The sequence below is a fragment of the Gramella jeungdoensis genome (assembly GCF_023805255.1).
Taxonomy (GTDB): Bacteria; Bacteroidota; Bacteroidia; order Flavobacteriales; family Flavobacteriaceae; genus Christiangramia; species Christiangramia jeungdoensis.
In genome coordinates this window covers 807,401-865,071 of the sequence record NZ_JAMSCK010000001.1, presented here as the reverse complement: position 1 = coordinate 865,071, position 57,671 = coordinate 807,401, and the positions used below count along the sequence as shown (strand labels likewise).

General features: G+C 42.3%; 34 protein-coding genes (2 of these 34 running past the window's edge). All 34 read right to left on the bottom strand.

The window, feature by feature from the left end:
* Window positions 1–1,425: the 5' portion of a glycoside hydrolase family 95 protein gene (locus NE848_RS03850; protein WP_252110891.1), read on the bottom strand. Its footprint begins 1,032 nt before the window's first position; only the first 1,425 of its 2,457 coding nucleotides appear in the window; it begins with the start codon at window positions 1,423–1,425; its stop codon lies off the left edge, out of view.
* On the bottom strand, window positions 1,418–2,875 hold the full coding sequence (locus NE848_RS03845) for an alpha/beta hydrolase (protein WP_252110890.1): 1,458 nt from the start codon (window positions 2,873–2,875) through the stop codon (window positions 1,418–1,420). Before NE848_RS03845 ends, NE848_RS03850 begins: the two co-directional genes overlap by 8 nt.
* Window positions 2,875–5,664, bottom strand: coding sequence for a glycoside hydrolase family 78 protein (locus NE848_RS03840; RefSeq protein ID WP_252110889.1), 2,790 nt, complete (start codon window positions 5,662–5,664; stop codon window positions 2,875–2,877). Before NE848_RS03840 ends, NE848_RS03845 begins: the two co-directional genes overlap by 1 nt.
* 4 nt (window positions 5,665–5,668) lie before the next feature.
* Entirely contained in the window at window positions 5,669–7,483 is a 1,815-nt protein-coding gene (locus tag NE848_RS03835; RefSeq protein WP_252110888.1) for an exo-alpha-sialidase, read from the bottom strand.
* An 85-nt stretch (window positions 7,484–7,568) separates the two neighbouring features.
* Window positions 7,569–8,561: a glycoside hydrolase family 43 protein gene (locus tag NE848_RS03830; protein ID WP_252110887.1), complete on the bottom strand. Its 993-nt coding sequence runs from the start codon at window positions 8,559–8,561 to the stop codon at window positions 7,569–7,571.
* A gap of 4 nt (window positions 8,562–8,565) precedes the next feature.
* The gene (locus NE848_RS03825; RefSeq protein ID WP_252110886.1) at window positions 8,566–10,131 is read right to left on the bottom strand and encodes a glycoside hydrolase family 28 protein; all 1,566 of its coding nucleotides are present in this window, start codon (window positions 10,129–10,131) and stop codon (window positions 8,566–8,568) included.
* A 25-nt stretch (window positions 10,132–10,156) separates the two neighbouring features.
* Window positions 10,157–11,599, bottom strand: coding sequence for a glycoside hydrolase family 140 protein (locus NE848_RS03820; protein WP_252110885.1), 1,443 nt, complete (start codon window positions 11,597–11,599; stop codon window positions 10,157–10,159).
* Window positions 11,599–14,730, bottom strand: a complete 3,132-nt coding sequence (locus tag NE848_RS03815; protein WP_252110884.1) for a DUF6298 domain-containing protein — start codon at window positions 14,728–14,730, stop codon at window positions 11,599–11,601. The genes NE848_RS03820 and NE848_RS03815 overlap by 1 nt, the downstream gene beginning before the upstream one ends.
* A gap of 137 nt (window positions 14,731–14,867) precedes the next feature.
* The gene (locus NE848_RS03810; RefSeq protein WP_252110883.1) at window positions 14,868–15,566 is read right to left on the bottom strand and encodes a DUF3826 domain-containing protein; all 699 of its coding nucleotides are present in this window, start codon (window positions 15,564–15,566) and stop codon (window positions 14,868–14,870) included.
* An 8-nt stretch (window positions 15,567–15,574) separates the two neighbouring features.
* Window positions 15,575–17,275, bottom strand: coding sequence for a polysaccharide lyase (locus tag NE848_RS03805; protein ID WP_252110882.1), 1,701 nt, complete (start codon window positions 17,273–17,275; stop codon window positions 15,575–15,577).
* Between the two features lie 63 nt (window positions 17,276–17,338).
* Window positions 17,339–19,444, bottom strand: coding sequence for a DUF3826 domain-containing protein (locus NE848_RS03800; RefSeq protein WP_252110881.1), 2,106 nt, complete (start codon window positions 19,442–19,444; stop codon window positions 17,339–17,341).
* An 89-nt stretch (window positions 19,445–19,533) separates the two neighbouring features.
* The gene (locus NE848_RS03795) at window positions 19,534–21,249 is read right to left on the bottom strand and encodes a pectate lyase family protein (protein ID WP_252110880.1); all 1,716 of its coding nucleotides are present in this window, start codon (window positions 21,247–21,249) and stop codon (window positions 19,534–19,536) included.
* Window positions 21,250–21,308: 59 nt separating this feature from the next.
* The gene (locus NE848_RS03790) at window positions 21,309–23,282 is read right to left on the bottom strand and encodes a RagB/SusD family nutrient uptake outer membrane protein (RefSeq protein ID WP_252110879.1); all 1,974 of its coding nucleotides are present in this window, start codon (window positions 23,280–23,282) and stop codon (window positions 21,309–21,311) included.
* Window positions 23,283–23,299: 17 nt separating this feature from the next.
* Window positions 23,300–26,494 carry a SusC/RagA family TonB-linked outer membrane protein gene (locus NE848_RS03785; protein WP_252110878.1) on the bottom strand — a complete coding sequence of 1,065 codons (3,195 nt, stop codon included), beginning with the start codon at window positions 26,492–26,494 and terminating at the stop codon, window positions 23,300–23,302.
* A gap of 220 nt (window positions 26,495–26,714) precedes the next feature.
* On the bottom strand, window positions 26,715–28,736 hold the full coding sequence (locus tag NE848_RS03780) for an aceric acid hydrolase (RefSeq protein WP_252110877.1): 2,022 nt from the start codon (window positions 28,734–28,736) through the stop codon (window positions 26,715–26,717).
* Window positions 28,737–28,743: 7 nt separating this feature from the next.
* Complete coding sequence (locus tag NE848_RS03775; RefSeq protein ID WP_252110876.1) at window positions 28,744–31,203, bottom strand: pectate lyase family protein; 2,460 nt, start codon at window positions 31,201–31,203, stop codon at window positions 28,744–28,746.
* The gene (locus NE848_RS03770) at window positions 31,193–33,544 is read right to left on the bottom strand and encodes a DUF5703 domain-containing protein (protein WP_252110875.1); all 2,352 of its coding nucleotides are present in this window, start codon (window positions 33,542–33,544) and stop codon (window positions 31,193–31,195) included. Before NE848_RS03770 ends, NE848_RS03775 begins: the two co-directional genes overlap by 11 nt.
* Window positions 33,545–33,559: 15 nt before the next feature.
* Window positions 33,560–34,987: a sialate O-acetylesterase gene (locus NE848_RS03765; RefSeq protein WP_252110874.1), complete on the bottom strand. Its 1,428-nt coding sequence runs from the start codon at window positions 34,985–34,987 to the stop codon at window positions 33,560–33,562.
* A 43-nt stretch (window positions 34,988–35,030) separates the two neighbouring features.
* A complete protein-coding gene (locus tag NE848_RS03760) occupies window positions 35,031–36,341 on the bottom strand; it encodes a bile acid:sodium symporter family protein (protein ID WP_252110873.1) in 1,311 nt (436 codons plus the stop codon).
* Between the two features lies 1 nt (window position 36,342).
* Entirely contained in the window at window positions 36,343–37,005 is a 663-nt protein-coding gene (locus tag NE848_RS03755; protein WP_252110872.1) for an aspartate/glutamate racemase family protein, read from the bottom strand.
* Between the two features lie 18 nt (window positions 37,006–37,023).
* The gene (locus NE848_RS03750; protein ID WP_252110871.1) at window positions 37,024–38,415 is read right to left on the bottom strand and encodes a four-carbon acid sugar kinase family protein; all 1,392 of its coding nucleotides are present in this window, start codon (window positions 38,413–38,415) and stop codon (window positions 37,024–37,026) included.
* A complete protein-coding gene (locus NE848_RS03745; RefSeq protein ID WP_252110870.1) occupies window positions 38,415–39,662 on the bottom strand; it encodes a ribulose-bisphosphate carboxylase large subunit family protein in 1,248 nt (415 codons plus the stop codon). Before NE848_RS03745 ends, NE848_RS03750 begins: the two co-directional genes overlap by 1 nt.
* Window positions 39,663–39,748: 86 nt before the next feature.
* Window positions 39,749–43,150, bottom strand: a complete 3,402-nt coding sequence (locus NE848_RS03740) for a glycosyl hydrolase (RefSeq protein ID WP_252110869.1) — start codon at window positions 43,148–43,150, stop codon at window positions 39,749–39,751.
* A complete protein-coding gene (locus tag NE848_RS03735; RefSeq protein WP_252110868.1) occupies window positions 43,150–46,290 on the bottom strand; it encodes a glycoside hydrolase family 2 TIM barrel-domain containing protein in 3,141 nt (1,046 codons plus the stop codon). The genes NE848_RS03740 and NE848_RS03735 overlap by 1 nt, the downstream gene beginning before the upstream one ends.
* A 133-nt stretch (window positions 46,291–46,423) precedes the next feature.
* A complete protein-coding gene (locus NE848_RS03730; protein ID WP_252110867.1) occupies window positions 46,424–47,560 on the bottom strand; it encodes a glycoside hydrolase family 130 protein in 1,137 nt (378 codons plus the stop codon).
* A 97-nt stretch (window positions 47,561–47,657) separates the two neighbouring features.
* Window positions 47,658–48,914, bottom strand: coding sequence for a glucuronyl esterase domain-containing protein (locus tag NE848_RS03725; protein ID WP_252110866.1), 1,257 nt, complete (start codon window positions 48,912–48,914; stop codon window positions 47,658–47,660).
* Window positions 48,915–48,923: 9 nt separating this feature from the next.
* Complete coding sequence (locus tag NE848_RS03720) at window positions 48,924–50,558, bottom strand: glycoside hydrolase family 28 protein (protein ID WP_252110865.1); 1,635 nt, start codon at window positions 50,556–50,558, stop codon at window positions 48,924–48,926.
* A gap of 2 nt (window positions 50,559–50,560) precedes the next feature.
* A complete protein-coding gene (locus tag NE848_RS03715) occupies window positions 50,561–51,598 on the bottom strand; it encodes a Gfo/Idh/MocA family protein (RefSeq protein ID WP_252110864.1) in 1,038 nt (345 codons plus the stop codon).
* A 13-nt stretch (window positions 51,599–51,611) separates the two neighbouring features.
* Window positions 51,612–53,186, bottom strand: a complete 1,575-nt coding sequence (locus NE848_RS03710; RefSeq protein ID WP_252110863.1) for a sodium:solute symporter family protein — start codon at window positions 53,184–53,186, stop codon at window positions 51,612–51,614.
* Between the two features lie 10 nt (window positions 53,187–53,196).
* Entirely contained in the window at window positions 53,197–54,348 is a 1,152-nt protein-coding gene (locus tag NE848_RS03705) for a four-carbon acid sugar kinase family protein (protein WP_252110862.1), read from the bottom strand.
* A gap of 9 nt (window positions 54,349–54,357) precedes the next feature.
* On the bottom strand, window positions 54,358–55,398 hold the full coding sequence (pdxA, locus tag NE848_RS03700) for a 4-hydroxythreonine-4-phosphate dehydrogenase PdxA (protein WP_252110861.1): 1,041 nt from the start codon (window positions 55,396–55,398) through the stop codon (window positions 54,358–54,360).
* Window positions 55,399–55,408: 10 nt separating this feature from the next.
* Complete coding sequence (locus NE848_RS03695) at window positions 55,409–56,320, bottom strand: dihydrodipicolinate synthase family protein (protein WP_252110860.1); 912 nt, start codon at window positions 56,318–56,320, stop codon at window positions 55,409–55,411.
* A gap of 20 nt (window positions 56,321–56,340) precedes the next feature.
* Window positions 56,341–57,483: an iron-containing alcohol dehydrogenase gene (locus NE848_RS03690; RefSeq protein WP_252110859.1), complete on the bottom strand. Its 1,143-nt coding sequence runs from the start codon at window positions 57,481–57,483 to the stop codon at window positions 56,341–56,343.
* Between the two features lie 41 nt (window positions 57,484–57,524).
* Window positions 57,525–57,671: the final stretch of an L-rhamnose/proton symporter RhaT gene (locus NE848_RS03685; protein ID WP_252110858.1), read on the bottom strand. Its footprint extends 888 nt past the window's final position; the window shows 147 of its 1,035 coding nt (coding positions 889–1,035); its start codon lies off the right edge, out of view — the gene reads right to left on this strand; it ends in the stop codon at window positions 57,525–57,527.

Genomic DNA, 57,671 nt, shown 5'->3' with positions numbered 1-57,671 from the left:
TAAATATTCCTTATCGCCCGAATAATTGTAGCGCTCCCACAAATCCTGCATCAACCAGGCTCCACCACTGGGCCACATGCCTGAGTGCGCATTGTCTATGGGACCTGTAATGCGCCAGATATCTGTATTGTGATGAAGCACCCAACCATCGGCATCATACATTATCCTGGCCGCTTCCCTACCGGTTTCACTCACTTCCTTTGCAAGCTGAATAAAGGGTTCATGCATCTCCGGTAAATTGGTAAGCTCTGCCGGCCAGTAATTCATTTCGGCATTAATATTCATGGTATACTTACTCTCCCATGGCGGGAAAAGCATATCGTTCCAGATTCCCTGCAGATTGGCAGGCTGACCGCCAGGCTGCGAACTCGAAATAAGAAGATACCTTCCAAATTGAAAATATAACTCGACTAATTGCGGATCGTCCTGTTCAGAAAAGTTCTTGATTCGCAGGTTTGTAGGCTGATCAATCGCCTCGGTTTTACCCAAATCCATGGAAACCCGATTAAAAAATTTCTGATAATAATCGGAATGATCTTTTTTGATCGTTTCAAAATCTCTTTTTCGAGCAGCGTTTAATAAGCTAATAGTTTTCCTACGAACATCTTCTGAAAGATCTTTATAACTTTTAAAATTCGTAGCAATGGAAATGTAGATCGTTGCAGAATCAGCGTTTTTGATGGAAATGCTTCCGTTTTCAGAAATGGCAGAACCACCGTTGGTTGTAACCGCTACCCGTCCTTCAAAATCGACACCTCCACGTAAACCTTCGTGGTTGCTGGAAGTACCGTCGAGCATAATTACATCCTCTCTGCTAACCGGATCGGTCTTATCATACGGACTATTCATTAAAATGTTGGCGGTGATCATTCCTGGTTTATCTGCGGAAAGTTTAACAGCCACTACATCATCCTTAAAAGCGGAAATAATTTGTCTATGGTATGTCACTCCGTCGACTTTATAGGAAACCGAAGCCACGGCATTCTGAATATCGAGATCGCGGTAATAATCGGTGTAATCCTGGTGCCCTGGAAATGAAATATAAACATTCCCAAAAGTCTGGTATGGCATCCCGTTATTGGTCTGAGATCTGATATCACTGGTCGCCAGGTCCTGTGCTTCTTTGTATTTCCCCTCAAAGATGAGCTCTCTAACCTTTGGAAGGGCCTTAAGTGCTTTTTCATGAGCTATGCTGTTTGGTGAACCGGCCCAGATAGTTTCTTCGTTTAGCTGCAACCTTTCTACAGCAGGATTTCCAAAGACCATAACTCCCAGCCTTCCGTTTCCTAATGGCAATGCTTCATTCCAGTTTTCGGCCGGGGCATCATACCATAATTTCATATAGTTTTCCTGCTGGGCATATCCCGAAAGGACCGTAAAGAGGAACAATGCTAATAAACCTATATTTTTAAAATATTTATTCATCCGAATGTTTTTCATAGCTTTCACCGAACAGTGCATATAATTCTTCAATATCTTTAATTGCATCTTCAGGAAGTTTTTTTCCTTCCTTACCAAAAACCTTCAGCTCATCAAAGGATTCGATCGTTACATCTTCTGAAATTTTCCCTTTAGAGTTGCTTATATTATCAAGATTCAGTTCCAGGTGTTCAGCCATAAAGGAATACATGGCTAAGCGCTTGGATTCCTTATAATCGTGGCCTTCTTCCGGAAGGTGTACATTTTTCACTTCTTCTTTTGCATCATAAAAGGAATACACTCTTTCGATGAACGGAAATTCCAGTTCCGGCACATGTTGTGTCCAGTCCCGACCATCAGAAATGATCATCTGTGGCCTGGGTGCGGCCATAGCAGAAATTTCAGCATTATTGGTTCCGTTTCCACATAAATGCACCGGCTGACCACTTTCACAGGGACAGCCTCCAGAAAAATAAGAGGAAACCATCACCACGGGCACCGAAACCTTTATCTTGTCATCGATTGCAGTGAGAAAAAGGCTGTGAGAGCCACCACCAGAACCACCTGTGATTCCAACCCTGGAAGGATCGGCTAGCGGTAATTTCAAGAGGTAATCCAGTAATCTCTTTCCGTTAAGTACCTGTATGGTTTGTGCAATACTGCTGCGATGATATTCGTAAGGGAACTGTAGGGCAGATTCTCCCCAGCCAAAAAGATCATAGCTCACCACGATCGCTCCCATTTTTGCCAGGTTTGCACATCTTTTCTGTTCACTTTCCCGGTACCGCCCATCCCCAAAATGACCATTCGGAGATAATATTACCGCGCTTTTTCCCTTTTTTTGTTTTATGGGTTTGTAAACTGAACCAGTTGCATACACACCAGGCAAAATCTCTAATGCGATATTTTCAACCCTGTAATCCTTATATTTTCTCTTATTGGTAATAATTACTTCAGGTTGCTCAACTTTAGGAGCCTTATCCAGTTTCAAAGCTTCTATCATACAGGATTTCAGGAGCTCCTTTCTTTGTTCCCATTCTGTTTTACCGGAATAAAGTTGAGTGAGGTGATCTAACCTTTCCCTCCCAATGTCAGGAGTACGACGCGGATAGTCAAATTTTCGGATGCTGTAGACCGAATCTGATTCTTTGCGGTACATCAGATCAAAAGGCGACAGCAGCGCAGTAAGTGAAACCTCAAGATTGCCCTGCCTTATTCGCCAGTCGGCATAATCAAGTTCTTTACCCTCCAGAAGCTTATAGTCATCCTTTATTTCAATATCATAGATCTCCTCTATTCTTTCAATGCTTTTCTTAACCGACTGCCTGTAATTGGTATCTGAATTCTGCGCAAAAGCAATAGACGTCATCTGAAAAAAAAGGCAGAGAAAAAGGAGGATCTCAACATGAAAAACCTTAAAACCAAAACCTTTAATATTTCCTGTTCTCTCTGCCATTATAATTTTACTTTAACCGAATATTTTCCCGATCCAAGTTTAAAACTGGTGTTTTCGGTAGTATTATAATCTGTAAAATCCTCATTGTTTATTCTTATTTCAGAAAAATCACTTACTGGTAATTTAACTGTAGCGCTGGTGTTCGCCGGGATTTCGAAGTAAAAACTGAGTTCTTCCTCATTCCTTTGCCATTCGGAAACAATCTTACCGTATAAGGATTCATAAGAAGCTTTTACAAAATCCATATCTCCCACCATTTCGGGTTGAAGGAAAAAATGTTTGAAGCCTGGATCAGCTTCATCGGTAACGATACCACCCAGACTCTTATAGAACCATTCTTCAATCTGTCCCATCATAAAATGATTCAGGGAATTTCCATTTCGAGGGTCCCACTGCTCGGTAAGCGTAGTTAGCCCGAATTTTATCTGGAATCCGTAACCGGGTGTGTCGTAATGATTCTGCATCTTAAACATTACCTCGTTCTGGTCATTTTGTGCCAGAGTCTGATACAGGTATCTGTTCCCCACATCACCGGTGGTAAGCCTGAAGCCATTCTTTTTGATAGTATCCAGCAGACTTTTCATCACAATTTCCTTCTCTTCAGGCCTCACAATTCCCATGAAGATCGGCACGGCATTACTAAACTGGCTTCCAGTGCCGTACTGGCCTTTCTCAGGATGATAAAATTTCGTGTTAAATGCGTCTCTTATATTTTCAGTCAGACGCTCATATTTTTGAACATCTCCAGTTTTGTTTAACATCCTTGCAGCTTTAGCAAGCAGCTTTGATCCATAAAAATAATGGCTCGTGGCCGAGAGTGCTATGGGGCTGTTCTTGGAATAACCCGCTGCATGTTCACCGTAATCGTACCAGTCGCCAAGCCCGTGAGATACGATATGATCATCAGCCGTTGACGAAAGATAGTCCACATACCGATTCATTACCGGGTAATACTTCTCTATCAGCGAAGCGTCCCCGTAGTACTCATAATACATCCAGGGCAGAACGACTCCGGCGAGGCCCCACTCGGGAGAATCGGTAAAATCACCGCCAAAGACGATATATTCGGGAGCGATATTGGGTATCATCCCATTCTCTCGCTGGGCATCGGCAATATCCTGCATTACCTTCGGAATAAAGCCTTCCAGATGATAGTTATATAAAAGGCCTGGACCATTCAAATGTGTTTCTTCCAGCCAGCCTAGTTTCTCTCGGTGAGGACAATCTGTGAAAACGCCGTGAAAATTGCTTTTTATTGCAGAATTTATCAATTGGTGTGCCTGGTTGAAGATCTCGTTTGAACTTTCAAAAGTTCCTGCTTCCCCGGCTGAATTATGAATGAATAAGGATTTCAGATCAAGGATCACGGGCCTAGTCTCAGATCCTTCTTCTTTATAACCGGCACCTTCTATCTGCACATACTGGAAACCATAATAACTGAAATATGGCCGCCACTCCTCTATTCCATCGCCTTTAAAAGTATATTCATAATAGTAGGGTTTTCCCGAACCTCCCTGGGCGATAGTACCATCTTCCTGGAGTTTTTCCCCAACCCAGATCCTTATCTTATCTCCTCTTTGACCTCTTGCCTTGATCTTCGGAAAACCGGAAAGATTCTGACCCATATTGAACACATAGGTAGTATCATCTATCTTATTCACTTCCTGAACCTCGTAGTTCCTGGAAACTTTAATATCTGGTGCCGTTTGTGGTCTTAGCTGACCTTTTGGAGGATCCTGAATCACCACCTCTTTCCAGGAAGATTCATTGAAACCTGGCTTATCCCATCCCGGCTGTTCCATCCGCGCATCATAATCCTCCCCACCAAACAAGGTATTGAAGGTTATGGGGCTTTTAGAATATTTCCAGCTTTCATCTGAGGTGATCGTTTCATTTGAACCATCCTCGTAGGTAAGTCTTAACTGAAGGAAAAGCGTGGGGGGACCAAAGCTTACAAAGAACTTCGAATACCTGCCCCCGATGACATTATACATTCCATTCCCCAAAATCACCCCGATGGCATTTTCGCCATTCTGTAATTCTGAAGTTACATCATAAATATTATAGTAAAGCGTTTTATCATAATCTGTCCACAGCGGAGCGAATTCACTGTTACCGATATTTTCCCCATTAATACTAAGCTTATAATGACCCAATCCGGAGACATATACTTTGGCAGACTTTATCTGCTTTTCGGTTTCAAACTCATTGCGTAACATGATACTACGGTACGCCAGCGTATCCACGGCCGCGACAATAGAGTCTCTTTTGGCCTTTTTAAAGGTTGGGGTGTGCATCTTTCGGCCTTCAGGTAAATTACTTTCTTCCCTGCTTATCGCACCTATCCATTTAGCTTCCAGGTCTCCAACTTCGGGAGCCGTAAAAAAATGAGCTGTTTTACTTTGGGAAGAAGCACCTGAAGAATTCCATACCTCTACCTTCCAGTAATAATCTTTTCCGTGAGCCAGCCCCGGCCCTTCATATTCAAGGTGCTGACTTTTATCTGTCTGAACCTTTCCGCTGTCCCAGATAAGATCCTGATTAAAATTATCGTTTTCTGAAACAAGAATCCTGTAAGCCTTTTGTTTCACATTGAAACCTGAAGACTGTAATTGCCAGCCAAAACGGATATCTTCCGGATCAATTCCCAAGGGATCTGCCATCATATTAACCTCTGGGTTTTCGAGGCTGAAATCGGTTTCTACCGGAGCATTCTTTTCTTCTTCCACATAAGGTTTACATGAAAAAAAGCAAAGAAAAACGAGTATACAGGCAATTCTTGTTTGCATTTATTTAAAAGGTATTCGTTTTTAATCCCTTAATATAAAAAGCAGCTTCAGGGATCTGTTTTCCAGGATCTTCCAGATCCTCGTGATTTGCAGCAGGGCTTTCAGGCGTAGGAAAATACCGCTGCTCACCTGTTCTGAACATAATCCTTTCAAATTCGTGTACAGGTGCATAGAAAATCAGGCGGCTTTCTTTGTCATCATTGATATTAACTATATAGGATCTCTCATCTGGTATTAAGCGCACATTTATCTTATATTCCTTACCTGCTTCGTAATCCGCCAGTTTCCTATATCTATACCCGGCTTTAGCTTTTAATTCACCATTCTCATCAAATATTAACCTTACCGCAGGTGAACCTTTTGCATTCTGAAATTCTACCTGAAGCATACCGTGCTCATTTTGCCCCGGCTTGACAGTAAAGGTCGTCTCCAGATTTTTGGTTGCAGGAATAATTCTTTCAACCCTGGCATAATCATAAGGATCCTCATCCTTTAAAGCCAGCCATTTGTCTCCCTCTAAATTCTCGATTTGTACAGGTGCCTGTACAAGATCATAAATATTCCAATTCTTCAATTCTTCACCGTCAGGCAAATCATCAAATTTTTCATCTGCATGAGAATCTGCCGTTGGAGTAATAGGCACAGGAATTGAAGCCACCCAAATATCTTCTTTATTTACGCTGTAGGTAACCCACATTTTACCATCGGGCGGAGTTCCATTTTCGTCAAGGATACCACGAACATATTGCGGTCCATAGGATTTGTAGTTCCCCCCGTAACGCATCGTAGATATCTCCCCATGGATTAGCAAAAGGTCATCATATACAAGCCCGTCATCACTGGTGGACACGGCCAGGGGCCATCTGAATTCCGACGGATTATAGGCAGTAGCATATCGCCCGTCAGAGGTTCTTTGTCCCCAGATTTTCGCATTTTTGTTCACAAAGCCCGGAGCCCGAAGGGGATGATACTCCCAGGTTTTTCCTCCATCCAGACTCATTGAGGTTAAGGCGTGTTTCCACCATCCCACCACTCTATCGTCAGGCAGATGATAATAACTAAAAGCCTTGAACTGTTCCTGCAAGGGGATAAGTGGGTCGTCTCGGTCCTGTTCTTCAACCCATTGCTGCATCATCAAAGGTTTGGATAATAGCTCCTTACAAGCCTGTACAAATTCTTCGTCCTCACTTTCTTTGTAAAAAGGATATTCAGATAAGGATTGATCCCAGCTCTTATTATAGCGAATAAAAAAGATGGGGCCGAAACTTCCGTTAGGATAAATTTCCCTTACCACACGTCCTATTCCTTTACCGTCATTAGGAGAATCATGTTCGTCCATGGCAATACCGTAATATCCCAGAACCAGAAGTTTATCTCCTGAAGACACATAGAAGCCCATACGCTGATGCATTACCGAACTTAGGTCCTCGGCAATTTTCTCCTGTCCGTTCTTTTTGTAGCCATCGGGAATTGGATATACAGGAAAGATCACTCTTGGTTCTCCCCACTCTTTTCCATCTTCTGAAGTTATGAGATATGACTGTCCCGGTGGAATGTGTTCCCCCACAGGATTGCTTAAATACTGTACAAAAAACTCGTCGTTCCAATAAACCATATTAGGAGCGTGGTTGTAAGTCCAACCATAATAATCGGCTGTTTGAGGATGTTCCCTACTCGCCCTCATAATTTGTCTTGCATGTACACCAACTGCGGGTCTTAACTGCCCGTGGTGATAATCAATATTAGACAAAGTAGTACCCTCATAACGGGCAGTATCAACTTCCTGCGCTCTTGCAGAAAGAGTTATCAAGCAGATCAAAAGTATAAATATTAAACCATGACCTGATCTGTTTAAATTCTGAGAATTTATTTGCATTACAACTAATTAGTAAGAATTAATAAACTTAATGTTTAAGATCTTCACTTTTAGCTAATAGGCCGTCAAGAATTTGCTTAGGGATTTTAGTAATAGTACCATGTTTATGGCCTTCCGGAAGTTCTATCTTCTCATCTATATTCTTAAAATCTACAAAATCATCTGTTTCTACGGCGCTAAAAGTTTTCTTACCATAATTATCGTAATAAATGATATACTTTCCATCCTGTTGTATCACGGTAGGCCCTTCGGTAAGGAAACCGGTGAATGGTTGAGAGAAGTCATAATACGGCCCCAAAGGATCTGCTGCAAAGCCCACAAGAAGATTCCTGTTTGGCCGGGTATTGTCTTTCATAACCAGCACATAATCATCTTTTCCCCTGCGTACGATCACACAATCTATCATACTGAAACCTGAGTTCATCAGAAGTTTGGTTGGTGTAAATTCCTGAAAATCCTTCGTAGTCGTAAAATACATGCGATGATTATTCTTTTCCTCTTCCTGCCCTTTTTCATAGCGGTAAGGTATGGTGGAGGCCCATAATATGATAAACCGGTCACGGTCTTTATCGTAAAACAATTCGGGAGCCCAGACATTCACCACATCAGGTTCGTGAGCCATCGCAGGAATAAATCTCTGTTCGCTCCAGTTGATAAAATCCTTTGTACTGGCATATCCAAAGCCATTACCACCGCGCCAGTCCGTAGTCCACACCATATGGTAAGTACCATCAGGACCTTCTTCTACTGAAGGGTCCCTCATGATCCCACTCTCTCCAACTCCAGGTGCAAGATAAGGACCACCTAGGTTTTCCCAGTGATAGCCATCTCTACTATAGGCAAGGTAAAGTCCTTCATCAGCAGGTTCTCTAAAACTGGTAAAAAGGTAGACTGAATCCTTCTCCTTTTTATTTTGCTCTATTTCCTGTTCTTTATTTTCATCCGAATTCACCTGCTCCTTCTTTTCATTTTTACATGCAAAGAGACTTATTAGGCTTAAAAGGAGTATCGCTCTTTTCATGGGTTTAATTTTCAATGATTGCTTCTTCCGGCACATTATTCTCTGTAGTCATTAGACTCTTAACCTCTGGGAGGATATTATTCTGAAGAAATATATTCTCTGTTTTCTCTCCCGAAACCGAGAAATACTGGTCAAAAGGCTGAAAAATTGCGGCATTACTCAATACCAGGTTCCTGGCGTTTTCGATCTTTACAACAGGAGTGCTGTCAATAGGTTCTTCAGATTCCACGTTATCCAGTATAATATCTTCAGAATTGATGATCTCGAATGAAGGTCCCATTTCTGTGGTTACCGATACATCATGAAATTCCACATTTTTAGCTACAGAAATATAGAAACCTTCCTTAGCTTTAAAGTTGATATCGGAAAATGAGATGTTCTCCACGGGCATTTCTTCTATTCCCATAACCTTTCCCGCCACATTGATATCCTGCCCGGTGATCCCTGAAAAGTGAATATTTCTGAAGACTGGTGTCCTTTCCGAAACAGGTTCCACCTCTTTATTCTTGTCATAGAACATATTCATCATGATCGCCTCTTTCTGGATATTGTTCATCACTATATTGGAAACGCGAATATCCTCAACAATTCCGCCACGTCCACGGGCAGTTTTTAATCTTATCCCTCTATCGGTCCCGTCAAAGACGCAATTGGAAATTGTAACTTTCTTTATCCCACCAGACATCTCACTGCCAATTACAACTCCCCCATGGCCACTTAGCATGGTGCAATTGGTTATAGTCACATTTTCGGTTGGGGTAGCCCATTTCCTTCCATCGGCATCCCGACCGGACTTAATAGTGATACAGTCATCACCTACACTGATGTGACAGTCGGAGATATGCACATTCATACAGGATGTTGGGTTAATACCATCTGTATTTGGTGATTCCGGATTTGTTATAGTAACTCCGGTAATTCTAATATTATTACAGAAGGCAGGATTTACTGTCCAAAATGGGCTATTCTGAATGGTCACGCCTTCGATAAGAATATTCTCAGATTTGTAGGCCTGGAATAAAGGCGGACGGAAGAATTCCCAGCTCATGGTTCTCTGGTAATATTCAGAGGTTTCCAGCCCATTGTTCTGTTCTACCCACATTTTTTGAAACTTAGTCCTGGGCGGTTTTTCTTCCGCAGTTTCAATGCGATATAATTCCAACCACCACTTTCTACCCTGACCATCGATAGTTCCTCGACCGGTTATGGCAATATTCTCAACTTCATAAGCATAAATAAGCGGAGAAAAATTCTGCATTACCGTACCTTCCCAGCGCATTTCAACGAAGGGCAGGTAATGATTGAAATCATCAGAAAACCGCAAAACCGCCCCCGCGTCAAGATGCAGGGTAATATTGCTTTTCAGACGGATTGCACCGGTAAGATAATCCCCAGCTGGGAAATAGACTGTCCCCCCTCCTTTTTCAGAGGCCTCGTTTATGGCCGACTGAATGGTCTTGGTCAATAATTCTCCTTTTCCTTTGCTTCTTTCAGCAATATTTATCCAGTCAGTCTGTGCCAGAATTGATAAAGGGAATAATAAAATTATCGCTGCTATATATTTTCTCAAAGTACTACTTTGTAAATTCATAAAACTATTCTTTTTCTTCCAGGATAAGCACCCAGTCATTTCCATCTTCTTTTTCACCAGCCGGATCAAAAGTGTAAATATCCCCAGCTTTTTCAGGTTTGGCCTCCACGGGCTCTTTTTCTCCGGTTCGCGGATCATACCAACTGGCCTCGAAATCCTTAAATTTCAAATTCCGAGCGTTGATCTCAATATTTCTTCCGTTGTAAGTATAGACCATAGAGTACCCTTCGCCACTTGTAGACGGCATATAATCATATCTTTCTCCCTGGTTCGACACCAAAGCGCTATCCGGCTTTCTGCTGAAAAAAGGATACTCAAGCATCAGCTGCTTAATATATTGCATTTGTTTTGCCCCTGGATCATCAAGAGCGACGTCCCAGGCTTTTTTGTTACCATAGGCCCCCGTTTCTCCGCCTGCCGGATGCATTTGCATCACAGCGCTATGACCATAGGTAAATCCCGCAGCTCCTTCAAAAACCGACCAGTATGCATAACGCCTTATCTCAGGTGCTTTCCAGAACGGCTGAAGTGTATCGTGAAGCCCGTATGGGATCCCTTCATACGAAGGCTCTCCATCTAATGTTGGCTTTACAGGTTTCAGATTATAGTCGGTTCTCACGTAGCGCCAGTTGTCTTCCCCGTAATTTCTTTCAGTATCATCCTGGGCATATGTTCGGTGTCCGGACTGGAACATATTGAAATCTAACCAACTGGCATCATGGAACCAGTCTGATGAGTCATGTCTGCCTCGCGGATGAAAAGTGATCAATTTATCAGGATTATACTGATCCAGTGATTCCCCCAGGGCGTTCCATACATCGGTATACTCGTTCCCGAAGGTATCACCTCCATTCAGCCAGATAATATTGTGAGTATCCTTGTATCTTTCAGCAAGAAACTTCCCATATGCCTGAGCCTGCTCCTTTGTTACCCCACCATCCTTAACATTATTTCCCCATACAGGGACAAGAGCCATATAGATTCCGTGTTCTTCAGCAGTTTCTATTGCATAATCGATATGATCCCAGAAGTCATAAGCCAGTGAATCACTGAATTTAGAACCTTCAGTAACAATAGGCTCACTCACATTTTTATCTACAAGTGCGGTATCCTGATATACGTTCACGGCGTCCAGTGAATGCAACACCATGGCCTGGATCACATTATAGTCTTTAGCCTTCCTGTCTTCAATGTATTTTTTGATCTCTTCCCTGTCCAGGCGATTGAACATCAGCCAACCAGTATCTCCCAGCCAGAAAAAAGGCTTCCCATCTTCCTTCGCGAAGAAGCGTTGATTATCTGAAATTTTTAAAGGAGTAAGAGTCGTATCTTCTACTGCTTCAGCAGTTTCCTTCTCATCAGTATTTTTCTTAGCTTCCTGGCAGCCAATAACTCCAAGAATTGAAATAAGAAAACAAAGACTTTGTAATTTAAATTTTCGGTTCATCATTTATATTTTTCAATAAAAAAGATCTTTTCTGAATTATCCGGTTCAATATTTATAATAGTTCCCGCCTTTAAAACTTCCTCCTTTGTTGCAGTTCCATTTTCTGGATGAATTGTGTACAACTGATATTTCCCTTTATAATCTGAAAGGTCTACACTAAAGGTTTTTATCTGGTTGAGATAGAATAAATAGGATTTTCCCTCATTCTGAAGTGTCCATTTATCACTTTTATAATCTTCATTTTCCACGAAGCTCATTTCCGGAATTTCAGAATAGAAGGATTCCAGGGTAACTTTCGGGATAACAGGCAGCGAAGCAGTTGCCATCAACTGCGCCCAGCCAAAACGTGGGGCTCCGTTAGTGTTATAGAAAACAGCCTTTTCGGGAAATCGTTCACGATATTCCCTGATAGCCCGGTAAACAGAACGGCTGGATTCCTTGCCGGTCTCCATTTTTCTAGCATGCTGGCGAGGTGCCAGGTTCTTTCCGCCTTCTGGTGCATAGGTTTCACCGTTCTCGCGGTAATACCAGTATTTTATATCGATAACATCAATAACATCTGCACGGTCTTTATCTGCCAGGATGGCATCCTGGACATCTTTGGTAGCACTCAGACCAATTAATGCTTCGTTAGAGTGTTCAGCTTGCCAGGCCTTAATTTCATCTACCCAGAACTGCATAAAATGTAATGGTCCGGTATATTCCTCACTGGTGAACTGAACTACATTGCTCTGATCTTTAAAGTTCTCTAAAGATTTTCTGATATAAGCTTGATGTAGCTTACGCCGTTTTTCATTCGTTACATCATAGAACTGCCTGGCCATAAAAATGCGTTTGTCACCAGCATAAGGAGGAGGCTCTGGAAACCCCGTCTCGTTAATGTTATTGGCAGACCTCCAGGGAGAACTCGACCAGTGCGCACCCGCCTCCAGGATATTATGCTGAAAATACTGTTGATGAAACAAAATTTTTCCCTCCTGTTCTGCCAGTTCTGCAAATATTTGCAAACGCGACCAGTACCATGTATTATATTTCGTAAGATCATATTTACTCAAATGATCCCAGGCAGTCCCCTGACCGCTACGAGCAAAGGGCTGTTCATAAAAGGGTGGCCACGTATCAGTATCATACCTTCTAACCCGCTGATGATCGTCCATTCTACGGTCGTACCACAGTCCATAATTATGATTAAGGGCTACAATGTCATTTTCAACCATGTATGAGACCGTCTCATCCAGGTTATCGGTTAATCCTCTTCCTCTCTTTCCGGGTGCAAAACGGGTGATGTGCGGACTGGATTTTTGAACGTCCTCATCTCTGAGGCTTCCGCGCCACCACATCACATTTCTATGGTTTCCCGCAAGTAGGTCATTCTTGAAACTCAGAATCCCATTTTTGAAAGAAACGACTGAATTTTTCTTTTTTTCAGAAGTTTCTTCCGGCTGCTGTTTAAGCTTCTCATAGCTCAGTGCTTTTTCTGAATCGAATTCCAACGGTCTTCGTTCATCTACCTTACTTATCCATTCCTTTAAACTAGTGAGTTCAGTTTCCGCCTCCTGGGTGAGTTCTTCAGCTGCTTCTAAAGTAGGACTGGAAGAAGGTTCTGACCCAATCTCTAGAATATCAGGATCTAGCGGAAGCTTTTCAAAGCGTTTATCCAGCTGGGCATAAAATAGACTTCTGGGATTAATATGGCTGTTCACTTCTTTCCAGTGACCATTCCCGGAATACTGGCCCCATACCCCAAAAGCCCAGTTCTGAGCCGTAGGGGGACTCGGCACTTCCATTTTTGAGGCCGAACTTTCCCAAACTACCGAATTGGCAGCCGTCCAGCCAGAACCTCTTAATAACTGTCCCTGGTTGCTTAAACTAAGTGCTTCGCCATCTATATTCACCACATCAAAAAGGATTCCTGTGGCCCAGCTTCCAATTGCCCCGCTAAAACTATATGGCATATAAGCTTCACATTGCACAAAGGTGTTGGGTCCCGCAGTTCCGTAACCGCCAACGGCAAAATCGTGATAGCCATATTCTGAATAGCATCGCTGAAAAAGAGTTTGCTGACCTTCGGTATAAAAAGTATGTCTCCTGTAAGCAGCTATTTCAGATACAGGATGTTCTGAAATACAATCCTCCACTGTAACCTGGCTCCCCGTTTTGATAATATGTACGGCCCCACCGGCCATATTTTCAAAATTCACACGCCGTACCCAAATGTTTCTGGCATTTTCTACCGAAACACCAAGCCATCGATGTTGTTCATCCTTAGGATTATCTTTATTGTATTCTGATTTTATTTTAAGATTCTCTACTCCTGAGTTTTCTATTCTTCCCGGCCATTCATATTTTAAAACATACAGGCTGTCTTCTTTGGGGTTCAGGCTCATACTAAGCGGTGCACTAAGTTCTGTTATCCCTGACTCTGTTTTAATTATTTCCCGGTCCCAGCTTATATCCCAGTCTTCTGGCTTCCAGCCAATCCAGCCGGTCTCTCCTCCAAAATTATTCATCTGAAGAGTGTCCAGCCAGTGCTGTTCAAGTTTTTTTTGTATAAAAATCTTGTCGCAAGACTGCAGTTTTTCCGAAGAGATGTTAATTGATCTGGCTCCCAGCGGTATGAAGTCATTAGCCAGTTTAAGAGTATCAGTGATACGGATGTCCTTTTTTCCGAGAATCCTTATCATGGCTTCCCTTTTAACTCCGGTACCTAAAAGTACAGTTCCATCTGCATCAGTTGTATTTCCCGAACCACGCAGTACCACTCCCGATTTATTCAAATAGATAGTACCTTCAATATTAAAAGTTCCGGGTTCCAGAACAACCGCGCCCCGAAAGCCATTATTATTCGGTTTCAAACCAGAAACATAATCTACCGCTTGCTGAATTCTTTTAGTAGCGTCACCATCCACCGGAGAAACGGTTATTTTGGTGAGTACAGCTGGGATGCTTTCTGAAGACAATTTATAACCGCTATAAGAAAAATCAGGGATTTTATTGCCTAGTTTATCGGTAATGTAGGTAATATGCCCGTTTTCATCTCTTCCAATATCAGGATAATTCTGCTGTGCCTGCAGATTTAAACCGGCAATAAAAAAGATAAAAAGAATAACGATGCTGCTTTGAAATTTCATTCAGTATACTATTGTGTTTCTGCTATCTAGATAGATTTTAGATATATTTCAGATCACAAAATACATCAATGATTGCATTCATCCATCCTGTACATACTGCTCCCATGGGAATTAGAAATATATCGATGCCTATTTGATCAGTGTACCCATTCCTTTTCCGGGTTTGCTTTATCCCAGGCTTTGCTAAGTTTTCCAAAATCGTGGCCCTGAGAAGCAATATAATTGTTAATTATTCCACGATATTTATCCCACCATTGGTTTTGTCCTTCCTTATCGATTGCCAGCATGGCATTTTCCCTGCCTTCAACCAGTAAGGCAAGGATATGGGATTTTTCAGCTGGTTTTAATGCGGAAACAATTTCCAGATACATTGCATGAAAATTGGGCAAGGCATCATGGGTTAAACCGTCTTTGACCCGCTCAACCTGATACGGCGTTAGATCTTCTTCAAGCTGATCAACATATTTTCTTTTTAAAGGAAGGTATCTATCTCTTGCAATCTCATAGGCTTTAACGATCAAAGAATCCCGGGTTTTTGATCCGTCGTTATAACTATTTTCAATAGCATTCAATGACAGCCTTCTCTGTTCCAGAATCACTTCCAGTTCGTCAAGATAGAGCACTGTAGCTTTTATAAGTCTGGTTGTCTTATCGCTCTCACTAAACCTCATTCTGTTTAATATGCTGGAGGCAAACTCCTGATGACCGGCATTATTCTCCTGGGCAATCGCACCTTTAAAAGATACCGTTCCCAGAAAGATAACTAATAGGAAGAGCAGATTTTCAGGTTTCAAATCACCTAAAGATCTGCTCTTTAAATTAATGCAATTATTCATTTTATGGCTTACTTCTTAAATGGTTCCAATCCATTTTTTAGTTTGGCCAAAGTATCAACATTGTTCTCAAGATTGGTCCAGTCTACCTCTTTGGTAGGATCTATTCCATTGATATATTTTTCAATATTGGTATATCCGCTAGCATTCATATCCTTTGCAGCATCTGAGGGATCATTAGGGTCTAACCCGTATTTCTTTTCCCAGGCATCAGGCATTCCATCCTTATCAGAGTCCTTATAGGGCTTTCCATTATATTCGGGATAACCACCTACCTGTTCAGGTCTTGTAATGATTCCCTTTTTATAGGAATCTGCCGGTAGTCTGCGATTAATGAATTCAGTACCGATCTCTGTTTCGAGTCCGTCAGGCGCATTTATCTTCCCGGTTCTTACGTTTTCAATAACACGCTTATCTACCGCATCCCTCTTTGGAAGTGTAGCTCCGGCATTATCAAGGACAAAATCGTAAGCTTTTTGGGCCGACATGATATACACATTTTGAATTGGGAACATTTTTTCCTGTCTGATATATTCAAAACGTTGCTTTTCCTCTTCTGTCGGCGTATCTTCAAGTTGTACTCCGCCATTCCAGTTATCCTGGGTAACCTTTGGATTTCCTTCTAGGTAGTTTCCCGCTACATAGGCTCTACCGTAGGTTTTGGGGTCTAGATAACCAGACTCAGGCTTTAGAATACGATAACTGATTGGTTCATCCTTAGGAGTAATCGGTCCGGGCTTAAAGTAATTGTTTATGATGTTGAACATGGAGCGATAATCGCCGCCATCTATAGAGCGGTTCCACCAGTTAAACAACACATTATTTACAAAATTAAAGCTACCATACATTCCAACTGATGGATTTCTTGAAATATTATTTGCCCACAGGTTACGAACAAAGGTGCTGTTCAAACCTCCAATGGTACTGCCAAAAGCATGGTTATAAGTGTCGAGTCCTTCAGAAGAAATACTGTTCTGAATGGTAAGGTTTGAAGTTGGGAGTTTTTCACGATCTGAATTCTTGTTCGCTTTGAACATGTTCCTGTAAAGGGACATATTTTCATCGAGTCCCCAGCTGGCCGAAACATGATCTATGATTACATTTCCCATGGGAGAACCTCCAAGGGCGTCATCCCGCCTTGTAACATCGGTAGCACCTCTACGGAAACGCATATGGCGTACAATCACATCATGAGTGTCAATTTTAAAAGTTTCACCAGCTACACAAACCCCGTCACCCGGAGCTGTTTGTCCGGCAATAGTAACATAAGGCGCCCTGATACTTATAGGCTTTTCCAGTTGAATGATCCCTGCAACGTTAAAAACGATAGTTCGGGCTCCGCCAGCTTCACAGGCTTCCCTTAGGGTTCCAGGACCACTATCGGCCAGGCTGGACACTACATAAACTTTCCCACCTCTTCCTCCCGGAGTAAAGGAACCACCTCCTTCTGCGCCAGGGAAAGCCGGAATATCAGCCTTTATAAAGTCACCGGGATAAGAGGCCCATGGTAGATAAGGACGTCCTTCTTTAGCTTCTTCCCTAACAATAGGATAAACTTGAGTCTTCCATAATTCCTGTAATCTTTCTTCCTCCTCTGCCATTCGGGCATCAGTCTCGGCCTGCAGCTCTTCGGGGATTTCGGGATATTGTGCCACTCCTTCAAAAGCAAGCAAAGAAAAAAGTGCAAAGCTAAAATATTTCAGAGTTTTCATTTTTCTGTATTTTAAATTGAAATCAACAAAAAGAAGATTTTACCCATCAGGAAAATCATAAATTTAACTGATGGTATCGATGTTGTTACCAAGGTTACGGTAATTGATTTTTTCTTGTGGATCAGTTCCATTCAGAAATTCTTCAATATTTGTATAACCATCGCCATCAGTATCTTTGGATCCATCATTTGAATCCTTAGGATTAAGACTATGCTTCTTTTCCCATTCATCAGGCATTCCGTCACCATCAGTATCAACTGGTACTTCTTCAGGATTGAATGTCAAAGTTGGATAACCACCAACCTCGTCAACATCTTTAATTATTCCGGTTTCAGTCATCGGTTTCCCGCTACGTACCATTTCGGTAACACGAGCGTCAACAGCATCACGTTTAGGTAAAGTGGCCCCGGCCTTTTCCAATACCGATTCATAAGCAGCTTCGGCTGTTTGGTGTGGCGCTACCGGCCATCCTACAAATGGGGTATTCACTCGCGCAAGTTCTTTAAGTTTGTCCACATTAGGTGAATTCTCGTCAAGGCCGCGCACACCTTCCCAGTTGTTATTGGTCACCATTTCGTTGTCATGCATGACGTTACCCGCAATGTACCATTTTCCGGGACGGTCTGGAGCTTCTTCATACCAGTTGCCTTCGGCCCAGGCACTACCGGGGGAATACATATGTCTTTTATCTATACGGGCTAATATGGAGCGCATATTGTCATTAGTAGCAGGACCTGGTTTATAATAGTTGTTAATAAGATTGACCATAGAAGTTTCATCTCCACCATCAGTGGTACGATGCTGCCAGTTAAAAACAACATTATAACGGAAATCAAAAGCCCCAGACATACCTATTGACGGATTTCGGGCTGTGTTACTTGCGAAAAGATTGTGATGGAAGGTTGAGGGGTTTCCTCCCCAGGTACCGCCAAAAGCATGTCCTTTGGCATCGAGGGCTTCACTCGAAATAGTCCATTGAATGGTAATATACTCTGAAGGATCTTTGATGCGGGTGGTACCATCTGCAGATGCCCTCATATGCCGGTAAAGCGATATATTTTCGTCCATGCCCCAACTGGTAGAACAATGGTCTATGATAATGTGATGATCTGGATTACCGCCAATATTGTCATCTCCCTGTCCACCGGAAGCAACGCCACGGCGTACCCGAAGGTGGCGGATAATAACATTATGTGTATTGATATTAAGTGTACCGGCAACGCAAATTCCGTCACCAGGAGCAGATTGGCCTGCAATGGTGATATCTGGATCATCGATATTTAGGTCGCCATCAATTTTGATCGTACCCGCCACACGGAAAACAACTATACGAGGACCCTTTGCTTCTAAGGCAGCACGAAGACTACCAGGGCCACTATCATTAAGATTTGTAACAGCCAGTACTTTGCCGCCACGGCCTCCACTTGTAAACATTCCGCCCCCCCAGGCTCCAGGAAAGGCAGGAATCACCTCTTCAGGCAAACGTGGAGGATGGGGAGGTTGCTTTCCAGCTTCTTGAGCGTCCCGCTCCTTTATTCTCTTTTGCCATTCCTCTCCTGCCTTTGCTAAATCATAACCACGTTCTGAAAGGTAATTATTTATTCTTCCTTTGTACTTTCCAAACCACCAGTGCTTTTTATGAGAAGAACCTGCATCCATTGCATGTTCCCGGGCTTCAACCAAATTGTTATAAATAAATTCCTTTTCCTCTTCTGTTAACTGAGGTAACATATCCAGAAATGCAGCATAGGTTTTGGGAACAACAGAGTAGGTCATCCCATCCTTAACCTGTGCGACCTGTTCTTGGGTAAGCTCTTTGTTCAGGTCTTTAACATAGGATTTATGGAGGCTGGCTATTTCTTCCTCCGCCTCTTCTTTTAATTCGGCTATTTTCTCTTCCTTTTCTGCTTCAGCCAGCTCACTATTTTTTATTTTTTCAATTTGCGCGTCTCTTCCATCCTGGATCCAGCTAAGATTTCTATACTGTCCAGCTATAAGATCTCTCACCTCTCGTTCCTTTTCAGCAGACTCCAGATCCATTTCATCTACTATTTTCTGAGCACGATCATTGGTCACTTTTACATACTCAGGATCAAAATCTTTTTGGGCTCCGCAAGCGGTCACAACCAATGCGAAAAACGCACCTATAAATACTCTAAACAATTTCATAACTCTTTTTTAAAACTCTCCATAAAAATTCAAATCCCTGCCCTACTTAATTAAAGGCAGGACAAGAAATTTGAACCCTCCAACAAAAACTAATCTTTATACTTGTTTATACCATCTGGCAACTCAGACAGTGTATCTTCATTATTTTCAAGGTCTTTCCAGTCTGTATTATTTCCAGGATCAATTCCGTTGATATACATTTCTATATTAGTATACCCATCATTGTCCATATCTTCTTTGGCATCGGAATAATCCTTTGGATCCAGCCCTACAGATTTTTCATAAGTATCCGGCATTCCGTCTTTATCCGTGTCGGTATATGGATTTCCTTTATATTCTGGATAACCTCCTACCTGTTTGATATCGGTAATAATTCCTCTTTTATAGGAATCGGGTTCTAGACGTCTGTGTTCGAACTGATAGAAAGATTCAGGATCCAGGCCTTTTTCATATATAGCCTCCCCGGTTCTAACTGTTTTAATAACCCTCACATCCACAGGATCCCTTTTAGGCAAGGTAGCTCCTGCATTATTCAGGACATAAGAATAAGCATCTTTGGTGGGCATAATCTCAAACCATGGACGTGGAAGCGGTTCTTCCGCTTTCATAAAAGGAAAATACTCCTTTGCTTCTTCGTAGGTCATTAGATCACCGTCCTTACCTTCCATTTGTACTCCTCCCTTCCAGTTATTTTCACTAACCTCGGGAAAACCCTCCACTATATTACCATGAACATAAGCCAGACCGAATTTAAGGGTGTCCAGATCGCTTAAGCCTGCTTCTGGCTTCAGAATACGGTATGCTATTGGTTCATCTTTAGGAGTAATAGGACCCGGTTTATAATAATTATTGATAATATTGAATTTGGCCTTGTAGTCACCTCCATCTGTAGTACGGTGACTCCAGTTATACACTACATTATTGGCAAAGTTGAATATACCATTCCATCCAATTGAAGGATTTCTTCCGGCATTACTAGCCCAGAGATTTCTCATAAAAGAGCAATTCTCTCCCCCGAGTGTACTTCCAAGTGAGTGATTGTATGTATCCAGATCTTCTGAAAAAATACTGTTCTGGATAGTTACATTAACTGTTGCAAGTTTCTCTTCCGGATAATCGGCTCCGGGACTGTACATGTGCCTGTAAATAGACATATTCTCATCTAAGCCCCAGCTGGCAGAAACATGATCTATCATGATATTTCCAACGGGATTTCCCCCTATAGCATCATCACGTCTTCCCACGAAGGTTTCTCCGCGCCGAAAACGCATATGCCTTATTACGACGTCATGAGTGTCTACCCATACGGTCTCTCCGGCAACAACAACCCCGTCACCCGGAGCGGTTTGCCCAGCTATTGTTATATAAGGTGCCCTTATGATGAGCGGCGTTTTTAACTTTATGATTCCAGCAACATTAAATACCACTGTACGTGCACCTCCTTTTTCGCAGGCCCATCTTAGACTTCCGGGGCCACTATCGGCAAGATTGGTAACCGTATAAACTTCACCACCTCTTCCTCCAAAACTATACATACCTCCACCCTGAGCGCCAGGAAATGCAGGTATTTTGGCCTGTGGAAGATCTATGGGCCTGAAGGCCCAGGGCACATAAGGCTTCCCTTCTTTAGCTTCCTTTCTTACTACTTTCACTGCTTCCTTCCACACACTATCTGAATGCCTGTAAGCTTCTTCTTTTATAGCTTTTTCTCTCGCCCTATCCTCTTCTGTTAGATCGGGATACTGGGCATACATATTCATGGTACAGATAGTTAAGCTTAAAAGGAAAATTGTTCTTCTTATCATAACTTTTTTTAATGCTAAAATTTAAAAGCTGCCACCGGTTCACGGTGGCAGCTTTCTGGCTAATTGCTGTAATCTAGTTCTCCGGCGAGGGGATCAAAACTTCCTCCCCAGCCTTCGGTTTGTTCCAGGTATGGAGCACTATCCATTACATCCTGAGGGAAACCGTAGAAATAATATTCATTATACCAGGTAAATTCAAAATCTGTAGGATCCATATCATCCTTGATTCTTACTTCGAAGTAATTTTCATATAAATAATCCAAATATTCTTCATGAGAAGTAATACCTTCAGGATAGGTCTCAGGCTCACGTGGTACCACCGGTGCATCACTGCCTAAGAACGGATCTTCATCCCCTACGTAAGGCTCACCGCTTTCATCCAGAGCAACATACACCAATCCCTGTCTTCTGGTTCCATTAATTGGCTCCAAACCTAAACGGCTTACAGTACCATAATCGTCATTGAATAATAACCATCTTCTTAGGTCATCATGTCTCTTACCTTCATAGGCAAACTCTATCGCTCTTTCTTTAAGAATAGCTCCAAAAAGCTCATCCCTACCATTAACATCAGCCAAACCATACTGACCATCTAAGTTTTCTACTCCGGCTCTTTCACGTATTTGCATCAGGATCTGTTTTGCCTCATCCAGTCTGCCAATACCTACGGCAGATTCAGCGACATTCATAAGTACCTGGGTGAATCTTAACTCCATCCAGTCTGTACCACTCCTTCTAAAATTATTATCACTAGATGCATTAGGATCGGTCCATTTCTTAATATATATCCCGGCAGGTTTAAAACCGTCACCTGTTACTTCTCCAGGAATGTTCGCGCTAGTGTCTTCATCTTCATACCATCTGTATTCCCAAGAGATAAAATCTTCATCTTCGGCATAAGGCCATCTTGATCCATTATAAGCAAAAGTTGCATAGAATCTTGGATCACGATTCTTGTAAAATTTCTGAAGATCATAATCATAATTTGGTGATTCTCCTATTGGCTTACCATCGGCCATTGGGAAGAAATCCATTGTATTCTTAGTTGGAACCAAGAATGGGAATCCGCCGGCGTCCCGGGATCTCGAAGTCCACTCCTGACCATTCCAGAAATCAAGATCTTCTGTAGTTACGTTATTATAACCATATATGATGACAGCTTCCGGGTTTCCTACTTCAGTTAACCACATTTCGTCCCATTCACCCTGCCACATTCCAAAACCATTTGACTCAAGAATATTTTTTGCCTCAACGTTAGCATCATAGGCTAACTGCCATCTTTGGGTATCATCACTTCGGTTAAACTGAGGGCTAGCCCATAATGTAAGTGCCTGACCCTTAACTGCAGCGGCAGCTCCGCTGGTAATACGACCCCATTGATCATCTGGCCAGCGACCCGGTAGTAACTCTATTGCCGTATCAAGATCTGAAAGCGCCTGTTCCAGGGTCTCTGCCGAGGTACTTCTAGGGATTTGATTGTTTCCACCTTCTACAATTGGGTTCAAAGGTTCAAGAGCCAGTGGCACGCCTCCATAAAATCTTAATAGATCAAAATACTGCCATCCTCTCCAGAAATACATTTGTCCTTTAAGGTGGTTTTTATCTTCCTCTGATATACCATTCTGTCCATCAATGCCTTCAAGAAATAAATTTATCGACTTTATTCTCGTATAAGTGTAATTTCTTAAACTTGTACTTATACGCTCTCCTATATACTCCATAGCATGGTTGTTGACAGGAGATATTTGCGCCCACACCTGGTTCCATCTGGTTCGTCCAGGAGATTCATCACTTGTCCTTACCAGATCATCAGCCCTGGCGATATCCCACCAGGCTGGTGCCTGTCCACCTCCAGGGAAGAACTGTCGGTAGGTATAATCTACATAAGCCGAGGCGGTCTCGTAATTTTCAAAAACGTCCTCATTCATTCCTGAAAAGTCTTTCTTTTCCTCAAGAAAATCATCACTACAACTCATTACCGCGAGACCGATCATCGCACAGGCAATAAGTTTTGTTCTGTTAATTATATTCATTTTCATATTTTTTTTTTTTAAAAAGTAACGTTTAAACCTAAAGAAAAGGTTCTCAATACCGGATAATTTTGCCAGTTTCCGAAATTATTGAAGTGATCATTAGGATTATAAAGATTCAAAGGATTAAGAGCCGTAAAGTTAAGGTTCGCATTTTCAATATTTAGCGACTCACTTACTGTACGCGGCAGCCTATATCCTAACGTGACATTTCTAACCGCCATACTAAAGGCGCTTTGTTCCCAGAACTGAGATCTCCTGAAATTAATATTAGTAAAGGCTGGATTAGGCATTGTTCCATCGGGATTTAACTGTGGATCATAAATATCATTCCAGTCTTTTGGAAGATTACTAAAGTTCCTTGCAATATTACTATTAAGGGCATCCTTAGCTGCATATTCACTCCAACCGCCAAAAGACCCTGCGACAACTGCGTTGAAGCTTAAATCTTTCCATCGGAATTTCAGAGTTGTTCCAAAACCATAATGGTTCTGCTCTTTATCTGCAAGTTTGATCTGGTCATTCTCATCGATAATTCCATCTGGCTCTGCAAATTCCCCGTCCCCAAGGTATTCACCTCTAACGTCTCTATAATACAAAGTTCCGGGTTCAAGATCATCTACAGAAGTACCAAATACTTCCTGAATGTTATATTCCTCTACATAAGCATCAATCTCATCCTGATCTTCGAACATCCCAAGATAATCATATCCATAAACTCCAAAATCTGTAGATTCATTAGGCTTGGCGAACCATGGTTTCAATATGTCCTCATCATTGAAGTTCCCTACTTTCATCTTATTATCGTTCCATGAGAACCTGGCGTCAATTCCATATGAAAAATCATCTCCAATTCTGTCATTCCAACCAACACCAATCTCATATCCGTAGAAATTCACTTCAGCAAAATTCTCTGCAGCCAAAGTACCTCCTACTGTGAAAGGCACATTACCAATTCTTTCGAGCAGGATATTAGTTCCTTCATTATAGAATAATTCAATGGTAGAAGTTAAACGGTTATCAAGGAATCTAGCATCGAATCCAAGGTTATTTTTAAAGTCATCACTCCAGGTAGCCGCCCTGTTTGGTGATGCTTCAGCCTTAACACCAACAGTTACAGGACCACCTCCGCCTAATACGATACCATTTCCGTACTGGTAAGTATAACGCTGTCTCCATAACCATGGCTTTGTATCATCTTTACCAAGTAAACCAACTGAGTATCTAATTTTGAAGAAATCAACCCAGTCTGCAGTGAAAAAATCTTCACGAGAAAGGATCCATCCAGCAGATAATGAATAGAAATCACCCCAATAATTCTCTGGTGCAAATTTAGTGGATGCGTCAGTCCTATATAAGAATTCAAATAGATAACGATCATCATACTGATAATTTAAACGACCAATATATGATAATGAACCTGCTTCATTTGTAAAATCTCTAACGTTTGGCGCACCAAAGGCTGTTCTAAAAGTTCCGTTTGAATCCTGAAGTGGATCATCAATAGCTGCATCTTCCTGAAAAGCTTCAGATTCTGAGCGTTCCATAGAAAACAATCCACTTACGCTATGTTTTCCGAAGTCATTCGCATACGATATGGTACCATTGAATTGTTCCAACAGTGAAGTAATATTAGACTTTCGTATTTCGTTACCGTTTTCAAACCTGCGAGGATCTCCAACTGTACCCTGCTCATATATATGATGATTATCGCCTCCTCTATCAACAATTTCGTACAGATTATAGAAAGTTCCCAGACGGTTGTTTCTCGAATGTCCCATGCTACGTCCATACCTGGCGCTAAGTTTTAATCCCTCAACAAAAGGAACTGCATATTCAGCATCCAGGTTTATACGCATATCATTTGAGCGGTCGTGGGTGGTATTACCGAGTCTCTGTATCTCATAATAATGATAAGCCTCTCTACTACCTGCACTAGGAAGCCTTACCGGGAATCCGTTAACATAAGGCGGTAAGTATGGAGGAGCAAGAAGCAGATTACGATAATCGTTCTCCGGGTTCTCACCTCCAATTTTACTAAACACTCTGTCTTCATTTGTAAAATTACCCGACAATTGCAGCCCAACATTTAAACCATTAGCAACATTAACATCGGTTCCCGCTCTAAAGGTGAATCTATCATAATCAATAGGCCCAAGATTACCGTCCTGTGTATAATAAGAAACACCTCCAAAATAAGTGGCAAGATCACTACCTCCACTTACGTTAAGGGTATGTCTCTGAGTTGTTGAAGAAGACCAGGCATCCTCAAGCCAGTCGTAACTGTTATTTCTAAAATATTCCAATTCATCCTGAGAAAAGAAACTGTTTTCCTCGCTTGGATCTCTATCTCTTCCATTAGGACCATTTAAAATATTATAATACTGAGCATACTCATAAGCATTCAATACTTCAGTACGCTGCTGTTCATCACTTATACCATAAGAACCTGAGTATGAAAATCTTGGCGCTCCTTCTTTACCTCTTTTAGTTGTAACCACAACAACTCCATTAGAGGCTCTGGATCCATATACTGCCGCTGCAGCATCCTTTAATATAGAGATACTTTCTACTTCTGAAGCATCCAGACTATTAAAATAAGAATTATCATTTCTACCCTGAGCATCCAACTGTAGCACCCCATCGATAACATATAACGGTTGAAGATCACCACCATCCTTAGATAAGGTAATTGGATTTCTAATTGTTAATTGTGCCGCTGTTCCTGGCCTGGTAGATCCACCTGAGACTCCTACCCCCAGAATTCTTCCAGATAATGCTGTTCCCAGATCACCAACTGGTAATTGATTAATCTCCTCTATATCAACCGTTTCCACAGCTCCGGTAAGGTGCTCTCGTTTTTGTTCACCATACCCCACAACTACCACGTCATCTAGTTGCTCACTGTCCTCTACCATAGTAACATCAATATTAGACTCAGTCCCCACCTGTCTTTCAACTGTTTTCATTCCTATAAATGAAAAAGTAAGAACATCTGTTCCGAATGCCCTGATTGAATAATGACCTTCTTCATCGGTCACCACACCATTATTAGTTCCTTTTACTATTACGTTTACTCCCTGAATTGCTTCCCCGGCATTGTCAACAACATTCCCTGTAATCGTGCGTTGATCACTTAGATCCTGGGAATGAGCAGTAATTCCTGCAAATGCAAAAATCAGCAGTACGTATAGTCTTGTAATTCCTTGTTTCATACGTAATTCTCTTTTGTTAATAGTTAATTTTAGTTAATTAGCTTGCTTTTTTAAAAATTAATTTTTCAATCGATTGCGTTAATTCTATGTGTCTTTTAAATTCATGTTTAAATATACCTAGTATATGTTGTGGGGGTATCCTGCACTATACTGCTTTGCAAAAATATTGAGACAAATTTTTACAAATTATTAAACTTTGAGTGCAGTATTTATGATTTTCTTAATAAGGTAGCCAAACTGTCATTTCGTTGTATCCTCGGTTACCCCAGGCATAATAAGGAACCAGTTTTACACTAAAATCTTTTTCCCTGGAATCAGAATCCATGCGTTTGTATAGGACATTATCCCAATTCTCATTTCTACAGAAAGCTTTAGCTTTTAAGGCTAAAATGTTACGATTGTCTATACTTTCTTTTTCGGATGTAAAATCTGAATCTATATCCAGAAGTATATTATTGATGCTATAACAGGAGTTTTCCTCTTCAGTTTCCAGACAGTAGACCAGGGGTCCTCTTTTTATAGCTACCTGATTTTTGGCTTCTTCCACTAAGGGGTTTGCCTGCATACGTTCTACAGGCATTGGTAATTTCAACTGAATCTTATCTCCTTTTTTCCAGTTTTCATTTAGTTGAAGATAACTTCCAGGCTTGGCGGTTGCTTTATATTCCTTACCATTTACATGTATCTCTGCATTACGGCTCCAACCCGGGATCCGGAGGAAGATTCCAAAATCACCATCAGGGACTTCTTGAATATCCAGGGTAATATCACCATCCCAGGGATAATTGGACTTTTGACTGATCTTTACAGATCCTCCATCTTTTGTATTTGTTTTCAGGCTATTGCTTCCGTAAAGATTAATGTACAGGCCTTCTTCCGAAAGACTGTAGGCATAATTATTCACCTCGGCAAGGGTTCGTGTCACGTTAGGAGCACAACAGTTGGAAAGTGCTATATAACCCTGTCTTTCATTCCCCCATCTTTGCTCGAAGGGCAAATTCTCTGAAACATTCAGCGGATTATTATAACAGAATTCCTCTCCTTTCAGGCTTATTCCCGAAAGCACGCTGTTATACAAAGCCAGCTCAACAACATCGGCATATTTCGCTTCGCCAGTGATCTGAAGCATTCGCCAGTTCCATAGAACATTCCCGATATTCGCACAGGTCTCGGTGTGTGCGGTTGCATTGGGCAACTGATACGGTCTGCCGTAGGCCTGGTGTACTTTCTGAACCACGGCCGGATTATAGGAGGTTCCGTCTGGTGAAACCCCATCATACAAAGCTCCACAGGCTCCTGTGATATACATTTTCCGATATACAACATCATTCCAGATAGAGCTTAGGTTTTCCAGCAGCTTCTCTTCCCCGGTTTCGGCATAAAGATCGGCTACTCCGGCATACAGGTAATTTGCTCTTACGGCATGCCCCATAGCCTCCGTTTGCTCCCTGAAAGGAATTCGGTCCTGATTATCATCGGTACCATCTTCCGTGGTTCCTCTTATATTGATAAGGTTTTGGGCGAGTTCCAGGTATCTTGGATCTTTCGTAGTACGATACATTTCTACCACGCCCATATAGTGGGAAGGACAGATCGCATTACGAGCCAGCTCCGGCGAAGCTTTCTTGTAAAAATCATACAGATAATCAGTAACATCTTTAGCTACCTCCAGGAAATTAGTTTTACCGGTCGCACGGTAATGTACACAGGCCGCCGTCATTAAATGACCCATATTGTATTTTTCGAAGCCCAGTTGCTGTTTTAAATATTCTTCCCCGAGCGTACCCCATTTTTCTTCAATAATAACTGGCGTATGTATGTAACCATCCTCACGCTGAGCCTTATCGATAAGAGCGATGGCTTCATCCATCTGTTTGTCCAGCTCCTCGTCTTTCGTAGTGGCATATACGGCCGCCATACCTTCAAAAACCTTGTAAAAGTCACCATCATGGAAAGAAGGACCATCATGCTTCCCTTTCATTAGTCCGGCTGCGATCTCGAAATTCCGATAGGCATGCGTAACCTCTTCGTTATGATAAAGTTTCCACATATATGGAAGTGTATTATTGACCTCCACATCAAACTGTTCCTTCCAGAAGCCATCCTGCCATGACACATCTGCCAGTCCCACACTACGTAATTTAGCGTATGGGCTTTCGCCGTTCCCTACCAGACCCTGTCCCTGCCCGAAACAGGTTACTGTGGCGATAAAAATCAATAATGAAATATATCCTTTTCTCATGGTATTCTTATTTTATAAAAATGTTTATTGTACGGCTCATTTTATCCCCTGCCTTATCGGTCACTTCTGCTTCTATAGTTGTCAATCCTTCTTCTTCGGAAGAAAAAACAATCTCTCCGTTTTCAATCGAAGCATTTTTACTGGAAACGGAATATTTTGGATCTTTGGTGAAGCCTTTAAAAAGATCTTCGGCCTTTAATCTCAGTTCTTCTCCTTTATTTAAAATATAATGTGGATGGGCCATCCAGCCCAGGTATACTTCAAGTTCTGTGAAGCCGTCCCTGTCTTCATCCAGGTTAGAATCAGAAAAATCGCCTTTTGCCGAATTTATATTCAAACCTTTGGCTTTTTCCCACCAGTCGGGAAGCCCGTCATGATCGGAATCCCAGTCTTGTGGGCGTGTTTCTTCCGGATAGTCCTCCCATCCTCCTACATCCTGTTCAGTATCTATCATTCCGCCCAGCTTGCTAATACGCCCTTTGTAGGTAAAGGTGCTATCAAGTGTTTCACGAATAATCCTTTTATCGTGTTCATCAAGTGGTAAATTGGAACCGACATCAGACAGCACACTTTTATAAGCTACTCTTGCTGGTTGGGTATCTACATAGGACGGGAAGAAAGGTTCATCTACAAAAGTTTCATAATCTACTTTTTCATTATTAGTGATAACAGATCTTCTTCCTTCCTCCTGATTTGAAAGATCAAAAGTTCCCGGCATTATATTACCGGAAAAATAGGCCCTTTGTGAACCTAAACCAACGCCTTCATGTTGCATTGTAAGGGCAAAGAATAAAGAGGTTGCCGGTCCCGGTTTGTAATAATTATTCACAAAATTCACTTCATGGGCACCACCATCGGTTGTTCTGTGACCCCAGTTGTAAACAACGTTATTTCTAATATCCAAGCGGCCGGTATAATAACCGTTCCCGTCAAGACCACCTCCCATACTCCAGTTTCGGCCGTAATTATGAGCTAAAAGGTTATGATGAAAACTGCCAATATCACCTCCAATGGTGGCGGCATATCCATGCATTTTTCCTTCTTCATATTTACTGTGACCCGCGACATTCAAAGCCTCGGAAATCAGTGTTCGCTGAAGTGTGATATTATGGGCACCACGCGAACTGAAAGATTCGTCTATGGTCCAGCTAATGGAACAATGGTCAATAATACTATGATTTGCTCCGGTGAGACCCATCCCGTCATAAGTTCTTCCGGCACCTATCCTTACCCGTAAAAAGCGAATGATCCCGTCATCCCCCGTAAGTCCTACAGGAGCTCTCGAAATAGTTATTCCTTTGCCGGGAGCGGTCTGGCCTGCGATAGTAACATAGGGATCTCCAACTACTAGTCTCGATTTCAGTTCAATATTTCCTGAAACCCTGAAAACGATAGTTCTTGGTCCTTTCACTTCTTCCACAGCGTAACGTAAACTTCCAGGGCCGCTATCATCAAGATTTGTTACTTCCACTACTTTTCCTCCACGGCCACCAATGGCAAATCTTCCGTATCCCTGAGCCCCTGGAAAGGCAAGCTGGGCCGGTTTGAATGACCATACATCACCTTTGGTTATCTCCCCGTCTTCATCTATCTCATCTACACGCCAGTAATAGGTGTCCATAGAATAGAGATCTTTCACTTCAAACTGATTCTCACTGATCTCTCCCTTGAAAAGATCGGAATCTTCGTTGGCACTTTCTACCTCATCCCTGTTCTTTCCAAAATAAAGTTTGTGTGTTTTTATTCCTTCCGGAGAATCCCACTTAAGACTAATGCCTTCTTCCATCATCACATGTTCATCACCATTTTCAGGCTGTGGACTACGTGCCTGGTTCATCATATTAGGCCCGTCCAGTTCAAACCCGTTCAATACAACTATTTCATTTTCTACTCCGGCATCTGGATCGGCTTCGAAACGGATAGTAACCGGTTTCCCCTTCTTAACATCAAATTTTATAAAGGACATTGCAGAATTAATGGTGGCATCGGTTCTATTAGAAGGCTCCACAGTATTTACAAGTTCTCCGTTCACGTAAATATTTACCGGGGCAAAGCTTCTCGCTTCAGGACTATCGAATGTATTATGAAAACTAAGAAGCGTGTGCTGACCTTCGGGAAGTCCTGAAATTTTCATTTCCAAAGCACCTTCGGCTACCAGCCCGTCATTCACCAGTTGTGCATAATAAGGGGCCTGTATCCCAGCTTTATACCAGCTGGAAGTAATATTACCGTTAAAAACTATATTCGTACTATCAAATGCTTTCTGAGCTTCCTCACCTTCTTCGATCACCCATGATTCATATAAGGGATCATTCACTTCATCCAGCCTACGCCCGGCGAAATCCAGATCTACCTTAAGGGTTTTAAACTCAGGTTGCTCTTTTTGAGATTCACACTGAATTCCCAGTCCTAACATGAATATCCCAAGTAATATTAATGTGGGTCTGCTAATATGTTTATAATTCATTCGTCATTATTTTTAAATTCAATTTCTCAGCTTCTGAAGCATTAAAAAGATTGATTATATCCTTTTTCCTATCAGCCGGTGTCACTTCAATTATTTTAGCCTGGCCATCTTCCAACTTAACTTCTACTACGGTATTTCCGGGGGCATGGAGCTTGAAATGCACATTCCAGTCCTTTGGCCATGCCGGGAAAATGAGAATCTTATCCCCTGCAGTTTGAAGCAGCATTTCCTGAAGGCCGATCATTCCTGAGCCGCCCCAGTTATGATCTGGCACCCAATCAAAACCGGGACCCCAGAAAGCCGGAAACCTCCGGCCTGAATTTGCCAGTTTAAGCTTGGTATATTTTGCAGCCTCGCTGGTAAGCCCCAGTCTTGCTGCAAAAATATTATCCTGTTTCCATCCCACATGACTCCTGAACCTTATGGCATCAGGATCAAGTTTCCAGGTATTCCGGGCAGTTTCCAGACCAGGTCTGCCGATTCCATAGATTCCCCATGGATACACCGGATATAATTGTGGCACTTCTGTATTGTTGATTCGTTCCCAGCTTTTTGCCGGTGCAAGAACCTTTTTACCTTCCAGTTCTCTATAATTCAATGGTGGAATTCTTTCCTGCAGTTCTTTTAAATATTCTCTCTGTTCACCTGAAAGAAGATCTTCCGGCAAATCGAGCATTTTTTCACAAACTACCTTAAGCGCAGAAATGGTAGAATTGGCGTTATAAGCCATTTTATAAGTTTCGGCCGCCGAACCAGGATATAGCACCAAATCCCCATTTGAATCAAATGTTCTGGCTCCCCTTTTATCGGCCAGGTATTGATAGTGCTCGTCAAAAAATTTAAGACTGCTCATTATAAATGGCAGGTATTCTTTAACTTCCTTCCCGGCATAATAATACTGGTCCAGCATCATTGCACAGAATTCAAGCACCGTATCCCACTGATGTTCCAGCCAGGCATTATACTGCATACCGGCATCATAATCTTCCGGCCGGTCCCAGCTATATTCCGAAGGATTGGGCAGGCCATAATTTTCGATCTGTTCGGTAAAGGAGGCTCCCTCGTGGCCCCAGTAAACTTCAGATCTTAACTCTGCATTCCTCAGCATTCTCTGGTAGAACCCGAATTGAGCCGGCATCATATCAAAATCACCGCTCTTCAGCATTGGCCAGTAGACCAGTCGCTGATTCTGAGCCGTCATGGTACCCCCTCCCCAGTTTCGAAAATCGGGAGTGAATGTATGCGTGGAATCTACAAAAACGGGATCGTAAGTAAAGAGGCCGCCATTAAATTTCGTGGGATATGTACCATAGGCATTGCTACCCAGCATATACCTGAAAAGCTGATAGTTCTGGCCTATCTGAAATACCGAATCTTTCTGGGTAGAATCGTTCTGTTGAGTATAGATGAAACTGCGATCCCAGAAATCATTCCACCAAGCTACCGACTTCTTCCTGGCCGTCTTCTCTTTCTCAGCATAACCGGAAACCGCTTTTGTAATACTGTCTTTCCATTCCCTGATTTTATCAGGCTGACTGGTGTGTAACTGAATTTTTATATGATGCTTTGAGACGGCTTTATCACTCTTCAGCATATAAGCTTTAAAATCGGTATCCTGATAAGTTCCCTTATAGGTTCCGTCAGGACTGAAATTCTTTCCGTAGATAAACCCTCCAAATGTGAGATCTTCGAGCGGATCCATCATCTGGTCTTTTACACTTTGCATTTTCTGTTGCTTCACTGCAACATCAAAAACGGTAGTATCACGGTTTCGGTGAAAAAAAAGAATAGCATTGCGGTCAAAATTAATGGAATCGGCATAGGTGATTATTTTTCCCTGCGGTGCCCATTTATAAGAATTGGCATTATTGGCGCGACCTTTTACCTCCCGGTTCTTATATCTCCAGTTTTCATAAGAAAGCCTGGCTTCAAGCTTTTTCTTGCTTTCAACCTCGAGATGAATCACCGGATCGAAAACGTCTACCCAGAATTTCACTTTTGTTCCGTTTTGTTCAATAACTATATAGCCATCTTCAAGAACAAGTTCCTGCCGGAAACCTTTATTATCTTTAAACGGGTTGGGCTCAAGTTCCAGTTTAAGCCTACCCAGTTTTAAAAAAGTATTATGTTCATCAAAGGTGCCGCTTCGGGAAAAATAAGCATAGACCTCTCCATTTTCCACCCACACATTCATCCCAATATCACCACCCCCAACCGGCATAGACTCCGAACTATTTTCGCTTTGTGTGGTCCAGACGGGATTATAGTCGGCAAGTTCAGGGATCTGAGCCGGCAGACTTAGAACCGTTAAAAATAATATGCCTGTAAAAATATGTTTCAAACTTGAATTTTTATTTTACCAGTCATCAGTTCTGAAAGATGATACCGGTAAACCGCCATTACTAAAGAGTTCAGCCTCAGCATAATCTTTGAATAAATATCTTATCGCTACAGGTTTTTCTACATGAGGAGAAGACAGCATTACAGACTTACGCCTAAGCACTGTTTTAGCAGGATAAAAAACCTTGTTCTCTCCTGCGATCTGAAACCCGGTCACCTCTTTACCGTAAGAAGTTAAACCGTTGGGAACATTATCAAAGGAAACAATTACCGTACTCCCTTTGATCTCCATAGCATTGAACTCCGGGCTTTGAAACTCAAAACCCTTTAGTCCATAAGTTTTTGCCAGAGCCAGATAGGCCAGACGATGACCTCCTTTTTTCTTCTGTGCAGGATGAATATTATCTTTTTCACCCACATCCATCAAAACCGCCAACCCCGAATTGTCAATTTCATGGGAAGCTTTTAACTGGGATTCTCTGAGGTATGCAGAATTATATTTTTCTACGATGGTATCGGGAGTGAAAACGCTGTAATCAAAAGGTGCGATCTGGGCAAAATAGAACGGGAATTCTCCCTGATCCCAAATTTCCCGCCAGCTGCTCACCATTTTTTTAAAAAGCTGCTTATACTGAAATGGCCGGTCATAATTAGATTCCCCCTGATACCAGATGGCTCCCTTAATACCATAACTTATCACTGGAGACAGCATTCCGTTATATAAGGCGGTTGCCGTTCTGTTAGGTTCGTCAATATCTTCCGGGGTTTCGGGAACATTTATGCTTTCGAAATCCTTCAGCATTTCAGCATTCATCCAGGCCTCGACATTGGAACCGCCATAAGAAACATGTATCAGGCCAACGGGAACATCCAGAACGTCATTCAACAATGATCCAAAATACCAGGCGGTTGCACTAAAATCGGATGTATATTCAGGGCTGGCAACATGCCATGCTCCCTCAAAGTCATTTTTAGGTTGAACTTTTGAATCTCTTGGAACCGTAATCAGCCTTATATCATCATTGGAAGATTTCACTATAGTCTCATTTCCTCCTGAAACGGGCTGACCAGGAAATCCTTTTAGCGGCATTTCCATATTGGACTGACCCGAGCATAACCATACCTCTCCGATCATGACGTTGTTAATGGTTTTACTCTGATCATTATTTTTGACGGTTATCGAAAATGGCCCGCCAGCTTTAGGAGTACTTACTTTTACCTGCCATTTTCCGGAATTATTAGTTTTTACCGAATATGATTCCTGAATCCAGGAAGTCTGCACTTCATATTCTGCATTCTTATCACCCCAGCCCCAGACCGGAACTTCGGTTTGCTGCTGAAGTATCATATTGTCAGAAAAAAGCGCAGGAAACTTTATCTGCGAAAAACCTGTTATTGAGCATAACAGGAACGTGAAAATCAATACTATTCTATATAATTTCATTTTACTGAAGGATAATTCGTCTTAAAATTATGAAATATCGAAGCTAAACCATCCTGCACCGTCTTGTCACCTTACTGCTTTTAGCTTTTTCAGGTCTTCTTTTCCGCCAGTAATTTGCAAGGAGTGATCCTGATATATTCATCCACGGACTGAATACTGCGGCTGCCAGTCCCAGGGTCGCCAGTTTCCCCATTACTCCTGCGAGTCCGGAAGCCATTCCACCATTTTGCATCCCGACTTCGAGGGCAACGGTCCTGGAAGAATTCTCATCCATTCCGAATAATTTGCTCAGCCAGTAACCCAGGGTATAACCCAAAGAATTATGAAGTATGGAAGCCAGCAATAAGAAAAGACCAATGGCAAGAAGGTTTTCCCGACTGGCTGCTGTGGTAACAGTCGTAAAATAAATGATCCCAAACATCGAAACCAACGGCATAAAATCCTGTATCTTCGGTAGTATAGTATAAATTCGATAATACAGATTTCCAAAGAGAATAGCTCCCAGTAAAAAGTTTATCAAGCTCACTATTTCAAGAGGCACTCCGCTAATTTGAGATTCCCAGAAATTCCAGAAACCGAATATCATTGCAAGTAACCAGGCCGCGGATATTAATGTGAGCATATTTACGGTCTTTCTGAAACCTGCCGAGCCTTTTCTCATCCCGTCAAAAAGCAAAGCCGCACCTATTGGAACGATCACTATTTTGATGATCTGGAAACACATATCCAGGAAGTTAATTTCCACATAAGTTCCCGCCAGAAGTTTCATAAGAAATGGAGTCATCACCGGAGCTATAAGGGTAGCCATTGCTGTTAACGTAATAGACAGTGTAAGATTGGCGTTGGCCAGATAAACCATGACGTTGGAAGCCAGTCCACTGGAACAGGAACCTATGAGTATGATCCCAGCGGCTATTTCAGGCTTAAAATCGAAACCAAGGGTCAGCAGAAACCCTATTACAGGCATAATGGAAAACTGACATACCAGCCCGATTAGGACCGCTTTTCCCATAGTTCTGAGCCCTGAAAAATCTTTCAGGCTCATTTGTGTTCCCATTCCGAACATCACCAGCTGGACCACGATGAGGATCACCCATTTATTCCTGAGGTCAAAATCACCCCAGTGCAGAAAGGCATCAGGATACAGCATTCCACAGATTATCGCCACAATGATCCATGCAGTGTACTGATAAGTTTTAAGGATGTGAACAGAACCTAATCCAAGCGCCAGGCTAACAGCTGTAAATACTGTTAGGGGAGGAATGAGGCCTGTATAACCCAAAATCCAAACCAGAAGAGTAATGACGAGAGCAACAAAGCCCGTCCATAAAGCGTAGCTGTATATTTTAGTCATTCTAGAGATTATCGGCCAGGTATTTCATAGCAACCGGCGGACTCGCCAGGATAGGCACCTTCTTATCTGCTTCATCAAGCTGATCTACTACGCGGGCCATGGATGCCTGCGCAAGAAGGATCACATCTACTTTTTCAGAAAGTTCCTTTAAAGCTTCGGCCACTTTGCGGTCGTGTTCTTCAGGTTTTCCCCCCATCAGGGCTTCAAAAGCGCCTTCACAAAGTTTCGAGGTAAGTTCTATCTCTTTACCTGCAGCCTGTGCTCTTCTTCTAACCAGATCACTTGTAGGTTCAAGTGTTGTGGATAAAGTGGCCACCACACCGATTTTTTTTCCTTCAGCCACGGCTTTATCGGCCATTGGGCGATCTACCCTAAGTACGGGAATGGAAGTAAGCAATTCTGAAGCTTCTACTGCCGGACCAATGGAAGAACAGGTTACCATGATGTAATCGGCCCCGGCTTCTTCAGCAGAGCCCACATAATCTACCACTCTCCTGGCCGTATCTGGTGTAAGTTTATTTCGCTGAATAGTATTTTTGATAAGACTGTCGTCTACGATATTAAATACTTTGATGTCTTTATCGGCAAGATATTTCTTTACCAAATCATCGAAGATCGGCACCAAGGTGGCCGATGTATGTATCAATCCTAACGTTTTACTCATAACTGATCTTTTAAATTTTTAATTATCATTCAACCTGCCATTTTGCAGTTCCACAAAATAAGATGGCGCTCCAACCTGCCCTCCTTTTAAATTGATCTCCATGCCGTCAACCGGCGAATTCTCTGCATAAGCCCTGCAGAGCGGAGCTCCCTTCACCAGGGGAGCTATCATTTCCACGGCATTGATACCCAGTTCACGGGCTGCGTAGCTCGAAGTGTCTCCACCTGCAATTACAAGCCTTTGCAATGATTTTCCCGTTAGAACCTGCCGGATGATTTTTCCCAGGAAACCTCCAAAATATCGGGGAAGCTCCATTCGTGATCTCTGAGAATCCCAGCCAAGCTCTTCGGTAATAGCCCTGGTTTTTTTTAGTCTTGGGTCTTCAGGACCCTTCGAGGTATGTAAGATCACACTGTTGCCTTCATTCAATAATCCTAAAATCTTATCGGAATAAACTGAAACGTCAGGTTCCTGCTCATACAGGAATTCAGGAGCTATCTCCACTTCCCGAAACCCATGCTCTAAGGCAAATTCGATCTGTGAAGCCGTAACAGGACTTACGCTTCCAGAAAGCACAAGCAGGGGTTTTACTTCTTCAAGTTCTTTCCATTCCAAAGTCTCTGTCAGAATCTTTTCTTCCTGCCAGTGATCTCCCAAAGCTTTTCCTATTCCAGATGAACCTACCGAAAACAGGGGTTTATCCTGATCTGCCGATTCATCCAGAATCCTTCCTATGATTTTCATCTGCTCTTCATAGACCCCGTCAAAAAATATAACCTGATGATCATCGATAAGTTTCCGGAGTTTTTCCTGAATTTCTTCGAATGGCAACTTTAGATCCAGCAGATCTACCAATCCGGATTTCAGCGGGGATTGCAAAGCCAGGTGGTCACGCAGATCTCCCTCCTTGGAAGGTGTCACTGGATGTTGAGCCATAGAAGGATGTTTATCAAGCCGGAAAATTTCTCCTTTACTGCCAATTCCCATCTGAGCGAAGAGATTTCCAAAGGCCATGTATCGTCCCAAATTAGGAGCGGCAACCAGCACCGGGATAAAATCGTTCTTAAAATGCTTTAAGCCACACTCCATTGCCACCCCAATATTTCCTATTTCGGGAGAGCTGTCAAAGGTGGAACAAACCTTATAATGAACATACCTGGGGTTGAGCTCTGAAATTTTCTGAAAAGCCTCCTCCAGGGTTTCTTTCATTTTAGCTGGTTCCATAGACCGGGTAAGTCCGGCAATTCCCAGGGCGTCAAGCTTCCCGAACTTTTCAAGGTCTTCGGCTGAAGGCGGCTTCAGAAACAATACAGTTCTGGCTCCTGCCCTGGTCATAAATTCCAGAGCATCAGTAGAACCGGTAAAGTCATCACCGTAAAAAGCCAGTAATAGTTTATCAGTTTCAGCCATTAGTTCTTATTTCCAAATTTTTGAACCGACTCGGCAAACTCTTTATACTTTTTTGCGGTTTCTTCAAGGGTTTTCCCCGAGACTGCTCCCTCCCAGGCCTGTTTTAATGCCCTTACTCCGGCACCGGGACCTGAAGGATGAGCCATGATCCCGCCTCCGGCCATATAAAGAAGATCGGTAGTGCCCGTAAATTTATAGGTATCAAAAGCCTGACCTCCCCACTGACCCGAGGAAACCACTGGCAAAAGATCTTTATAATCTAAAAACTCCGCGCTACAGGATTTTATAGACCTGATCACCGACTCATCAGACTCCCAGAACTTATTTCGGATACCGTTCACGTGTAACTGATCTACTCCCGCGAGTCGCCATAGTTTGGCATAAGCAGGAAAATTGATTCCAAGGAGCGGATGCCGGTTCAGCATCCCCCAGCCATTGCGATGTGCATGAATCGATAATTCACCTAAATCTGCAATTGCCTTTACGCCGGCCCAGCCCACACTATTAATGCTTATCATCGCGCAGCTGCCATCGTGTTTCAAAATGCTTTCATAGTTAGACCTCAGGGTATCCAGATCACCTGAAATATTAAAGGCATACATCGCTTTCTTTCCGGTTCGATCCTGATATTTATTGATCTCCTTCATTATCAGGCTAACTCTCTTTTCAAAAGGCGAATTGGCGGTTGAAGCCATAAGTTCATCATCCTTGATAAAATCGATACCAGCCTTAAGAAGTTCCTTTACTATTTCGGCAGTATTTTCAGGAGTCATTCCCACACTGGGTTTAATAATGGTTCCTATCATGGGACGGCCTTCTTCCACCCCTGCAAGACCTTTAGTCCCTTTGCCGCCAAAAACAGGTCCACGAAATTTTTCAGAATAAGATAAAGGCAAATCAAAATCATCAAGTTTTAATCCTGTAAACTGCCTTAATTCATAGAGATTACCCTGTAATGTAGATATCAAAGCAGGGATATTATACTGGAAATTTTCAATAGACCAGGATACACTTACCCTGGCTCTTTTATAAGAAGAACTATTTGAATCCCCGGGAATACTGGGATTTGAAACCGTCTCAAGTTCCTCTATATTTTCAACCTTTGCAGCAAAGCGTGCTTTCAGCTCCTCGGTTTCTCCGGGAACTGAAACAAAGGTCCCGCTAGACTGTTCCCCGGCAAGCACTGCCGCGGCATCTTCAAGCTTATAGGGAGTCTCTATTAAATAATGTGCTGTAATTCTTTCCATCTGGATAACGAGATTAATTCTCGCTATCCAATTTCTCTAAACTTACAGGAATAAGCATCCTGTTCTTTCATGGAAAACTATTGGTGCTATTCAGAGGTTTCGATCATTACCGGCCCCAGTAAACCGGCCTCTAATAATTCTTCTCCATCCAGGCGGTAAGGAGCGGTTGTCCAGGTTAACCTCTCCTCCTCTGGTAACTGCTGATCACCGATCAACCGGTTTCTCCAGGTATTGGTAACTTTTATTACCAGGTGATTCTTTCCTCTTTTTAAGGCTTTAGAAATATTGATTCGATGAGGAGATGTCCAGATCACTCCTATCTCCTTTCCGTTAAGAATAACCTCTGCCATATCTCCAATTTCTCCCAGGTTAAGCCAGACATCATTTGTTTTTCCTCTATAACGGAAGGTCTTAGAGTAAACTGCTGTTCCCGAATAATATTTAATATTATCATTATCTGATTCACTCCAGTCGAACAACTTATCTACGGATATCTCTGAAGCAGGGCCATAAAATTGGGGATCGAACTGGATTTTCCAATTCTCATCCAAAACCTTTTCAGTGCTGAATGATCTCCAGTTCTTTCCATTTTCCAAAGACTCTTCACCATCTTCTTTCTTTAAAAGAATAAAAAGGGATTCATTTTTACTGAATTTTAAAGAGAACACGGTTCGTCCCTCTTCTTTCTCCCAGGTATTGAGTTTTAATGTTTCATCGGTAACAGGATCATATAAAAAGGGAATTTTTCCGCCGGCTCTTATCGATATTTTCACCTCTCGTTCTTCAGCCTCCTGATTGGAGAAAAAATAGATCTCCTCCTCTTTGGAATTCCTGTGATTCCAGGCTATGCTCTCTGCTTCCTCTTTGTCAAGCCCGGGAAAAAGAACATCGGGGTCTATACCAATCTCTTTAAAATCACTTCCCAAATAGGGAAGCTCTATTACCTTTCCTTTTCCTATACTCCAGGCATTATAAGATTCTTCGGAAGCAGAATTTTCATATCCACTCCATAACTCATCAATGATATCCTGCCAAAGCTTTTTGTCAGGATCTTCTGAAAAACCGGATATCCTCTGAGGTTTTTCCGCCACAAAAACCGTGGCTCCATTTTGTACCAACTCCAGGATCTTTTCAGCTACTTCAAGAGACATCATTAGGTTGGGCGACATTTTCCGACTTCCGGGAAAAAGTAACGCGCCATATTCTATATTCCCCTGAAATTTCACTTTCCCGTTCACTACCCTTGCATCGTTAATCAAAACATCAGGATTGAAGGAGTCATATTTGTAACCGTTCAATGGATTTATCCAGTCTGAAAGATCGGTCAGATTCTTTGAGTAAGTGACCTCCTTTGGTTCCTTTGCAGTGGGCTGACCTTTATTTTTCAATCGTAATCTCTCAGATTCAAGCCTTTTCTCTCCAAAGACATTTGGAATAAAAGGTACAAGTCTGTCCGGAAGAACTGCACGTGAAGGCAATTCTTCCCCGGTAAAAACCGCGAGGTCCACAACCGGTGTTCCTTTTTGCAACTGATATTGTACTCGGCGGCAATATTCCACCCAGGCTTTCCCTGGTTTCCACCAGGTCTGGTCTCTTTGAAAATAAGATCCAACCCCATCCAGGGTCATGCCCGGCTTGCGATCTATCCAGGGGTTATGAACAAAAACATGGTAGAAATAGCGGTTGGCGCCAAGCGCATAATTTCGGTCGGCCATGGGTTTAAGATTACCCGGATATTCATCCCAGTCCATGCGCAATTCGGTAAAGGCTTCGGCCTGAATTATATTCTTTCCGTAAATATGTCCACCAGAAATGGCATCAAGCATATCATTCGGTTTATCATGGGTGGGACTTCTTAACCAGAATTCACCCCCCGGATAATCCACATTTTTAAAATGCATAAGAGCATCGCTTACCATCGTGGGAGCCACATTTTCTGAGCTGAACTTAATCCCAAGTTTCCCGGCTTCTTCGGCCATGGTTCCAAAGAAATTATCTACTATCAGTTCTGAAATTGTCTTTCTTACATCATACAGGATCTGCTCTGAAGTCTGAGCATTTTCAAGAGGAATTCCAGCCATTACAGGTAAATATTCCACCAGGTCATATCCGCGGCGCCTATTAAACTCCTCTCTGAAAACGGGTGACCAGTTCTGGCTTCCGCTTTCCCAGCTATCTATATGTAAAATGCTAAGTACCTCTGGAACAAGTTCAGGGCCAGCGACCTCAACGGCCTTCCCGAACCATTTCTCAAACTGGAATTTAATGGCTTCAGGATTGAATTTATCTACTTCAAGACCTTTTCCCGCGCCTCCAGTTTCATTTTCCTGGCCGGTGGAAGTATGACCAAACCTCATTATTTTCCAGTTACCGCCAGGTGCGTTCCAGGTAAGCTTTCCATTCTCATCAAGATGATCAGAAATATTGATCATCTCCTCCCTTTCGATAAAATCCTGTTCCTGGATCTGTTCTGTCGCCGGACTTATTCTCCAAACAAGACCAGATTTTCCCTGGTAATTATCAATTTTCGGCTCATTGGAGAGCACGATCCTGCTTACTTTTAAGGACTGTTTCCATTTTGCCGCATCAAGATCTTCGGCACCCGGTTCGGTTCCTTCAGGATCATACTCAAACCTGAAATATTTAGCCTTTACCGGTTCCACCGCATGAGTATATGGAATTCCATAATCCTGCCAGCCGTGACGCGGCGGAGTAAGTCTGCCCAAATCCTTAAAATTCTCTCCATCTTCACTTACCAGAAGCCTTAAACGATGAGCCTGATAGTTCACCCCTTTACTTTCGATGGTTAGGGATTTGCATAGAAATGGCTCATCAAATTCATACTGCACCCAACCTTTTTCATATAATTTGAATTCATTTTCCTTACCTGGATCAGTAAGAAAAGAAGCGTCAAAATTCTCTAAAGTAGAAGTCACTTCAGGTTGAAGCTGCTCAGAATTTATCTCCATTTGTTTCTGCGGAATGGCAAAAGTGGTAATTTCTTCATAGTAACCTTCATGGGTTTCAGGTTGCTTCAACTGAAGTTCAATTTTATTTCCCCCTTCAACTATAGTGTCGGTCCAAACCACTTTCTGCATGGACTGTTTGGGCTCGATCCATGGTCCACCGGCAACCGCAAAACCATCTGATGCATGCATGGCGATCTGAAGGTCAAGCCTGTTAGCCTCTTCAATGGCAAATTCCACCAACTCCCACCATTCCTTACTCAACTGCAGGATGGGCGGATCTATCAGAGGAGGATCGGTGGGACCTTTTATAGACATAAGATAGGCACCTTCGATTCCCGCTTCCTTCATCGCTTCTAGATCGGCCGTGATACCTTCTTTAGAATATGCACTTTGCATCCAGTACCAGTAAACCCAGGGTTTAGAATTCTGGTAAGCTCTATCGCCTTCCTGAGAGAACAATGGTTGTATGGTAAAAATTCCAAACAGTAAAACTATAAAGAGGATGTCCTTTTTCTTCATTAATAACCGAAGTTTTCTAGTGCAGTGTCTAAATCTCCATTTTGACCGAAAGGAATAAGATAGAAACTGTAATTATAATTTCCTGAAGGAATCTGGTATTTTTCCATAGGCTGCCCTACGTGAGACCAGCTGTCATTTCCACCTATGCCCATTTGTAGAAGATCAATATTCAAAGTATTGAAGCCCGAGTCCTTTAGATCGGTAGTATGCTCTGCCTCTTCCAGATTCTCCTGAGTATAGGGCCATGCGCTCATATTTAAGGGTTTATTCCGGGAAACCACCAGCAGGCCTTTATCCTTTTCCCGATTGGTTAAAGCCATCCAGCGAACCTGGGTTCGGTTGCCATTCTCCTGCGGCTTTACATAAGGCTCAATAAAATCATCCAGTTTTAAAGTATAATTACCAATTAAGAAACCGTGGTTACGATCGATGTAATTTTCCAAAGGCCCTTTCCCATACCAGGAAACCATATCATATTCTTCCTGTACTCCAATTTGCATTCCAATTTTAGGAATATTAGGCAGAGCTTCTGAAGCCTTGAGATGATAATCCACCTTAATGATCCCCGAAGCCTGAATAATATATTTGATACTCACCCTGGAACTATCTTTTACAACATTATATTCACTGGTAACCTCTATCTCTCCATTCTTCTTTTGAATACGGAAATCTTTTAATTCAGGGGATGCCTCATACCAGGGTTTCAGGATTTCATGAGGCTTCCAGCCTTTGCGATCGTTATCGGTCAACGGGCGAGTGAAATTTGGGAGAAGCGGAGCGAATATCTGCTCCTTCCCTTTATACTGATATGAATTCAGCGCTCCATTCGTCTTATCGAATGCAATTTGAAAATCTTCTGATATGATCTCAACTTTTTCCGGGTTTTCAGAAATTTCCAAAGTTCCTTTATAGTTGAGATCAGGTGTGATCTCAGGTTTTTCCTGCAGTATAAACTGATCTGTAGCTACGGGATATCCTTTTTTTGCCCAGGGCTTATCCTCCTTTAGCCGGAATTCGATATTCAGCAAATATTCCGCATCCCTTTTCAATTTTGGTAAAAAAGATCCGATGTTAATAATCGTATCCTTTCCTGCGGCTACATCCAGAGGATCCATTGTTCTTTCCTTTTCAACCATGCCATCTTTCAGCAAGGTTAAAACGGCATCGTAAACCGATAAGTTCTGAACCGAATTCCGGTTCTTAATATTTATTCTGGTCTGGTCTATAAGTTCAGATGCTGCAGGCTGATATACCCACTTATTCTCATACATCGCGGCTTTAGGCCTGCCATCTGAAGCAACAATTCCATTGATATTGAAATTACCGTCATGCAGCTTTTCGCCAAAATCACCACCATAGGCATAAAATTCTTCCCCGGTTTCAGGATCGGTCTTCAGTAGCCCCTGATCTTTATAATCCCAGATGCATCCACCGATGATGCGTGGAAGCGAACGAAATTCATCCCAAAGCTCCTTGAGGTTGCCGGTTGAATTACCCATGGAATGTGAATATTCCACAAAAATCACGGGTCGGTCATCCGTGCCCTCTTCCACTATTAATTGCGGTGTAAAAACTCCGGGATAAAACCGGCTAACCATATCTACGTAGGGCTCATCACGCGGAATCTCAACCCTGTAGGCATGTTCCTTAGGATAATCGGGATCCCGGGGATCAATATATCCGTCCTGCCGGGGATCTCCCTGTGCAGGCTCATAATGAAGCGGCCTGGTGATATCAAAATCCTGGACCCAGCCTGCCATAGAAGCATGATTAGGACCTTCGCCGGCCTCATTCCCAAGACTCCAGAATACGATACTGGGATGGTTCTTATCTCTTTCTACCATCCTGGTCATGCGTTCCATATAAGCATAGTTCCATTCGGGATCGTTACTTAACTTACCACCAATACCGTGAGTTTCAAGATTGGCTTCATCCATCACCATCAAACCGTATTTATCACATAGCTCATAGAAATACGGGTCGTTAGGATAATGGCTTGTTCGTATAAGATTAAAATTAAAACGTTTGATCGTCCTGACATCTTCTTCAATATCTTCCCTGGTGAGAGCTTTACCACGAACGGGATGATGATCATGACGGTTCACCCCATACACATAAGTTTCCTTCCCATTGATAAGAAGTTTACTGTCTTTCTCTGAAAATTCTATGGAACGAAATCCTACTTTAGAGGACTTCACTTCGGTTATGTTGCCTTCACCATCCTTCAGTATAAGAAGCATAGTGTAGAGATTAGGTTCTTCCGGGCTCCACTTTTTAGGGTTGGAGATCTTTTTTTCGAAAAACCCAAACCTTACATTATCCAGTCTCGGATAGGATTCATTGATAATTGCCGAGACCACCGTATCCAGAGCTTTTTCAAACACAGGTTTATTTTCAGCATCATATAACTGAACCTCCAGGCTATGGTCCCTGATGGTATCACCGGTAAGGTTTTCCATTTCAGGCCTAAGCTGAAAGAGCGCATCTTTATAATCTTTATCAAGTTTGGCCTGGTAGAAAAAATCGTCGATATGTAATTCCGGTTCGGCCATAATAAAGACCTCACGCTGGATACCGCTTAACCTCCAGTGATCCTGGTCTTCCAGATAGGAAGCATCGCTCCACCGCATGACCTGGACAGAAAGTAAATTTTCACCTTCCCTGAGATAAGGAGTGATATTAAATTCGGAAGGAAGAAAGCTGTCCTCACCATATCCAAGGAATTCACCGTTCAGCCAGACCTTGAAGGCCGAGCTCACAGCGCCAAAATGAAGAGTGATATTCTGGCCATTCCATTCTTCAGGCACTACGAACTTTCGCTGGTATGAACCCACTCCGTTGGTATCTGCGGGAACATGAGGCGGATTAATAGGCCTGAAAGGATAAACGGCACTTTTATAGATAGGAATATCATAACCTTTAAGCTCCCAGTTTGAAGGAACCTCTATCTTATCCCAGCCCTGAACTTCCTTTTTGTAAAAATCTTTTGGAGCCTCCTCTAGGTTAACGGAATATCGAAAATCCCATTTACCGTTGAGCATCTTCAAACGGCTTTTTTCCCTGTTTCCCCCCAGGGCATCTTCAATATTTTTATAGGAGTAGGCGGTTGCCCTTGCAGGCTCCCGGTTTATACTTGTCACCAAGGGATTTTCCCAGGGGGTTGGTTGGTATATTGTTGGTTTTTCCGGTATTCCGGCAGGATCACCTGTCACTGTTTGCCCTAAAGCGGGCAAACAAAAACAGGTACAACAAACTAAAACAAATAGGAAACATTTATTCTTTATCTTCATCTTTTTCTGGCTCTACAAAATGTAAATCACTTTCTCCAAGATCTTTTGAAGTGGCTACGGCAATACCCCTTTGAAAATGTTCATTTACCGCGCAATAAAAGTGATATACCACTCCATCTTCCTTCACTACGAAAGATTTGTGAGCAAAGGCGTTATCATAAGGTTCTGAGGGAGCAATAAGATCCTCTCCTTCCCAGTCTTTCCAGTTAATAAGGTCGTTGGACACGGCGAAACGGTTGAAGGCTCCATCCTTCCAGAAAGCGCCAAAATAGAACATTACCCAGGTATCATTTATGCGTTGTATAAATGGATCTCCGGTAATACCGGTATGATGATTAATAAGTGGTTCATCCCCGTAACGCTCCCAGTTTCTCATATCGTCTGAAACCGCCATGGCTATCCTCTCGGCTCCACGCCCAGGATTAATGCTATCACCTCTAGCATTGTAGTACATTATGAATTTGTGGCCGGTCTCTCCCTGGAAATCCCTGATCACCGTTTCTTTATACATCGTACTGTTATCATACCATTTAGCATCTTCGTCATTCGGAGTAAGAATAGGTTCCGGTAACCTTTTAAATTCCACAGGCTCATCCGGAAGTTCTTCAGTATAAGCCATTCCAAGGGAAAGCGTACCCGCTTCATAGCCCTCACTGTCTCCGCCAAAGTAGCTCATCCAGTATTTATCATCATAAGTTGTCCACTCGTAGCTTCCACCCCAGGTTGGGTCCTGTAAAGCTATATAACCTGCTTTCTGATTCCTGTCCCATTTTGTGGTATCATCAGAGAAGGACATCACTTTTCCCAAATGTTCCCAGTCAAGCAAATTCTGACTTTTAGCCATCCAGGTTTCATACCCTCTGCCATCATAGATAAGATAGGTCATATACCAGGTACTGTCTATCTTATAGACGCTTGGACAGTCCATTTTATAGGAATTATCCTCCGGTACCATAACAAGGCCGTACTTGTAAGGTGTCTTGATCTCATTGTATATCTCCTCCATTACCGCATCGGTAATTTCTCTTTTCTTATATTCCTTTTTTTCGGGTTGAGAAGAACATGAAATAATTAATGCCAGTAAGACAATATTCAGGAAAAAGGTATATGCTTTTTTCATTGTTGATCTAAAATTGAACTAATTCTTTAGCAGAAGGAACCTATATTTCCTTCAGTATTGCAATATAAAAGAATGTTATTTTTTCGGTATCCTGTACTTACTTGATATACCGGTCGGCAAATTTCAAATATTGCTCCCAGTCATATTCAGTTATATCGTGTTTACCAGACCGGATATGATATCCCATTCCATTTTTCATCACAGGATGATCGATTTTTGGAAAAGAAACCTTTTTGAAAGTTTCCTTTCCGAAAAGATTATAAACTGGCGAAGCATATTTAGCAGATAAGAACTCTCCTTCAGGATCGGAACCCGGATCACCTTCTGCACTTGCAATATAAACGGGTCTCGGGGCGATCAAGGAAATCACCATATGCTGATCAAAAGGCATGACCGCTTCGTTATTATTGAACTGGCGGAAATTCTTACTGAACCAGTGAGGGTTCCCGTTGTTAAGTCTGGCTATATCCTCGCCTACTTTTCTTTTAGACAGGGCCGCTCCGCCCCCACCCGATTCATTGCTGATCACCATTGCAAAACGTTCATCTTTGGCTCCGGCCCAGATCGCCGCTTTGCCCATTCGTGAGAAACCGAAAACCGCTACTTTATCTTTACTGATCTCCGGATCGGTTTCGAAATAATCCATGCAGCGGCTCAGGCCCCAGGCCCATGCTCCAATGGTACTGAAGTTATCGCCACGCTTCTGTAGATCCGGATAAAGGGAATGAATCCCATTTTGAAAATCATCGAAATAATCGGGATCCAGGTCACCAGCGTAAACTGTTGCCACTCCATAGCCTTTGTCGAGAATCATCTCTATAGGCCAGCGGCTGGAAACAGCTCCTCTCGATCTTTCCGTGGGATGATTATCTACTGATCCTCCCGCACCTATCCAGACCCATTTATCAGATAACCTGATAGCCGGATCGGGGTTTATCGCATGATTGCCTTGGAAATTCAAACCAAGAAATACCGGCACGGGCTCATCTTGCCCTTTTGGCAAATATATGAGCATGTCCAGCAGATGATAATCTGTTTTTCCTTCCAGATAAATGGCTACCTGTTTTCTCCTGGCTATTCCCCCAAGCGCGTTCTCAGAATCATCAAAGACGATAAATTTCAAATCTTCAGGAGCTTCGGGAGCCTGGCCATACATTAATTCTTTGAGCATTTCCAGAATTTCAGGCCGGCGTTTCCTTTTCCATTCTTCCGCACTAGTAATCTTAGTTCCGTCTTCCGCAGTGAGAAGATCGGGCAATTCACAGGTCGCCGGGCCCATCATTTCGTCTTGCTGAACAAACATAATGCTGGGAAGAGACAACATAAGAATCAGCAAAAATGATAGTCTATTCATTGCAATCAACTAGTTCTTCTTATACATTTTTGAATCCCAGTTTATCGGATGTTCAGGCCTGGTATTCTTAAAAAGGATGTTCTTAACCGAATCTCCCTTAACTTCAGCATAAATATCATTTCCTCTAACATTGAACTCGGCATTCTCAAAACTAAGGTTCTGAATATTCTGTAAGCTCATAAGGGAATCATCACTTTTCACTTTCAGATTCCTGAAACTTATATTCCTCGCATCTGAAGCCCTGAAGAAATCCCTGGTATTATTCACCTGAATATTTTCCAGAGTGACATCTTTCAGAGGAGATTCCGGAATTCCATATATCTTCACGAAGGTTTCTGCATTTTCAACCAGAATATCCCTAATCTTTACATTTGAAAACCGGGGAGTAAGCTCGTTAATTTCTCGAAGCGGTAACCTGCTGGCCAGTTCACCAACATACATTTCCTGCCCGAGCATATCCCATTTAAATGCCGTTCCTCGAAGGTTCATCCTTATTCGTTCATAAATGAAATTTTCACCCCCGCCGCCACGAGGACGTCTTGATTTAAACCTTATCCCGACCATGGTATTATCAAAAACGCAGTCGTGCATATAAATATTCCTGACCATTCCCGCGGTTTCACTTCCAATCGTGATCCCGCCATGCCCTTCTTTTGCCAGACAATAGCGAATGACCACATTTTCGGTAGGTTCATCTACCCGGATACCGTCTTCACCTCTTCCTGCTTTCATGGTGAAACAATCATCTCCATTGTTCAGGGTAGAATACTCAATAAGTACATTTCTGGAAGAAACGATATCTATCCCATCTCCTTTTGGAATACCTACAGAATTTACCGTTACCCCTCTGATAATAACATTATCACAGTAGACCGGGACAATGTTCCAGAAAGCGGTTCGCTCCAGGGTGACACCTTCTATATAAACATTTTTGCATTTTGTGGGTGAAATAAATGAAGGCAGCAGGACAGACTCTCCGTTATAACCTTCGTACACTCTTTCTTCTACCGGTTTCTCCAGAGGAACGAATTTCTCGATCACATTTTCGGTCATTTCCTGGTTTCGGATAGAGCCTTCTCCCGGGCCGTATAAAGTTCCGCTTCCTGTAATAGCGATATTCTCTTCTTCATAGGCATAGATGCAGGCACCTAACGACATTACTTCCACCCCGCCATGACGCGTAAAAACAGCCGGCCTGAAATCCTCAATTTCACCACTGAAATAAAGTTCGGCTCCAGTTTCAAAATGAAGGTTCACATTGCTTTTAAGGATAAGCCTTCCTGTTCTCCATTTTCCCTCAGGAACGATGACCTTTCCTCCTCCTTTCTTACTTACCTCATCTATAGCCTGTTGGATATAACCGGTATTCATTTGATCTTCTGAAGCGCCGTATTCAGAAATACTCACAGAAAAATCGCGGAATTCCGGCTTTTTAAATTCAGGCATTGGGAACGGGGCCGAAACAGCAGCTATACTATCTGGCATTACCTCAGCTCCAACCTGCTCTTTTGTAAGCAGCTTATCAAGCGGAAAGAGGTTTTCACTGCTTTCTTCCTTTTTGTCTTCAGCACATGAGAAAAGCAATAGCGAAACCACTAAAAATAACAGTGATATGATTTTTTCTCTTCTTGCGAATACCAACATAATTAAATCTTTTCGGGATCAATTCCTCCTTCAGCGCTGGAAATATAGGCAGCTTCCACACAGGCCATCGTATGTATACAGTCTTCAACGCTGTTATCGGGAATATAATTTTCATCCTGTTTTGCCTTCAACATCTCCTGCATAGAGCCAATGAAGGCGTGCGGGAACCAGGTACCTTGCATGGGAATCTCCTGCCAGTCTCTTTCATCATCGTAAAGTATGTACTCGAACTTATCGTCTTTTCCTTTAGGATAGGACTTTAAAACCCCAATCTCCATACGGCAGGCGCCTTCGGTGCCTTCAATTTTAATGAACGAACGCTGATATTTTTCAGAATATCCATGATTATGATTGGTGAGGATATTAGCCCTTTTAAACATCCCATAATCCATAATGATATTACTCTTAACAGATGCCAGGTCGGTACTCGCAGGATGCTTTATGGTCTTCGCATAGATCTTTTCGGGATTTCCAAGAAAAGAGCGTACCAGATCTACATAATGTATACTGTGATACAGTATTTCCATACGGGGTATCGACTTTAAAAAATCCCATAAATGCCAGGGAGTAAATACATTTACGTTGATCTCAATATCACATATTTCCCCGAGTTGATCTTGGGCAAGGAGTTCTTGGGCCTTCCTGATGAAGGGTGCATAACGAAGCTGAAAATTGATCCCGGCCTTTAGATCCTTTTCCCGGCATAACTGCAGAATTTCTCTTGCCATCTTTAAGTCTTCCCCCATGGGCTTTTGAATAAGAATCACGGATTGATCAGGAATCTTTTTTAAAACCTTCAGGATTTCCTTTCCGGGCACGGCAAGATCAAAAACAGAATTTTCATCTACCTGCTCAATGATCTCCTCTAAACTGGAGTACACTCCCGGAATCTGAAATTTTTCAGCCAGGTTCCGGGCCTTTTCAATATCCAGATCAAAGATGCCTTTCACCTTAAATCCGGCGATCTGATATGCGGGCAAATGCGCATCCCTCACGATTCCGCCTGCTCCGATAATAAGTATGTCTGGTTCCTGACTCACTATGGCTATTTGTTTATATGGATTGATTAGCTTGTTGTTTTTTCAGCTTTTTCCAGCCTTTATAGGTAAGATTCTCATCAATATCCGGTTTGGGAAACAGATAACTTGCGAGCCAACCTACCACAATTAAGACTACATGACTGTATACACCAAGCATGTATTTATGTTGGGTAAAATTAAGCTCACCCAGGTCCAGTATTAAGTCTTTATTTTCGCCTGAACCTATACTTGTAGACGAAAGTAAGGCATAAGCAGTAAAAAGAACACATGCTGCAATTCCTATATTTATCCCCTGTTTATTGGCGCGGGGAACAAAAATTCCCAAGAGAAAGATCCCTACTATACCCCCTGAAAATATAGCATAGAGCATAAACACGATTCCCAGGACACCTTTATCCCCTGCTGAAACATAGGTTATCGCTACCAGAATAGCTCCAATCCCGGATAGAACAACGAAAATTTTTCCTGCTTTCAACCTCTTCATGTCGCTGGCTTCCGGCCTAAACTTGCTGTAAAAGTCATCTACTCCAACCGCCGCAAGACAGTTTAAGTCGGAGTCAAGAGAAGAAATTGCGGCTGCCATAAGGGCTGAAATAATAAGCCCAATAACTCCCACCGGCATTTCATTTAAGATAAAAAACGGAAAAACTGCATCGGCCCTGATATCTTCGGGAAGAGGATTCACACTCTGCTGATAAAAAACATAGAGCGCGGTCCCAATAAACATAAAAATCATCCAGATGGGAACCACCATGAGTACCCCCATAACAGAAGCCCGTTTAGCAGACCTGTCAGTTCTGGCCGTTAAATACCTCTGAACTATAGTCTGATCTGTTCCATACTTTTGAATAGCATAAAAAACGCCGTTAATTGCCATAACCCAGAAAGTAAGATTAACAAAATCCCAGTCAAATGGCCCCAGACTCATTTTCCCTTCAGAATTTGCCGTAGACAAAACGGCGCCCAGGCCTCCTTCCATTTTTAAACCAATAAAGACCAAAGTAATTATCCCTCCCAAGATCAATAACAAACCTTGAATCACATCCAACCAGATAACCGCTTCCATTCCACCAAGTACTGTCAAAATAATAATTGCAATTCCCAGGACAATTATAATTGTATACGTATCGAATCCCGTCATGCTTGCCAGTGCCAGGGAGAGAAGAAAAAAAACAGATCCCATTTTGGAAAAGTGGGTCAGCACGAAGGCCAGTGCGGTATATAACCGGGCAAAATACCCGAATCTCTTTTCAAAATATTCATAGGCACTCAAACCAATCACCTTACGATACATAGGAACCAGGAAACCTATCAGGGCAATAACTACAATAGGAACCATTAATCCCTGCACCAGTCTAACCCAGTTTGACCCGAAACCTTCACCGGGATACGCCAGAAATGTAACACTGCTGATCAAAGTAGCAAAGATCGAGATCCCTATTGCCCAGGAAGGAATATTACCTCCTGCAGAGAAATACTGAGCGGTATTGGACTGCTTTTTTGCAAAGCCCAAACCTACAGCCAGTGATACAATAATACTAACTACGATAATAAGGATATCTATCCAGTGAAGAGAATTTTGTTCCATCATTTAATTTTTAAAAAGGCCATATTTCCTTTTGCCATTTATAGCTTCCCGGTTTTACTGTTATAAAAAGATCTTTTTCTTCTTCAGTCTTCATCCGGATGACTCCCGGTGCAAATTCCTGTACGGGAGAAAATTTTGTATAATTTATTTTACTTAGTACAGCAAAGGCCGTCGCTCCGCCTTCAATAATAAGTTCATCTAATTGCTGGTTTTCCAGAACTTTATGCACCAGACTCGCAAATGTATTTTCAATAAGCACGGGAAGCTCCTCTTTATCTTCGAATTCCGGATTTCCCACTGCTGCAATGACCGAATTATGCTTTTTGATATCAGAAATGATTTTATCACTCCAGACCTGCATTTCTTTTTCCCTTTCCCGAGGCTGAAAAATCCTTTCTGGTATATTGTGAATCACCGCTCCCTTTCTTGCTGCCTTTCTGAGCGCATTTTTACTGTTCATATGGGCACTCCCACATATATAAAGACATTTATCCCCGAGATTTCCAGAAGGTTTTTTATCGTTATTGAGTTTGATCTTATTTTGCTTCAGAAGTGCTTCAAAGAAATTTGCTCCTCCTGCCAGAATATTGTCATTGCCTGAAGCTTTGGCCCACTCTTCTAAGTCTTTTACGGTAGCAGCATTTCCAATTATAATCCCCTTTGTCAAGGCCTGATCTGATGAAGCTACCTGAATGGTATCATGTTCTTCTTTTTCTATTAAATCGAATACATGGGAGGTTCTGTTTTCCGAAACTGAATCTGAAAAAAAATCGGCTTCCATTAAAGGTTTCCCCTGATAATAGTAAATGCCATTTTCGATTGTACGATCTAAGGAAGGGTTTGCCGGAATGAATATAACCCGGTTCTTATTCAAGAACTTTAATGCAGTATGCAGGCTAATCTTCACATGGCCTCGAAATACGGAATCCAGTTTAAGAAATATCATGGAATTTGGTAAATCCTTTACTTTTAGGAGAAGATCCTGAAGGATTTTCATGGCAGAAGATTCATCCCTGGCCCGCATGTTAGTTGCGAAAATCACCATATCTCCCTTAAAGTCATCATCCGAGGATGTATACAGATGGACATCATAACCATAACGCAGACCAATACCACCAATTTCTGCGGCACCGGTAAAATCATCTGCAATAACGATTACCATATTTCCTGATTATTTCTTTTTTGATTGGTGCAATCGAACGGCATATTCAATGGCAAGAACCATAGCATCCGGGCTGGCGATATTCTTACCGGCGATTTCCATAGCAGTTCCGTGATCTACAGAAGTCCTGATTATTGGTAAACCTAATGTGATATTCACTCCGCGAACACTCTTCATCTGCTTCTTTTTCTTATCCCAGTTAAAACCATGAACTTTAAATGGAATATGGCCCTGGTCATGGTACATTGCAACACAGCCGTCATAAACTCCTCCAATTGCTTTTGGGAATAAAGTATCCGGCGGCACAGGCCCTTCCACGTCATAACCTTTTTCCTGAGCCTCTTTTATGGCAGGAATTATTTCTTTTTCTTCTTCATCGCCAAATAATCCACCATCGCTGGAATGTGGATTCAATCCCGGAACACCCAGCTTAGGATTTTCTATTCCTATTTGTTTACAGGCATCATGCAATAGTTCAATGGTATCCAGTACCCGTTGTTTTTTAACAAGATCACAGGCCTGGCGTAGTGAAACATGAGTCGAAACATGAATAACACGTAGATTTTCTTCCACCAGGAGCATAGCATACTTACTGGTATTGGTGTAATCTGCATAAATCTCAGTATGGCCGCTGTATTTATGACCGGCTTTGTTAATGGATTCCTTATGGATAGGGCCGGTGACGGTAGCATCTATAGTGCCTTCCAGGGCCAGACTGATCATCTTCGTTACATTTTCAAAAGCCGCATTCCCCGCCATTGCAGAAACTTCGCCCAACTGAAGTTTTTCGAGATCCACGTTCTTCATATCGAAGACATTCACCATTCCTGCCTCATCAAAAATGGCCTCTGACACATCACTGATTGGGTTAAGTTTCAGATCAAGACCGGTGATTTTTAAGGCATTTTCCAGCACTCCCAAATCACCAAAAACAATGGGTCTGCATTTATCTGTCACCTCAGCAAGCGTGACTGCTTTCACGGTTACTTCAGGACCAATACTGGCGGGGTCACCCATTGAAATTCCTATTATTGGTTTATTCTGATTCATTTCAATCTTTTTATTTACTGGTATTATATTGTGAATATTTCTGAAGCACTTCTGCCTCTATTTTTCCCTGTAATTCATCAGAGATTTGGAGCATAGGAAGTTTTACTTTGTTCGAGCACAATCCGAAGGTTTGCATCATGCCTTTTAAGCGTGGTATAGCCTCACTTAATAAATTCCCAGCCTGATAATACGCACTTATTGCATTTGTTAATTCCTGTAATTGATCAGCTTTTTCAGAATTGCCATTTGCGGCCGCCTCAAATAGGTCAGAATATATGGAGGGAACCAAATTGGCAGTACTGGGAACGATCCCATCAAGGCCATTTCTTACACCATATGAGGACTTCGCAGCCCATCCTAAATGAAAAACGAAATCTTCGCGATCTTTCCATTTATCCAAAGCTTTATCCAGGCGGTCATCTCCGCGTTCGGAATCCTTAAGGCCTATAATATTATCATGTTGGCTCAACTTATCAATGATTTCTATAGACAGGGAATGATTTGTTGTTGCGGGCATATTGTAAAGAATCAGAGGCAGTGGTACAGCATCGGCCAGTGATTCGAAATAATGAAGCATATGATCATCAGACAGGGGATAAAAGGCCGGTAAATGAGCCACAAGCGCGTCGACCCCCACATCCCGAAATCGCCTGGCACTTTCCACACTTTCGTCAAAACAATTTCCTGAAATGCCAGCATAAACCGTTCTCCTTCCGTTTACTGCCCTCGTAACGCTTTCGGCAAGAAGGCTTTTTTCAGATTGTCTTACAGACAATGCTTCCCCCGTAGTTCCGAGAATAAAAACGGAACAGTCATTAGTCACCAGATTTTCAACGATCCTTTCCGAAGCATCTCTGTCAATATCAAGATTGTTTGTGAACGGAGTGATCATGGGCACTATAACCCCCTTAAATTTATTCATATCTTTTAGTTCCATTTTCTTCAAAATGCTGACTGATAAATATATTTCGCATCGTGCAGCGTTACTTCTCTCAAATTATTCTTCAGTAAACGCTGAACTTTTAAGGCATTTTCAGCCAAAAGATCTATGGAAGATTCCGGAATTTCCAGATCGGAAAGCTTTGAAGGGATCCCGCAATCACTATTTAATTTCCGGATGATCTCAATACCTCTTTTTGCAATTTCTTCTGGAGAATTTCCCTTTTCTGCTCCAATAGCCAGTGCAATTTCTGAATATGGCCCAATTGCTTCCGGTAAGTTATATTCCATTACATAAGGTAAAAGCACTGCATTAGAAAGGCCATGAGCAATATGGAATTCAGTACCCAAAGGATAAGAAAGAGCGTGCACGGCAGCCGTATTAACGGGTCCCAGGCACATACCTCCATATAAGCTACCCAAGGCCACATTGGCTCTGGCTTCTTCATCATCACCGTTTCGATAGGCAATTGGTAAATATTGAGCTATCAATCGAATTCCTTCCAGGGCAAATACATTAACCATAGGATGGGCAAAATTGTTTGCATATGCTTCCAGACAATGGGTAAGCGCATCAATACCGGTGGCCGCTGTTACAGATGGTGGTACACTATGAGTTAATCTGGGACAGATATAAGCTGCGTCCGGCACTAAAAAAGGACTTATTACTCCTACTTTATTACCTTCATCATCTATAAAAATAGCGTTTGGCGAAACTTCACTTCCAGTGCCGGCAGTCGTTGGCAGACAACTTAAATAGGTCTGACGTTCTTTTAAGTTGCCAATTCCCTTTACCTCTTCAAGACTTTGCGTGTTTTTTAATTGCGCAGCCACCAGCTTGGCAACATCCAGCACACTTCCACCTCCAATGCCCACTATACTATCAGCTTCATAGGATCTGGCGTTTTCAAGAATAGTTTCAAATTCAGAAAAGCTGGGCTCCTGTTCTATTGATTTATCCACATAGATTTCAATCCCTTCCTCCCGCAAATTTTTGATACTTCGTTCAAGTAAATTTTCCACATGCTCCGTAATGAGCATATATAATCGGCGGTTCCCGGTTTTCAGGTAATCCTCTATAAATACCTTTAAAGAATCATCTCCAAAGGAAAGCTTAGCGGGATTGAGTAAGTTTATTGTTCTCATCACATTAAAATTTATTGTCTTCTTCGGTTAATATGATCGCATCAGGCCGACATGGAATTCCCTATCGTTAATGACAATACTGCAGCCAGCAGAATAGCAATGGCCAGGACAAGTATAAAGACCGTCTTTCCTTTGGCTTGTTTCCATTCCTTTAAAGCCAGTCCCGCGAGCATACTGAAAAGTACCAA

Excerpts from the sequence above, each read along its gene's own strand:
- NE848_RS03845 (WP_252110890.1), bottom strand. The coding sequence starts at position 2,875 with ATGGCAGAGAGAACAGGAAATATTAAAGGTTTTGGTTTTAAGGTTTTT.
- NE848_RS03840 (WP_252110889.1), bottom strand. The coding sequence starts at position 5,664 with ATGCAAACAAGAATTGCCTGTATACTCGTTTTTCTTTGCTTTTTTTCA.
- NE848_RS03830 (WP_252110887.1), bottom strand. The coding sequence starts at position 8,561 with ATGAAAAGAGCGATACTCCTTTTAAGCCTAATAAGTCTCTTTGCATGT.
- NE848_RS03820 (WP_252110885.1), bottom strand. The coding sequence starts at position 11,599 with ATGAACCGAAAATTTAAATTACAAAGTCTTTGTTTTCTTATTTCAATT.
- NE848_RS03815 (WP_252110884.1), bottom strand. The coding sequence starts at position 14,730 with ATGAAATTTCAAAGCAGCATCGTTATTCTTTTTATCTTTTTTATTGCC.
- NE848_RS03810 (WP_252110883.1), bottom strand. The coding sequence starts at position 15,566 with ATGAATAATTGCATTAATTTAAAGAGCAGATCTTTAGGTGATTTGAAA.
- NE848_RS03805 (WP_252110882.1), bottom strand. The coding sequence starts at position 17,275 with ATGAAAACTCTGAAATATTTTAGCTTTGCACTTTTTTCTTTGCTTGCT.
- NE848_RS03800 (WP_252110881.1), bottom strand. The coding sequence starts at position 19,444 with ATGAAATTGTTTAGAGTATTTATAGGTGCGTTTTTCGCATTGGTTGTG.
- NE848_RS03795 (WP_252110880.1), bottom strand. The coding sequence starts at position 21,249 with ATGATAAGAAGAACAATTTTCCTTTTAAGCTTAACTATCTGTACCATG.
- NE848_RS03790 (WP_252110879.1), bottom strand. The coding sequence starts at position 23,282 with ATGAATATAATTAACAGAACAAAACTTATTGCCTGTGCGATGATCGGT.
- NE848_RS03785 (WP_252110878.1), bottom strand. The coding sequence starts at position 26,494 with ATGAAACAAGGAATTACAAGACTATACGTACTGCTGATTTTTGCATTT.
- NE848_RS03780 (WP_252110877.1), bottom strand. The coding sequence starts at position 28,736 with ATGAGAAAAGGATATATTTCATTATTGATTTTTATCGCCACAGTAACC.
- NE848_RS03775 (WP_252110876.1), bottom strand. The coding sequence starts at position 31,203 with ATGAATTATAAACATATTAGCAGACCCACATTAATATTACTTGGGATA.
- NE848_RS03765 (WP_252110874.1), bottom strand. The coding sequence starts at position 34,987 with ATGAAATTATATAGAATAGTATTGATTTTCACGTTCCTGTTATGCTCA.
- NE848_RS03760 (WP_252110873.1), bottom strand. The coding sequence starts at position 36,341 with ATGACTAAAATATACAGCTACGCTTTATGGACGGGCTTTGTTGCTCTC.
- NE848_RS03755 (WP_252110872.1), bottom strand. The coding sequence starts at position 37,005 with ATGAGTAAAACGTTAGGATTGATACATACATCGGCCACCTTGGTGCCG.
- NE848_RS03750 (WP_252110871.1), bottom strand. The coding sequence starts at position 38,415 with ATGGCTGAAACTGATAAACTATTACTGGCTTTTTACGGTGATGACTTT.
- NE848_RS03745 (WP_252110870.1), bottom strand. The coding sequence starts at position 39,662 with ATGGAAAGAATTACAGCACATTATTTAATAGAGACTCCCTATAAGCTT.
- NE848_RS03740 (WP_252110869.1), bottom strand. The coding sequence starts at position 43,150 with ATGAAGAAAAAGGACATCCTCTTTATAGTTTTACTGTTTGGAATTTTT.
- NE848_RS03730 (WP_252110867.1), bottom strand. The coding sequence starts at position 47,560 with ATGAAAAAAGCATATACCTTTTTCCTGAATATTGTCTTACTGGCATTA.
- NE848_RS03725 (WP_252110866.1), bottom strand. The coding sequence starts at position 48,914 with ATGAATAGACTATCATTTTTGCTGATTCTTATGTTGTCTCTTCCCAGC.
- NE848_RS03720 (WP_252110865.1), bottom strand. The coding sequence starts at position 50,558 with ATGTTGGTATTCGCAAGAAGAGAAAAAATCATATCACTGTTATTTTTA.
- NE848_RS03710 (WP_252110863.1), bottom strand. The coding sequence starts at position 53,186 with ATGGAACAAAATTCTCTTCACTGGATAGATATCCTTATTATCGTAGTT.
- NE848_RS03705 (WP_252110862.1), bottom strand. The coding sequence starts at position 54,348 with ATGGTAATCGTTATTGCAGATGATTTTACCGGTGCCGCAGAAATTGGT.
- pdxA (WP_252110861.1), bottom strand. The coding sequence starts at position 55,398 with ATGAATCAGAATAAACCAATAATAGGAATTTCAATGGGTGACCCCGCC.
- NE848_RS03695 (WP_252110860.1), bottom strand. The coding sequence starts at position 56,320 with ATGAATAAATTTAAGGGGGTTATAGTGCCCATGATCACTCCGTTCACA.
- NE848_RS03690 (WP_252110859.1), bottom strand. The coding sequence starts at position 57,483 with ATGAGAACAATAAACTTACTCAATCCCGCTAAGCTTTCCTTTGGAGAT.